Source organism: Lederbergia sp. NSJ-179 (assembly GCF_022867885.1).
Lineage (GTDB): Bacteria > Bacillota > Bacilli > Bacillales > Bacillaceae_C > Lederbergia.
The window spans coordinates 1-57,671 of sequence record NZ_JALIFP010000005.1 but is presented as its reverse complement, the minus strand read 5'-3'; the positions used below and the strand labels follow the sequence as shown (position 1 = coordinate 57,671).

63 protein-coding genes (1 of these 63 running past the window's edge) are annotated in these 57,671 nt (G+C 38.3%); 36 read left to right on the top strand and 27 right to left on the bottom strand.

Going from position 1 to position 57,671, the window contains the following annotated elements; all coding sequences use genetic code 11:
• The 4 genes from MUB24_RS05550 to addA form a co-directional block, all read left to right on the top strand.
• Nucleotides 1-1,623 carry the 3' portion of a S9 family peptidase gene (locus MUB24_RS05550; protein ID WP_244702176.1) on the top strand. The gene continues 363 nt to the left of window position 1, outside the view, so 1,623 of the gene's 1,986 nt are visible here — the last part of the coding sequence; its start codon lies off the left edge, out of view; its stop codon occupies nt 1,621-1,623.
• A 254-nt stretch (nt 1,624-1,877) separates the two neighbouring features.
• Nucleotides 1,878-2,486: a TVP38/TMEM64 family protein gene (locus MUB24_RS05545; protein WP_244702174.1), complete on the top strand. Its 609-nt coding sequence runs from the start codon at nt 1,878-1,880 to the stop codon at nt 2,484-2,486.
• Between the two features lie 183 nt (nt 2,487-2,669).
• On the top strand, nt 2,670-6,173 hold the full coding sequence (gene addB / locus MUB24_RS05540; protein WP_244702172.1) for a helicase-exonuclease AddAB subunit AddB: 3,504 nt from the start codon (nt 2,670-2,672) through the stop codon (nt 6,171-6,173).
• Nucleotides 6,151-9,897, top strand: coding sequence for a helicase-exonuclease AddAB subunit AddA (gene addA, locus MUB24_RS05535; RefSeq protein ID WP_244702170.1), 3,747 nt, complete (start codon nt 6,151-6,153; stop codon nt 9,895-9,897). Before addB ends, addA begins: the two co-directional genes overlap by 23 nt.
• A 466-nt stretch (nt 9,898-10,363) precedes the next feature.
• Here addA and MUB24_RS05530 read toward each other — a convergent pair whose 3' ends face one another.
• From MUB24_RS05530 to MUB24_RS05505, 6 genes are read right to left on the bottom strand one after another with little or no spacing between them, the layout of a single operon-like run.
• A complete protein-coding gene (locus MUB24_RS05530) occupies nt 10,364-10,582 on the bottom strand; it encodes a spore germination protein (RefSeq protein WP_244702168.1) in 219 nt (72 codons plus the stop codon).
• 3 nt (nt 10,583-10,585) lie between these two features.
• Complete coding sequence (locus tag MUB24_RS05525) at nt 10,586-10,978, bottom strand: spore germination protein GerPE (RefSeq protein WP_244702166.1); 393 nt, start codon at nt 10,976-10,978, stop codon at nt 10,586-10,588.
• The gene (locus tag MUB24_RS05520; protein WP_244702164.1) at nt 10,965-11,159 is read right to left on the bottom strand and encodes a spore gernimation protein GerPD; all 195 of its coding nucleotides are present in this window, start codon (nt 11,157-11,159) and stop codon (nt 10,965-10,967) included. Before MUB24_RS05520 ends, MUB24_RS05525 begins: the two co-directional genes overlap by 14 nt.
• A 14-nt stretch (nt 11,160-11,173) precedes the next feature.
• The gene (gerPC, locus tag MUB24_RS05515; protein WP_244702163.1) at nt 11,174-11,767 is read right to left on the bottom strand and encodes a spore germination protein GerPC; all 594 of its coding nucleotides are present in this window, start codon (nt 11,765-11,767) and stop codon (nt 11,174-11,176) included.
• A 28-nt stretch (nt 11,768-11,795) separates the two neighbouring features.
• Nucleotides 11,796-12,014 (bottom strand): spore germination protein GerPB, encoded by a 219-nt coding sequence (locus MUB24_RS05510; RefSeq protein ID WP_244702161.1) that lies wholly within the window; start codon nt 12,012-12,014, stop codon nt 11,796-11,798.
• Nucleotides 12,015-12,041: 27 nt separating this feature from the next.
• The gene (locus MUB24_RS05505) at nt 12,042-12,263 is read right to left on the bottom strand and encodes a spore germination protein (RefSeq protein WP_244702420.1); all 222 of its coding nucleotides are present in this window, start codon (nt 12,261-12,263) and stop codon (nt 12,042-12,044) included.
• Between the two features lie 149 nt (nt 12,264-12,412).
• Between MUB24_RS05505 and MUB24_RS05500 the strand changes: the two genes are divergently transcribed.
• From MUB24_RS05500 to MUB24_RS05490, 3 genes are all read left to right on the top strand, one after another.
• A complete protein-coding gene (locus MUB24_RS05500) occupies nt 12,413-13,603 on the top strand; it encodes a DUF418 domain-containing protein (protein WP_244702159.1) in 1,191 nt (396 codons plus the stop codon).
• A gap of 138 nt (nt 13,604-13,741) precedes the next feature.
• Nucleotides 13,742-14,116: a YisL family protein gene (locus MUB24_RS05495; protein WP_244702157.1), complete on the top strand. Its 375-nt coding sequence runs from the start codon at nt 13,742-13,744 to the stop codon at nt 14,114-14,116.
• A 41-nt stretch (nt 14,117-14,157) separates the two neighbouring features.
• On the top strand, nt 14,158-15,558 hold the full coding sequence (locus MUB24_RS05490) for an alpha-amylase family glycosyl hydrolase (RefSeq protein ID WP_244702156.1): 1,401 nt from the start codon (nt 14,158-14,160) through the stop codon (nt 15,556-15,558).
• Between the two features lie 148 nt (nt 15,559-15,706).
• On the opposite strand, the gene MUB24_RS05485 is transcribed toward MUB24_RS05490, so the two are convergent.
• The 3 genes from MUB24_RS05485 to MUB24_RS05475 form a co-directional block, all read right to left on the bottom strand.
• On the bottom strand, nt 15,707-16,198 hold the full coding sequence (locus MUB24_RS05485; protein ID WP_244702155.1) for a YajQ family cyclic di-GMP-binding protein: 492 nt from the start codon (nt 16,196-16,198) through the stop codon (nt 15,707-15,709).
• 119 nt (nt 16,199-16,317) lie between these two features.
• On the bottom strand, nt 16,318-16,452 hold the full coding sequence (locus MUB24_RS05480) for a DUF3941 domain-containing protein (RefSeq protein WP_244702154.1): 135 nt from the start codon (nt 16,450-16,452) through the stop codon (nt 16,318-16,320).
• 57 nt (nt 16,453-16,509) lie between these two features.
• Nucleotides 16,510-17,370, bottom strand: a complete 861-nt coding sequence (locus MUB24_RS05475; protein ID WP_244702153.1) for a DegV family protein — start codon at nt 17,368-17,370, stop codon at nt 16,510-16,512.
• A 198-nt stretch (nt 17,371-17,568) separates the two neighbouring features.
• Between MUB24_RS05475 and MUB24_RS05470 the strand changes: the two genes are divergently transcribed.
• The 3 genes from MUB24_RS05470 (at nt 17,569) to clpB (ending at nt 20,947) form a co-directional block, all read left to right on the top strand.
• A complete protein-coding gene (locus MUB24_RS05470; protein WP_244702152.1) occupies nt 17,569-17,760 on the top strand; it encodes a hypothetical protein in 192 nt (63 codons plus the stop codon).
• Between the two features lie 110 nt (nt 17,761-17,870).
• Nucleotides 17,871-18,179, top strand: a complete 309-nt coding sequence (locus tag MUB24_RS05465) for a metal-sulfur cluster assembly factor (protein WP_244702151.1) — start codon at nt 17,871-17,873, stop codon at nt 18,177-18,179.
• A 155-nt stretch (nt 18,180-18,334) separates the two neighbouring features.
• Nucleotides 18,335-20,947, top strand: coding sequence for an ATP-dependent chaperone ClpB (gene clpB / locus MUB24_RS05460; protein WP_244702150.1), 2,613 nt, complete (start codon nt 18,335-18,337; stop codon nt 20,945-20,947).
• 247 nt (nt 20,948-21,194) lie between these two features.
• Here clpB and MUB24_RS05455 read toward each other — a convergent pair whose 3' ends face one another.
• Nucleotides 21,195-21,374 (bottom strand): YjzD family protein, encoded by a 180-nt coding sequence (locus tag MUB24_RS05455; protein WP_244702149.1) that lies wholly within the window; start codon nt 21,372-21,374, stop codon nt 21,195-21,197.
• A 159-nt stretch (nt 21,375-21,533) separates the two neighbouring features.
• Between MUB24_RS05455 and MUB24_RS05450 the strand changes: the two genes are divergently transcribed.
• The 6 genes from MUB24_RS05450 to MUB24_RS05425 all read left to right on the top strand — a co-directional run bounded on the left by MUB24_RS05450 (nt 21,534) and on the right by MUB24_RS05425 (nt 26,579).
• The gene (locus MUB24_RS05450; protein ID WP_244702148.1) at nt 21,534-22,103 is read left to right on the top strand and encodes a hypothetical protein; all 570 of its coding nucleotides are present in this window, start codon (nt 21,534-21,536) and stop codon (nt 22,101-22,103) included.
• Nucleotides 22,104-22,363: 260 nt separating this feature from the next.
• Nucleotides 22,364-23,296 (top strand): beta-ketoacyl-ACP synthase III, encoded by a 933-nt coding sequence (locus MUB24_RS05445; protein ID WP_244702146.1) that lies wholly within the window; start codon nt 22,364-22,366, stop codon nt 23,294-23,296.
• A gap of 48 nt (nt 23,297-23,344) precedes the next feature.
• Nucleotides 23,345-24,589, top strand: coding sequence for a beta-ketoacyl-ACP synthase II (fabF, locus tag MUB24_RS05440; protein WP_244702418.1), 1,245 nt, complete (start codon nt 23,345-23,347; stop codon nt 24,587-24,589).
• A 76-nt stretch (nt 24,590-24,665) separates the two neighbouring features.
• Nucleotides 24,666-25,457 (top strand): DUF2268 domain-containing putative Zn-dependent protease, encoded by a 792-nt coding sequence (locus tag MUB24_RS05435; protein WP_244702145.1) that lies wholly within the window; start codon nt 24,666-24,668, stop codon nt 25,455-25,457.
• A gap of 85 nt (nt 25,458-25,542) precedes the next feature.
• Entirely contained in the window at nt 25,543-25,764 is a 222-nt protein-coding gene (locus MUB24_RS05430; RefSeq protein WP_244702144.1) for a YuzI family membrane protein, read from the top strand.
• Nucleotides 25,765-25,829: 65 nt separating this feature from the next.
• Nucleotides 25,830-26,579, top strand: a complete 750-nt coding sequence (locus MUB24_RS05425; protein WP_244702143.1) for a YjbA family protein — start codon at nt 25,830-25,832, stop codon at nt 26,577-26,579.
• Between the two features lie 158 nt (nt 26,580-26,737).
• On the opposite strand, the gene trpS is transcribed toward MUB24_RS05425, so the two are convergent.
• Nucleotides 26,738-27,727: a tryptophan--tRNA ligase gene (gene trpS / locus MUB24_RS05420; RefSeq protein ID WP_244702142.1), complete on the bottom strand. Its 990-nt coding sequence runs from the start codon at nt 27,725-27,727 to the stop codon at nt 26,738-26,740.
• Between the two features lie 290 nt (nt 27,728-28,017).
• Between trpS and MUB24_RS05415 the strand changes: the two genes are divergently transcribed.
• From MUB24_RS05415 to pepF, 5 genes are all read left to right on the top strand, one after another.
• Nucleotides 28,018-29,226, top strand: a complete 1,209-nt coding sequence (locus MUB24_RS05415) for a putative glycoside hydrolase (RefSeq protein ID WP_280516884.1) — start codon at nt 28,018-28,020, stop codon at nt 29,224-29,226.
• Nucleotides 29,227-29,594: 368 nt separating this feature from the next.
• Nucleotides 29,595-29,990 carry a transcriptional regulator SpxA gene (spxA, locus tag MUB24_RS05410; RefSeq protein WP_244702141.1) on the top strand — a complete coding sequence of 132 codons (396 nt, stop codon included), beginning with the start codon at nt 29,595-29,597 and terminating at the stop codon, nt 29,988-29,990.
• 380 nt (nt 29,991-30,370) lie between these two features.
• Nucleotides 30,371-31,030 (top strand): adaptor protein MecA, encoded by a 660-nt coding sequence (gene mecA / locus MUB24_RS05405; RefSeq protein WP_244702140.1) that lies wholly within the window; start codon nt 30,371-30,373, stop codon nt 31,028-31,030.
• Nucleotides 31,031-31,137: 107 nt separating this feature from the next.
• Complete coding sequence (locus MUB24_RS05400) at nt 31,138-32,340, top strand: competence protein CoiA (protein WP_244702139.1); 1,203 nt, start codon at nt 31,138-31,140, stop codon at nt 32,338-32,340.
• Between the two features lie 109 nt (nt 32,341-32,449).
• Nucleotides 32,450-34,270 (top strand): oligoendopeptidase F, encoded by a 1,821-nt coding sequence (pepF, locus tag MUB24_RS05395; RefSeq protein ID WP_244702138.1) that lies wholly within the window; start codon nt 32,450-32,452, stop codon nt 34,268-34,270.
• A 22-nt stretch (nt 34,271-34,292) separates the two neighbouring features.
• Here pepF and MUB24_RS05390 read toward each other — a convergent pair whose 3' ends face one another.
• The 5 genes from MUB24_RS05390 to MUB24_RS05370 form a co-directional block, all read right to left on the bottom strand.
• Complete coding sequence (locus MUB24_RS05390; protein ID WP_244702137.1) at nt 34,293-34,469, bottom strand: hypothetical protein; 177 nt, start codon at nt 34,467-34,469, stop codon at nt 34,293-34,295.
• Between the two features lie 156 nt (nt 34,470-34,625).
• On the bottom strand, nt 34,626-35,468 hold the full coding sequence (locus MUB24_RS05385; protein ID WP_244702136.1) for a ClpXP adapter SpxH family protein: 843 nt from the start codon (nt 35,466-35,468) through the stop codon (nt 34,626-34,628).
• On the bottom strand, nt 35,465-35,872 hold the full coding sequence (locus tag MUB24_RS05380; RefSeq protein WP_280516883.1) for a globin domain-containing protein: 408 nt from the start codon (nt 35,870-35,872) through the stop codon (nt 35,465-35,467). Before MUB24_RS05380 ends, MUB24_RS05385 begins: the two co-directional genes overlap by 4 nt.
• A gap of 153 nt (nt 35,873-36,025) precedes the next feature.
• Nucleotides 36,026-36,679 carry a lytic transglycosylase domain-containing protein gene (locus MUB24_RS05375; protein ID WP_244702134.1) on the bottom strand — a complete coding sequence of 218 codons (654 nt, stop codon included), beginning with the start codon at nt 36,677-36,679 and terminating at the stop codon, nt 36,026-36,028.
• A 13-nt stretch (nt 36,680-36,692) separates the two neighbouring features.
• Entirely contained in the window at nt 36,693-37,277 is a 585-nt protein-coding gene (locus MUB24_RS05370) for a CYTH domain-containing protein (RefSeq protein ID WP_244702132.1), read from the bottom strand.
• A 196-nt stretch (nt 37,278-37,473) separates the two neighbouring features.
• Between MUB24_RS05370 and yjbM the strand changes: the two genes are divergently transcribed.
• The 3 genes from yjbM to MUB24_RS05355 are packed head-to-tail and all read left to right on the top strand — an operon-like array spanning nt 37,474 to nt 39,835.
• The gene (gene yjbM / locus MUB24_RS05365) at nt 37,474-38,115 is read left to right on the top strand and encodes a GTP diphosphokinase (protein ID WP_244702413.1); all 642 of its coding nucleotides are present in this window, start codon (nt 37,474-37,476) and stop codon (nt 38,113-38,115) included.
• Between the two features lie 24 nt (nt 38,116-38,139).
• Nucleotides 38,140-38,940, top strand: coding sequence for an NAD kinase (locus tag MUB24_RS05360; RefSeq protein ID WP_244702131.1), 801 nt, complete (start codon nt 38,140-38,142; stop codon nt 38,938-38,940).
• Nucleotides 38,941-38,944: 4 nt separating this feature from the next.
• A complete protein-coding gene (locus MUB24_RS05355; protein WP_244702130.1) occupies nt 38,945-39,835 on the top strand; it encodes an RluA family pseudouridine synthase in 891 nt (296 codons plus the stop codon).
• 23 nt (nt 39,836-39,858) lie between these two features.
• Here the strand turns inward: MUB24_RS05355 and prpE are convergent, their stop codons facing one another.
• Nucleotides 39,859-40,593 carry a bis(5'-nucleosyl)-tetraphosphatase PrpE gene (gene prpE, locus MUB24_RS05350; RefSeq protein ID WP_244702129.1) on the bottom strand — a complete coding sequence of 245 codons (735 nt, stop codon included), beginning with the start codon at nt 40,591-40,593 and terminating at the stop codon, nt 39,859-39,861.
• Between the two features lie 272 nt (nt 40,594-40,865).
• On the opposite strand from prpE, the gene mgtE reads away from it, so the two are divergent.
• The 4 genes from mgtE (at nt 40,866) to MUB24_RS05330 (ending at nt 46,150) form a co-directional block, all read left to right on the top strand.
• The gene (mgtE, locus tag MUB24_RS05345) at nt 40,866-42,239 is read left to right on the top strand and encodes a magnesium transporter (protein ID WP_244702128.1); all 1,374 of its coding nucleotides are present in this window, start codon (nt 40,866-40,868) and stop codon (nt 42,237-42,239) included.
• 178 nt (nt 42,240-42,417) lie between these two features.
• Nucleotides 42,418-44,259: a monovalent cation:proton antiporter family protein gene (locus MUB24_RS05340; RefSeq protein ID WP_244702127.1), complete on the top strand. Its 1,842-nt coding sequence runs from the start codon at nt 42,418-42,420 to the stop codon at nt 44,257-44,259.
• A 404-nt stretch (nt 44,260-44,663) separates the two neighbouring features.
• On the top strand, nt 44,664-45,446 hold the full coding sequence (fabI, locus tag MUB24_RS05335; protein WP_244702126.1) for an enoyl-ACP reductase FabI: 783 nt from the start codon (nt 44,664-44,666) through the stop codon (nt 45,444-45,446).
• Nucleotides 45,447-45,619: 173 nt separating this feature from the next.
• Nucleotides 45,620-46,150: a CotO family spore coat protein gene (locus MUB24_RS05330; RefSeq protein WP_244702125.1), complete on the top strand. Its 531-nt coding sequence runs from the start codon at nt 45,620-45,622 to the stop codon at nt 46,148-46,150.
• Nucleotides 46,151-46,187: 37 nt separating this feature from the next.
• Here the strand turns inward: MUB24_RS05330 and MUB24_RS05325 are convergent, their stop codons facing one another.
• On the bottom strand, nt 46,188-46,691 hold the full coding sequence (locus MUB24_RS05325; RefSeq protein WP_244702412.1) for a CotY/CotZ family spore coat protein: 504 nt from the start codon (nt 46,689-46,691) through the stop codon (nt 46,188-46,190).
• A gap of 130 nt (nt 46,692-46,821) precedes the next feature.
• Here MUB24_RS05325 and MUB24_RS05320 point away from each other — a divergent pair, with 130 nt between their 5' ends.
• The 8 genes from MUB24_RS05320 (at nt 46,822) to MUB24_RS05285 (ending at nt 51,086) form a co-directional block, all read left to right on the top strand.
• Nucleotides 46,822-47,181, top strand: a complete 360-nt coding sequence (locus tag MUB24_RS05320; protein ID WP_244702123.1) for a DUF1360 domain-containing protein — start codon at nt 46,822-46,824, stop codon at nt 47,179-47,181.
• 483 nt (nt 47,182-47,664) lie between these two features.
• A complete protein-coding gene (locus tag MUB24_RS05315) occupies nt 47,665-48,141 on the top strand; it encodes a YhcN/YlaJ family sporulation lipoprotein (protein WP_280516882.1) in 477 nt (158 codons plus the stop codon).
• Between the two features lies 1 nt (nt 48,142).
• Nucleotides 48,143-48,619: a stage V sporulation protein AC gene (gene spoVAC / locus MUB24_RS05310; protein ID WP_244702121.1), complete on the top strand. Its 477-nt coding sequence runs from the start codon at nt 48,143-48,145 to the stop codon at nt 48,617-48,619.
• Nucleotides 48,619-49,635, top strand: a complete 1,017-nt coding sequence (gene spoVAD / locus MUB24_RS05305) for a stage V sporulation protein AD (RefSeq protein ID WP_244702119.1) — start codon at nt 48,619-48,621, stop codon at nt 49,633-49,635. Before spoVAC ends, spoVAD begins: the two co-directional genes overlap by 1 nt.
• Nucleotides 49,636-49,649: 14 nt before the next feature.
• On the top strand, nt 49,650-50,006 hold the full coding sequence (gene spoVAE / locus MUB24_RS05300; protein WP_244702116.1) for a stage V sporulation protein AE: 357 nt from the start codon (nt 49,650-49,652) through the stop codon (nt 50,004-50,006).
• Between the two features lie 104 nt (nt 50,007-50,110).
• The gene (locus tag MUB24_RS05295) at nt 50,111-50,245 is read left to right on the top strand and encodes a YjcZ family sporulation protein (RefSeq protein ID WP_244702114.1); all 135 of its coding nucleotides are present in this window, start codon (nt 50,111-50,113) and stop codon (nt 50,243-50,245) included.
• Between the two features lie 192 nt (nt 50,246-50,437).
• Nucleotides 50,438-50,695, top strand: coding sequence for a sporulation-specific transcription regulator SpoVIF (spoVIF, locus tag MUB24_RS05290; protein ID WP_244702113.1), 258 nt, complete (start codon nt 50,438-50,440; stop codon nt 50,693-50,695).
• A 115-nt stretch (nt 50,696-50,810) separates the two neighbouring features.
• On the top strand, nt 50,811-51,086 hold the full coding sequence (locus tag MUB24_RS05285) for a hypothetical protein (protein ID WP_244702112.1): 276 nt from the start codon (nt 50,811-50,813) through the stop codon (nt 51,084-51,086).
• 103 nt (nt 51,087-51,189) lie between these two features.
• On the opposite strand, the gene MUB24_RS05280 is transcribed toward MUB24_RS05285, so the two are convergent.
• From MUB24_RS05280 to MUB24_RS05240, 9 genes are all read right to left on the bottom strand, one after another.
• Complete coding sequence (locus MUB24_RS05280) at nt 51,190-51,615, bottom strand: GNAT family N-acetyltransferase (protein WP_244702111.1); 426 nt, start codon at nt 51,613-51,615, stop codon at nt 51,190-51,192.
• Between the two features lie 6 nt (nt 51,616-51,621).
• Nucleotides 51,622-52,134, bottom strand: coding sequence for a YjcG family protein (locus MUB24_RS05275; RefSeq protein WP_244702110.1), 513 nt, complete (start codon nt 52,132-52,134; stop codon nt 51,622-51,624).
• Between the two features lie 81 nt (nt 52,135-52,215).
• Nucleotides 52,216-52,935, bottom strand: a complete 720-nt coding sequence (locus MUB24_RS05270; protein ID WP_244702109.1) for an alpha/beta hydrolase — start codon at nt 52,933-52,935, stop codon at nt 52,216-52,218.
• 156 nt (nt 52,936-53,091) lie between these two features.
• The gene (locus MUB24_RS05265) at nt 53,092-53,742 is read right to left on the bottom strand and encodes an amino acid ABC transporter permease (RefSeq protein ID WP_244702108.1); all 651 of its coding nucleotides are present in this window, start codon (nt 53,740-53,742) and stop codon (nt 53,092-53,094) included.
• A gap of 12 nt (nt 53,743-53,754) precedes the next feature.
• Nucleotides 53,755-54,408 carry an amino acid ABC transporter permease gene (locus MUB24_RS05260; protein ID WP_244702107.1) on the bottom strand — a complete coding sequence of 218 codons (654 nt, stop codon included), beginning with the start codon at nt 54,406-54,408 and terminating at the stop codon, nt 53,755-53,757.
• A gap of 76 nt (nt 54,409-54,484) precedes the next feature.
• Entirely contained in the window at nt 54,485-55,321 is an 837-nt protein-coding gene (locus MUB24_RS05255; RefSeq protein ID WP_244702106.1) for a transporter substrate-binding domain-containing protein, read from the bottom strand.
• A gap of 14 nt (nt 55,322-55,335) precedes the next feature.
• Nucleotides 55,336-56,064, bottom strand: a complete 729-nt coding sequence (locus MUB24_RS05250; protein WP_244702104.1) for an amino acid ABC transporter ATP-binding protein — start codon at nt 56,062-56,064, stop codon at nt 55,336-55,338.
• 364 nt (nt 56,065-56,428) lie between these two features.
• The gene (locus MUB24_RS05245) at nt 56,429-56,893 is read right to left on the bottom strand and encodes a hypothetical protein (RefSeq protein ID WP_244702102.1); all 465 of its coding nucleotides are present in this window, start codon (nt 56,891-56,893) and stop codon (nt 56,429-56,431) included.
• Nucleotides 56,865-57,350 (bottom strand): alpha-helical endospore appendage domain-containing protein, encoded by a 486-nt coding sequence (locus MUB24_RS05240; RefSeq protein ID WP_244702100.1) that lies wholly within the window; start codon nt 57,348-57,350, stop codon nt 56,865-56,867. Before MUB24_RS05240 ends, MUB24_RS05245 begins: the two co-directional genes overlap by 29 nt.
• Nucleotides 57,351-57,671 lie beyond the last annotated feature (321 nt).

Here is a 57,671-nt window from a genome sequence, read left to right as displayed (position 1 = left end):
AAAAAATTAGCTTTCTCAACGAAAATTGGGAAAGATGAAAGCATCCTTGATCGCCCTGAAGAAGAGGAAAAAGAGAAAGAATTAAGACCAATAGAAGTTGAAAAAATGAAATATAAATCAGATGCTGGCGGTTTTCTTGACCTTGATCAATTTTCACAGATTGCCCTGTTGAATCTGGAAACAAATGAGCTTCAACAATTGACAAACGGTTTCCACCATTTTAATTTGGGTACATGGTCTCCTGATGGAAAATATATTGCGTATACAGCTGATTTGTCTGCGGACACCGATTTTTCATTCACGAATGATATATACTTACTCGAATTCGCAACCAAGCAAACTAAAAAATTAACGGCCGGAACAGGGATGTTTTATCAAACATCCTGGTCGCCTAATAGTCGTTATCTGACCTTTCTAGGAAGTGAACGTGAATATGAAAATGCGACTCAAGCAAAATTATGGGTGTATGATTTAATGGAGGATACAAGAATTTGCCTGTCGGATGGTTTGGACGCACCAGTGGGAGATTTTATTGTTGGTGACTTTTTACAGGGGGTAGTTCCCCCAAGTGTCCAATGGCTAGAGGATAGCGAAAGTTTTTATTTCCAAGTGACCGATCATGGGAATACAATGATTTACTTTGGAAACATTTCTGGTGAGCTCTATCCAGTGGTTAATGATGATCAATATGTATATGGATTTTCTCTTGATTCGAAAAATGGCCAAGCCGTTGTCTGCATAAGCACCCCGACTGAACCGGGTGATCTGTATCATCTCCATTTACACTCTGGGAAAAAAGAGCGGCTTACAACGGTAAATGATAAGTTTTTAGCGACAAGAGAATTATCTCGGCCTGAGGCGATTGAGTTGGAAGGGAAAGATGGTTGGAAAGTCCATGGTTGGATTATGAAACCAGTCGGTTATCAAGAAGGAAAGAAATATCCAGCTATTTTAGAGATTCACGGTGGTCCCCATGCGATGTATGGGAATACGTATTTCAATGAATTTCAAACTCTTGCAGCGGAAGGGTTTGTGGTCATTTATGCAAATCCACGAGGAAGTCATGGATATGGGCAAAGATTTGTCAATGCGGTACGTGGAGATTATGGTGGCGGAGATTATGAGGATTTGATGGCTACTGTAGATTTTGCGCTTGATTCTTTTGATTATATCGATCAGGAACGCCTTGGTGTCACAGGCGGCAGCTATGGTGGGTTTATGACCAATTGGATTGTCGGGCATACTGATCGTTTTAAAGCGGCTATCACGCAAAGGTCGATATGTAATTGGATCAGCTTCTGTGGAGTGAGTGATATTGGTTATTATTTTACGAAGTGGCAAATTCTGGCTGATTTGAGTGATATAGAAAAATTATGGGCGCATTCCCCATTGAAATATGTAAACAATGTGAAGACACCTCTTTTAATTTTACATAGTGAAAAAGATTATCGCTGTCCAATTGAACAAGGAGAGCAATTATTTATTGCGTTGAAGCAGCGAGGAAAAGAAGTGAAGTTTATTCGTTTTCCAGAATCAAATCACGAATTATCACGGAGCGGTAAACCTGATTTTCGTATCCATCGTCTCGAATACATTCGAGACTGGTTTTTAAATTATTTGTAAGAAAAGCGCAGCAACACTGTCGACATGTCCGATGGACTCGCCGCGTGCGAGTCTCTCTGGGCAAGGAGCTAGAGCTAGATCCAGAAATTTCTTTCTTATTTTTTAAAAAAAGCAACCGAGAATCTTCGGCTGCTTTTTTTAGGAAAAGAGTCGAGTTTAGCCGATTTTGTGAAAGGTAGATAAAAATAGGAAAAAGAAGCTTATTTTATGATATAATTTTAAAAAATTTCGTCACAATGGATTGAGGAACAACTATGGACTTTCATTCGTTTAAAGACTGGTTTACATTGGAAAATATCATTGATTTAATCGATCAATATCGCTCATTCGGGCCGTTGCCAGGCATTTTATTGCCTTTACTGGAGGCGTTCCTGCCATTTCTACCCTTATTTCTTTTTGTTTTAGCAAATGCGAACGCTTTTGGATTAGGATGGGGTTTCCTCTTCTCATGGATAGGGGCATCTGCTGGGGCACTCCTTGTTTTTCTACTAGTAAGAAGATATGGAGATACGCGTTTATTTCGCTTTTTATTAAGAAGAAAAAAAGTCCAAAGCTTGACGTCATGGTTAGAACAAAGAGGATTTGGCCCATTGTTTCTATTATTGTGTTTCCCCTTTACTCCCTCTGCTGTTGTTAATATTGTTGCAGGGATATCGAAAATCAGTATTTATCAGTATATGTTAGCGATTATTGCTGGAAAAGCGGTTATGATTTTCACTTTAAGTTTTATTGGTCATGATATTGTTTCCTTAATTAAACAGCCTGTTCGGACAGGCATTGTGCTTGCGATTATTGTGATCTTTTGGTTTATTGGGAAGAAAATTGAGAATAAGATCAAAGAAAAAGTACAGGAACGAGGCTAAAAAATAGAGAATACGTTGATAGAATGACTAGCTTTTTTAGTAGGAATATATGTTCTTTATCTCTCCGACATGATATAATAAGGATCAAAGGTAGTTTGCGACAACAATCGCCACGCCTTTATGACCTGCGTCCTGCAGGTCTAAAGTTTTAAAAGCACTCCAGTAGGAAAGGAGTTGGGATTGATGTCTTTTCGCTTTGTGATTGGACGGTCTGGATCAGGGAAAACGACCTTATTTTTAAATGAAATGAAAGAGAAGCTGATGAACGAGCCGGTGGGCCATCCGATCTTATATATTGTTCCTGAACAGATGACCTTTTTATCAGAAAATCAGCTTATCCATACGCCGGGTCTTTCCGGAATGATTCGTACTCAAGTGTATAGTCTCACGAGACTGGCTTGGCGGGTTCTACAGGAAACGGGTGGAGCAGGGCGGAATCGTATCTCTAGCACAGGCATCAATATGCTCATTCGAAAAATTATTGAGGAGCATAAGGATGAGCTTAAACTGTTTAAAAAGGCATCAGACAAAGCAGGATTTATTCAACATCTTGAGACAATGATGACCGAATTTAAACATTATTGTATAGAACCCGAGAAATTGGCTGAGAAAAAAGCGGAATTCGCATTCGGTACCTCCACTCGAGTACTTGCGGATAAACTACATGATTTAGAACTTCTGTACAAAAAATTTGTACAAGGATTAGAAGGAAAGTACGTCGGTACGGATGATTATTTGAATTTACTGGCGGAATCTATTGAACATTCAAGTTATTTAAGAAATGCTGAAATTTACATAGATGGATTTCATAATTTCACTCCACAAGAATATCGGGTAATCGAAAAGCTAATGAGTCATTGCAAAAGAGTTTCGATCGCTCTTATGCTGGATCGTCCTTTTAAATATGGAACAATGCCAGATGACTTATATTTATTTCGAACGACAGGAGAAACCTATTCGCTTTTGTTCGAAATGGCACGTGAAAATGGTGTGCAAATGGAAGAAGACGTCTTTTTATACCATTCAAAAAGATTTGAAGAAGACAGTTTACAACATCTCCAACTCCAATTTGAGAAACGTCCACATCAACCATTTAACGAATGTCCAGCAATAGAATTAAAGATTGCCACCAACAGGCGGGCTGAAATGGAGGGGATCGCAAGAGAGATTCGTCGCCTTGTTATGGAAGAAGGATTTCGTTACAAGGATATTGCGATTCTTTTAAGAAATGAACATGACTACCAAGAAATGATTGAAACTGTTTTTTATGATTATGAGATTCCTTTTTTCCTTGATCAAAAAAGAACAATGTTAAACCATCCTTTGATTGAGTTGATTCGCAGTTCTTTAGAGGTAATCAGTAGCCATTGGCGTTATGAGCCTGTTTTCCGGGCTGTTAAAACGGATCTTTTATTTCCACAGGAACCTAATCTTCCGACATTGAGAGAACAAATGGATCGCCTTGAAAACTATTGCTTGGCCAATGGAATTAAAGGGGAGCAATGGACAAGTCCGCAAAAATGGACGTATAAACGCTATGCCGGGTTGGAACTAGAAAATGTACCGCAAACAGAGAGTGAAAAAGAAATAGAGGCAGAATTAAATCGTTCTCGTCTTCTCGTTGTCCAGCCATTACAAAGGCTATCCCGACGTTTAAAAACAGCTCAAAACGGACGAGAATTATGTGAAGCTGTTTATCTATTTTTGGAGGAACTTGACATTCCAAAAAAATTAGAAATACGGAGCATAGAGGCTGAAAAAAAGGGGGAATTGAATGCAGCGAAGGAACATGATCAAGCTTGGGATACGGTGATGGGTCTATTAGATGAATTTGTTGAAATCTTAGGGGAAGAATCCTTTTCCGTACCAAAGTTTATCTCTATATTGGAAGCCGGCTTAGAAGCGGCCAAGTTTTCTTTGATTCCTCCTGCTCTGGATCAGGTTTCAATTGCAAATATGGAACAATCGAGGCTTTCCAGTATTAAAGTTGCATTTGTTGCCGGTTTTAATGACGGTGTCCTACCAACTAATTTTGAAAATGAGGGTGTATTTTCCGATGAAGACCGGGTAAAGTTGGAAGAATCAGGACTAAAACTGGCACCAAATGGAAAACAGCTCGTCTTGGATGAGGATTTTGTCGCCTATCGAGCGCTTGTGATTGCTCGTAATCGACTTTATTTATCCTATCCGCTTGCCAATGAAGAAGGGAAAGCCTTACTTCCTTCTCCTTATCTGAAGAGAATTCAAGCTTTATTTCCCAAGATGACAACAAGTTATGAAGTGAATGAACCGACAGAGTTAGAGCTTGAGGAACAATTTTCTTATATCTCGCATCCGACAACAGCGATTGCCTATTTATCCAGGCAGTTACAAATGAAAAAAAGACAGTATCCTGTTGCCGATTATTGGTGGGATGTTTTTAATTTTTATATGGAACATCCGCAGCTCAAAATAAAAGCAAAGCGCATTTTATCCAGTCTATTTTCTAGGAATAAAGCGAAAAAACTATCGGATCAAACAAGCCGGGAATTATATGGAGAGGAAATATTAGCGAGTGTTTCAAGAATGGAATTATTCCATGCCTGTCCCTTTTCTCATTTTAGTACCCATGGTCTTCGCTTACATGAACGGGATATTTTCAGATTAGAGGCCCCCCATATAGGAGATTTATTCCATGCGGCCTTAAAATGGATTGCGACAGAAATAAAACATCAACACTTGGAGTGGGGCAGTCTAACCAATTCTGAATGTGCCAAACTTGCAAAGGAAGCGGTCAATCAATTAGCCCCTAAACTATTCAATCAAATCCTCTTGAGTACAAATCGTTATTTTTATATCAAGAGAAAATTGGAGCAAATTATTGCTAGAGCGACCTTTATTCTTGGCCAACATGCTAAGTCCAGCGGATTTAATCCAGTTGGGGTGGAATTGGGTTTTGGCCCCTTTAAAGACTTGCCTCCACTATCCTTTACGCTGAAAAATGGAACGAAGATGCAGCTCCAAGGACGAATCGACCGGGTGGACAAGGCAGAGGATGAAAATGGCGTTTACTTAAGGGTAATAGATTATAAATCTAGTTCAAGGGCACTGGATTTAAATGAAGTTCTTTACGGCTTATCCCTGCAAATGCTCACCTATTTAGATATTGTGATGACGCATGCACCTCTATTAATTGGGACAGATGCGACTCCAGCGGGAGTTCTTTATTTCCATGTTCATAATCCAATGGTGGAAAGCGAACAGAGCTTAACTTTGGATGAAATAGAAAAGGAAATTTTAAAGAAATTTAAAATGAAGGGGCTTCTCCTTGGTGATGCAAATGTCATCCAACTAATGGATACCACCTTGACTTCAGGGACATCAGAGGTTGTACCAGCAGGGATTAAAAAGGATGGAAACCTCACATCTAGATCGAGTGCAGCCAGCCGTGAAGACTTCAGTGCCTTGCAGCATTATGTAAGACAGCTTTATAAAAAATCGGGGGATCGGATTATGGATGGTCAAGTGGATATTTCCCCTTATCAGTTCAATGATAGGACACCTTGTCAGTTTTGTGCCTTTAAAGCTGTCTGTCAATTTGATCCATCACAAGGGGATAATGATTATCGGCATATCCCGAAACGATCAGTAGACGATGCCTTGGCGTTTATAAAGGAGGCGGCTTATGAAAACAAGCATTCCAATTAAGCCTAAATCTGTCACTTGGACAGATGATCAGTGGAAGGCGATTATGGCAAAAGGTCAGGATATTTTGGTTGCGGCAGCAGCGGGATCAGGGAAAACGGCTGTTCTTGTAGAACGGATTATTAGAAAAATAATAGCAGAGGAAGATCCTATCCATGTAGATCAGCTTCTCGTTGTGACCTTTACGAATGCTGCGGCGGCTGAAATGAGGCATCGGATCGGTGAAGCTTTGGAGAAAGCGATTGATCAAGATCCAACATCCACCCATTTGCGCAGACAATTGGGGTTATTGAATAGTGCTTCAATTTCAACCTTGCATTCATTTTGCCTTAATGTGGTCAGAAATCATTACTATTTAGTGGACATTGATCCCGGGTTTAGAATTGCGGACCAACCGGAAGCCGATCTTCTTCGCGATGAAGTGCTGGATGATCTGTTTGAGTATGAGTATGGGTTGGAAGGCAACGAACGTTTTTACCAGCTTGTCGATACATTTACAAATGACCGCAGTGATCATGCTTTGCAAGAGTTAGTCTTTAAATTATATGATTTTTCACGGTCTCATCCGAATCCTGATCAATGGCTAGATCAAATGGTTGAAATGTATGATTTACCAGATGATCGGTCTATAGATGAATTACCTTTTATTGGTGCCTTAAAGTTCGATATCCAGCTTCAGTTATCGGCTGCTAAAGAGATGCTCCACTCAGCATTGGAAATAGCCCATCTTCCTGGAGGCCCTTCCGCAAGAGTCGATAACTATCTTGCTGATCTGTTGATTGTCAAAGAGATGGAAGAAGCATACCTCCATGGTTGGGAAGACTTGTATCAAGTGATGAATCAATGGAAGTTTTCAAGAGCGAAACCATGTAAAGGAGATGAATATGACCCGCCATTAATCGAGGAAGCGGATCAGTATCGAAAAAAAGCCAAAAGCATGCTGGAAAAATTAAAAAAAGAACTTTTTTCCAGAAGACCGGACGCTTTTTTAAAAGATATGCGGGAAATGAAGGATGTTCTGAAAAGCTTAGTGGCATTAGTGAAAGCATTTGCTCACGCCTATTCCTTAAAAAAGACAGAAAAAGGACTTGTGGATTTTGCTGATTTAGAACATCTTTGTTTGGAAATTTTATTAGAGAAAAATGAGTTATCCATTACACCTTCCGAAATTGCTCTTTCTTATCGAAATCAATATAAAGAGGTCATGGTGGACGAATATCAAGATGTGAATTTGGTTCAGGAAACGATTCTTCGTCTCGTATCCAATGAGGGAGAGTATGGTGGAAATCTGTTTATGGTTGGGGATGTGAAGCAATCGATTTACCGTTTTCGCTTAGCAGAACCTAATCTTTTCCTTGATAAGTATTTACATTTCACTCCAACTGGAGAAGATTCTGGTTTACGTATTGATCTATCACGTAATTTCCGCAGCCGTAAAGAAGTTTTAGATGGGGTTAATTTTATTTTCAAACAAATTATGGGCTCAACGGTTGGAGAGATTGAATATAATCAAGCGGCAGAATTAGTCACAGGAGCAGCATACCCTGAGCTCGCTTCTAACCCTTATCCAGTGGAGATTGCCCTTGTAGATCGTTCAGATGAAGGAGAAGATCTCTCAGAAGAGGTGGAGGGATTTGATTCAAACGAGCTGGAACAATCCCGACTGGAAGCGCGCTTGCTGGCACAGAAAATACGCCAAATGGTGGATGAGCGAAAACCGGTTTATCACGTGAAATCGAAAACAGAAAAACCGATCCAGTATAAAGATATTGTGATTCTTGTTCGTTCCCTTGGCTGGGCGCCAGATCTTATGGAAGAATGTAAAAACGCTGGTATTCCTGTCTATGCGGATTTGTCAACAGGATATTTTGAAGCAACAGAGGTTTCGATTATGCTGTCATTGTTGAAAATGATTGATAATCCTGATCAGGACATTCCGCTTGCGGCTGTTCTCCGTTCTCCTATTATTGGATTAAATGAAGAAGAACTCGCCCATATACGCTTGCATTCGAGAAAAGGAAGCTATTATCATGCGGTGAAAGAATTTATCGCCTCATCGCCTAGTAAAGAGTTTACTGGGGCTCATGAACGAGTGACACAATTATTTGCTCAGTTGAATGAATGGAGAAATTCAGCGAGAGAAGGAGCTTTATCTTCGTTAATCTGGCAGTTATACCGTGATACAGGCTTTTATGAATTTGTTGGTGGACTTCCGGGGGGAAAACAGCGACAAGCAAACCTACGCGCTTTATATGACCGAGCTTGCCAATATGAGTTAACTTCTTTCCGGGGGTTATTTCGTTTTCTCATGTTTATCGAAAGGATGCAGGAGCGTGGAAATGATTTAGGAGCGGCTCGTACACTTGGAGAAGAAGAGGATGTCGTTCGTATAATGACGATCCATTCCAGTAAGGGATTGGAATTTCCGGTTGTTTTGGTAGGGGGAATCGGTAGGAAATTCAATAAAAGGGATATTCAAAGTAGCTTTCTATTTGATAAGGAATTTGGATTTGCAAGCAAATATGTGAACCCCGAAAAAAGAATTTCTTATCCTTCCTTACCTCAAATCGCTTTTAGAAAGAAGAAAAAAATGGAATTATTGGCTGAGGAAATGCGGGTTTTATATGTAGCGATGACGAGGGCAAAAGAAAAACTCTATCTTGTCGGCAGTGTGAAGAATTTTGAAAAAGAAGTAAAGAAATGGGCAAGAGTCAGCCAGACTCCAAACTGGCTGCTCCGGGATCATGACCGAGCTGCCGCCACCTCCTATTTGGACTGGATTGGAATGGCGCTTGCACGCCATGAGGAAGGCATGAATTTTCTAAGGGATATAGAGGGAATGCCGAATCCCACTCCTATCCAACATCCATCCCTTTGGAAAATAGAGGTTGTTTCTCAACAGGAGTTAGCGGAAGAATTAGTCGCTGAGGAGCCTATGGATGAGGATTGGTTAACGAGAGTACAGAGAGGGGAAACGATCCCTATTTCCTCACCGAAAAAGGAGGAGGTGTACAAAAGACTTCGTTGGAAATACCCGTATACTCTAGCCACAAGTAAAATGTCTAAGCAATCTGTGACAGAGTTAAAAAGGCTTTTTGAGATAAAGGATGAGGCAAGCGGGACTCAATGGATGAAACGAGCACAGAACATCCAGTATGATCGTCCCAAGTTTATGAAGAAAAAAGGTCAATTGTCATCAACGGAAGTTGGAACAGTCATGCATACAGTGATGCAACATATTCATCTGTCTCACCCACCCACCAACAAGTCCGTTCAACAGCTCTTAGATGAACTAGTAGGGAAAGAGATTCTTACGTTGGAACAAATAGAAGCTATTTCAAGTAATCAAATTGTTCATTTCTTTGAAAATGAATTAGGGAAGAAATTATTAACGGCAAGTAAGGTTTATCGAGAGGTTCCTTTTACAATGGGGATTCCAGCTCGAGAAATTTATACTGACTGGGATAGTCAAAATGAAAATATTCTTGTCCAAGGAATTATCGACTGTGTATGGGAAGATGAGAACGGCATTTCCCTTCTTGACTATAAAACAGACACCATTGAAGGCAAGTTCCCTGGTGGTTTTTCACAAGCGAAACATACACTTCTCCAACGTTATCAGGCTCAGTTAGTTTTATATGAACGTGCCCTCCGGAATATATGGGGGGTTCCTGTGAACGGCAAATATTTATATTTCTTTGATGGGGGCCATATCCTCTCTTTATAAAATAAGAAATCATAAAGTGAAACTTCATTCAGTGGGGGTTTTTTTCATCCCCCACTGAATGTTAGTTGAACGAATCGGGGATTTACTGGCAGTTGATCCCTCACTTGCAATACTTGTTTTCCCTCGAATTCTCAAAGTGGGGGTCTTACTGCCAGTTAATTCGGGATAACATTTGGCTGGTGTCGGATCTAGCTTAAGCGCCTAGCCTAGAGAGGCGTCCATCGGCGTGACGATTGTCGTCGCGCCGTTCTTCCTAGTTAAAGGCGCTTGCGCTTTTCTTATGAGGTAAGAAAGTATAAAAATTGGCTAATGTTTGGATCTAGCTCCAGCGCCCAGCGACTAGCAAACTTTCGGTGCCTGCTTGCGTAAGTCAACATCGATTCACCCTTCGGGTTCATCGTGTTTCCTTTATCTCGTCAGGCCCCTAAAAAGTTTGTACGTCGCTAAACGGGCGCTTGTGCTTTTCTTAATTATTCCCTACAGTGGGTTGATCAATTAAATTGGTATCGACCGTTCCGTTTGCACTTACTCCGTTTAAAACAGCTACTAATGCTCCTGAACTGTTGGAGCCGGATCCGGCTGTGGCTTTATTATTCGATTTAGGGGAGATGACGGCTGTATCCCCAAAATGCACCGTTCCACCTTCTACATTAAAAATTTGTACAGGACCGATTAAGGCAGGCATTTTTTACTCTCCTTCCTCCTTGTTCATGATTCCCTCGGGAATTTGTCTTATATGATGAACCTTTGAATCCATATAAACATTTTTGGTATTTCCAATTTGTGTGACGGCTGAAGCGGAAAGTCCTTTAATTCGAATATCTTTGACTCTAATATTAGGTAAAGCTTGATATTTTGTGATCGTGGGGATTTCAGGTAATGTTGGCATCCATGTAGGCTCGGAAAAAATCGAATACGTTGTAAAGCTTCCTTCCTTACCAAAAAAGAGTTCTTCTCTCCGTTGAACTGCAAGTGCTTGACTGAATCCGTTGATTTTAATTGTATCTCCAATCTCTAGAATCGAGCCGAAAAGAATATTGGTGACATGAATGCTTTGAACCATAGAATTACGTTTCCCCATTTTCATCCTCCGACGGAAGCGGAACAAAAGGACCAATAATCAATGACTCTGGTGGGGTATCAAAGGTGGAAGCCAATTGAATGGTGTCAGCATCCCCAACCAAAAATAAGGAAGAGGTGGTGACACCAGTAATTTGTATTTCCCCGACGCAAAGCTCTCGATTCACAACATTTAAATTCATGATAAATCTCCTTTTTAAGGTTTATTTTTTTTACCAGCTTGCTCTTGTGGTATTTGTGAAATGAATGCATGAATTCCCTGATGGATATCTTTAAGAATTTGCTGATAAATAGCTTCTAATTGTTGATCCTCTGTCTGGTCTCTGTTTGTATGTTGTAAAGATTGTTGGATGTAATGGTCCACTCTTGCAGGCAACTGGGTCTGGATGTCTTCTTTAATAAGATTTCTATATTGGACGTCAAGCTTTTTACCTAGCTGTCTTTCCGTGCCTTCAATAACGGTTTCAACCTCTTGATGGATATATTGACTCAGTCTTTCAAGAAGACCTTCTTTCAAATGAACAGGGGCATCAAGCGATTGCTTAGGTAGAGACAATTCTTCTATACCATCAAGATCAGAAGGATTTAAACCAATATTTAATGTTCCCTCTAATGTCTCAACTTTTAATTGGTCAAATTTATATTCTAATCGTTCCACAATTAGGGGCGGCTTTTCTTTTAATTGAGTGAGTTCCGTATTTAAACATTCCACAGACGATTTAAGACGGTTTATTTCTTTTTGCTGATGATGGATCTGTTCATAAAGTTGTTGGAAATAATAATTGTCCATATTGCACCACCTTCAAACAAAATGATCCTTAACCTAAGGGAACAAGACTTGGCTGTTCAAAAGTTTCTCCTGCCGTTTCTAAAGTTTTAGGGATATTTGGAGCAGCCTTTTTAAAACCTCCTGTATTATATAAATGTGAGGAAGGGGTAATGACCCCAGATGTTCCGATTTGAAGGACAGAAGAATTGGTAAGGGCTCCAATTTTTATAGATTGGATATGGATCGATTGTTGAACATGAATATGCATAATGTTCTCTCCCTGATGAAATGTCTTTTATAATGTAAACATAATTCCTTGATCTACTGTGTCATTATCATACGTATTTGTGGCGGAATAATGGTTCGTTACCGCAATATGATCACCTGTATTAAATGATCCTGCACCTGAAAATACTTTAGAGGAGGAAACAGGATGTAGTTGAAAAACATCACCAACATTAAAGATACCTGAGCCACCAATACTAATGATTTGAACGGCCCCGACAAAACCTGGCATCACCGTTCACATCCTTTGCTATTGTTTATCTGTTATATTGTACCAATTATATTTTATGAAAAGGAAAAGAAATTGTGCTTCAGTCCGAGGAAAGCTAAAATGAATAGGATGTTTTTTGTTTTAAGAAAAGGGTATGGAGGAGATCGTCAATGATGGAAAATAAATTAGGGCCTACTTTATCAAGAGATCGAATTCAATCGCTTGATAGTTTAAGAGGATTTTCTTTACTGGGAATTTTTATAGTCAATATGCTTAGTTTTCATTCACCATTTAGTTATTATAATCCGTATGAGTGGTGGAAATATGAGGACTTAACGGCCTATATGTGGATTGATATACTGGTCCAGGCGAGCTTCTATCCTATATTTGCCATGATGTTCGGTTATGGGATGGTGCTTATGCAGGAACGCTTTCGTTTAAAAAACTCCTCATTTTGGAAGATCAGTGTAAGAAGATTACTTGTTTTGTTGGGGTTTGGGGTGGTCCATGCTTTTCTGATTTGGCATGGAGATATTCTAATAACATATGCCTTAATGGGATTATTATTGCTGCCTTTGCTCAGATTATCTGGCACACTTCTACTGTCCATTGGTGCAGCCGTATATTTACTTCCACAGTTATTCATGAGCTTTATCATGATCATGGTCTCCATAATAGACACTTCTACTCTTGGGGAGTTTACGGACATTATGAATTTGCAGCAATCTGCTGAAATTTATGTAAATGGTACGTTCTGGGAGATAACCAAACAACGGTTCCTAGATTGGTATATGGCAAATGGTCCAGCGAATTTCATTTTGGTCATCTTTATGATCTTACCTTTGATGATGGTTGGGGCTGGTGCGGCTAAGTTAAAATGGTTGGAAAAAGCGAAACACCATAAGAAGGCATGGTTGATTGTATTCTTTGTATTTCTTTCACTGGGTTTAGCGGGAAAAATCCTGCCACTCGTATTGGGTCAATCGATCAGTAATCAATATGTACAAGATATGATCGGTGGTCCTTTGCTAAGTGTAGCCTATATTGCGCTTATTGTTTTTTTGATGTCTAATCCGTATATAGCGAAAATCGGTAGGCCCCTTGCAAATGCGGGAAGAATGTCGATCACGATTTATTTAAGTCAATCGGTGATTGGTACATTGATTTTTTACTCATACGGCCTGGGATTATATGGCCAAATGTCGGTAGCAGCAGGTACATGGTTGGCAATTGGCATTTTTGTTTTTCAAATCATTTTTGCGGAAATCTGGTTGTCAAAATTTAATCAGGGACCAGTAGAAAAGCTATGGCGATTCTTTACTTATGGGCGAAAAAAAGACCACAAGCGGGGATTAGATTGAAAACGAGGTCCAAGGAATAGGTAAATTGTACAATATTGTGAAATAGATGGTTAATTCTGTGGTTTTTAGCCTATATATGGTAATATGAAAGCAATCTGTCAGTATAAAAAGGTTGTTTGTCAAAGGAGGAGAGCGCGGATGTTTGAGCGCACAGATGCTCATATTTCAACATGGGTGATCGCTATTATTTTATTTATCGTGGCCGTTTTTTTGCACAAGAGTGGAAAAGAAAAAGCGATGAAGATTGTTCAAATGATTTTACGTGTCTTTTATTTACTAATCATCGCAACAGGGGTCCTTCTCTTTTCAAAATTTAGTAGTATTGATCCAGCTTTATATGGAGTGAAATTTCTCTTTGGTGTGATCGTAATTGCTATGATGGAGATGGTTTTGATTCGTACGAAGCTAGGTAAAAAAACTGGTGTGTTTTGGACGATTCTTGTTATTGCCTTTGTAGTCACCTTTTATATTGGGGCAAGACTACCGTTAGGGTGGAATTGGTTTGCAGCGTAAAACCGCATGATTTGCGGTTTTTTTCTTGGAGGTAATGAACAATGTTGAAAAAATTAATCATTACAACACTATTGAGTCAATTATTTCTTCTTGTTACCATAACAGCTTATGCGGAGGAGAAGAACGGACAGAATTGGGAGGATGAAATCATCTATTCCCTTATGGTTGATCGCTTCTCAGATGGTGATCTTGATAATGACTATAATGTGGATGTTCAAGATCCATTACGTTATCAAGGAGGAGATATTCAAGGGATTATCGATCAACTTGACTACATTCAGGATATGAACTTTACGGTAATCCAGCTTTCTTCGATCTTTGCTAACGAAGAAGGGGGTTTTCATGGGGAGTGGGTCAAGGATTATACAGAGCTTGAACCACACTTTGGAACTATGAAGGATTTTGAAGAACTAGTGGATGAAGTACATAAGCGTAAGATGAAACTTATACTCGAAATGCCTGTTATGTCTCCGGAAGAATATCCAAACTTAGAGGAAGTTCTCTTATCAGCGGCTAAATTTTGGGTTAGTACTGGAGTAGATGGATTACAAATGAACCATATTGGAGAGTTATCCTCATCCTTTTGGGAATTTTTTATTTCAGAAATGAAGAAAGAAAAAAAAGATCTTTTTATTACAGGGTTTGAAAAGGAGGCCGATCAAAATCGTTTGGATGCTTATGACGAAATAGGTTTTGATCGCATGTTAAATGTTCCCATCCATCATTTATTACGGAAAACCTTTGCGGAACCAAGTCAATCTCCCCAACTCATATTCGACAGTTGGACAAGTAATGAAGAAAAGATAGGTCGAAGAATTTCTTTTTTGGATCATCAGTATGGACCTAGATTTACAAGGGATATGCTTGAACAAGGGACCTATCCTATCACCGCATGGAAACAAGCCTTAGCTTTTTTATATACTCAACCGGAAGTGCCGATGATCTTTTATGCAACAGAAATCGCTGTCGATGGTGGTGAGTTACCTGATAACATTCCTTTAATGAATTTCCGTTCGGAAAAAGAGCTGGTTGACCATATCTCAAGATTAGGAGAAATCCGTAAGGAGCAACCGGCTTTAACAAAGGGAACGCTTGATGTGTTATACGAAAAAGATGGAATGGTTGTATATAAGCGACAATACAAGTCAGATACTGTTGTTGTAGCGATTAATAATTCATTGAAAGATCAAGCAGTCCGATTGACAAAGGATCAATTAGCGGATGAAAAAGAGTTAAGAGGTTTATTAAATAGCGATTTAGTAAGAAGTGATGGTGGAGAATATCAGCTTGTGATCGATCGCGATCAGGCAGAGATATATAAAATGATGGAAAAAAGCGGGTATAATATTTTCTTTATACTTTCAATCTTTTTTGTATTTGCTCTGTTTGGGATATTCATGTATATTACTTGGCGAAGAGGAAAAAAGAAACGGATGGAATAACTTCATTGAGTGGGGTTTTTTCATCGGAGCTAGATCCAGCATTAGCTTAATTCTTACTTACCTTATAAATAAAACAACGAGCAGAATATTTTTCTCTGTTCGTTGTTTTTATGCCTGATTTTCTTATGTATCATAAAAGGGAAGGAGATTATCGGTAATTGACAAATTGTACGTCAATTGGAAGATCTGCTTCTTTTATAAGACTGATCAATTGTTGAAGATCGTCACGGTTTTTTCCCGTTACTCTAATTTGTTCATCTTGGTTTTGACTTTTGACCTTTAATCCACTTTTTTTAATAAGAGTATTAATTTTTTTTGCATTTTCTTTATCAATACCTTGCACGATTTTGGCCCGTTGCCGAACCGTGCCCCCAAAGGCATTCTCCATTTTTCCGTATTCTAAGTTTTTAATCGCCACTCCTCTTTTAATCAGCTTCCCAAGCAATACATCTTTTAATTGCTTCATTTTAAACTCATCATCAGAAACGAGGACAAGCTCATCATCTTGTAAGGAAATTTCACTTTTACTACCTTTAAAATCGTATCTCGTTTGAATTTCTTTCATCGCAATATTGATCGCATTCGTCACTTCTGAAAGATCCACTTTTGAAACAATATCGAATGAATTTTCCTTTGCCATTTTCTCCCCTCCGAAACTGTATTTCCTCTATTATAGTTGATTATCGGTGGAGGAACAACTTCCATATGAAGATCTTCTTAATAACAAAAAAAATGAGGAGCTAAGTGGCTCCTCAAGGTTTATAAATGATCGGTTTTCTTTGAATATTGATGTTTTCCTGCTTTGCGATTTTTCTCGCGCAATTCATTTTTTTCTTCTTGTGCTGCTTGGTTATCTCTTGCTTTTTTATCATTATCTGAAGTGTTGTAACGCATTTGATCCATCTCCTTTCGTGGGAAATGACTTTTAGTATTCCCACATAAGGAGGGTCCCTATGCTTGTTTTTTGTTTAAGAAAAAGACGGCTAATGTGCCAGGACCAGCATGGGAAGCAATCACTGATCCAATAATATTGATATAGAATTTCTTTGTTCCGAAACGGTCTTCAATCATCTTTTTCATTTCCAGTGCCAGTTCTTCATCATCTCCATGACTAATTCCGATTGTCTGATTTTGAAGATCGACTCCTCTTTCTTCCATGACATCTAATATTCTTTTTAATAATTTCTTTTTCCCGCGAATTTTTTCAATTGGAACGAGCTTTCCGTCCTCCACATGAAGAAGGGGTTTAATATTGAGTAGTCCACCTAAAAAAGCAGAAGCTTTCGATAGTCGACCACCTCTAGCCAAAAAATCCAGTTCTTCAACCGTGAATAAATGTTCCATATGCTGAGTACGGAATTCAGCATCAGCAATAATTTGTTCTTTTGACAAGCCAGCCTTTAAATTGGCTACGGTCGCTTGCACACATAGTCCATAACCGATGGAGGCACATTTTGAGTCAATGATGGTTAAGTCTAGTTCTGGATATTCCTCTTTTACTTGATCGCGAATCATGGCAGCCGTCTGATAAGTTCCTGAGAGTTGAGAGGAAAAGGCAATATATAAACCAGAATGACCTTCTTTTGCCAAATTAGTGAATAGCTCTTCAAATAATTGCGGAGAGGCTTGAGAGGTTTTTGGCATTTTTCCTGCTCTAATTTCTTGATAAATTTTTTTAGGTTCTATGGTTTCCAAATCCAAAAAACTTTCGTTATTTAAGTGGACTTGAAGAGGGATTAATTGGATATCGTGTTCCTGAAAATATGATAAGGGTAAATCAGATGCACTATCAGCAAATAATTTTAACGTCATCCCAATCACTCCTATAGATAGTTTAATAAAGACGAAAACGGTTAAAAAGTTAATTGCTTTAAGTTTACCGGCTTTATGACAAAAGTACAATCTCATTCTGAAAAAAAAACAATAAACCCGCGCACTATTTGGCACTTATTTATTTGTAGTGATAAGATGGAGATAGTTTGAAAGTCAATTTTGTAAAGGGGAACGAGCATGATCCAGCCAACATATGAGTTTTATGAAAAACTAAAGAAGGAATATGCCCAGCAACCCTCACATTTGAAATTTATTGTGGATACCAAAGCGGGACATAAGGTGAGTAGGGAAGCGTTGCTTAGAACCGTGGCTTGGTTTGACGGTCATTTGCTTAAGCAACAAGATCCAATTCTTTTAAAAACAACTTAGTGCAAGCAGCTCGGGATAAAAATATGCTCTAACATTCTTTTCGGTTTGATTTTTCGGTGATTTTGGTATGATAGAAGTAAGAAATAATACATTCAAGGAGGAATATAAGCATGGATGAAGCTTTAAAGGAAAATATATATGGCGCATTGGAACAAGTGATTGACCCTGAATTGGGGATTGATATAGTGAACCTTGGACTGGTTTACGATGTAGAGATGGATGAAAATGGAACGACTAAGGTTACGATGACGTTAACATCTATGGGTTGCCCGCTTGCTCCTATAATTGTCGATCAAGTCAATGCGGCTCTTGCTGATATACCAGAGGTGAAAGAAGTGGATGTGGATATCGTTTGGAGTCCTCCATGGTCAAAGGATAAAATGTCCCGCTATGCGAAGATTGCTTTAGGAATATCCTAAAATTGCACAAAAGAAGGTGTAGGAAAAGGGAAGAATGGGATTCTTCCAATCAGTGACTTTCTCTTTTCTGTACAAAAGTGTTTTTGGAATGGCGGAACGCTCCTCATCGGAAGCCTTCCGCTCTTTTTTATCCTAAAAAGAAGGATGTGAATCGATTGGATTTAAGCAAGATGACGATGACGATGCAGGAAGCATTTATGGAGGCGCAGCAAAAAGCAAGTAAAGAGAATCATCCGGAAATTGATATTAGCCATCTTTGGCAGTCTTTACTGGAAAAAAACGATAGTCTTCTCGCTCATCTATATGAACATTTAGGGGTGGGGAGAAGTGAAATCGGTCAAGAGATTGATCGACTCATTGCATTAAAACCCCAAGTAACAGGGGAAGGTGTAAAAGGGGGACAGTATCTTAGCTCAGATCTTCAGAACTTACTACGCTCTGCCGAACAAGTAAAGGAAAAGATGAAGGATGACTTTTTATCCGTAGAGCATGTGGGACTCGCCTTAATGAAGCAACCGAATCAAGAGATTACTCGTTTTTTACGGCAAAAAGGTGTAACAGAGGAGAAGCTTAAGAGTGAAATAGAAAAGATTAGAGGAGGACAGCATGTGACATCACAAAATCCTGAAGCAACGTATGAAGCATTAAAAAAATATGGCCGAGATCTTGTTGCTGAAGTGAAAGCAGGAAAGCTTGATCCTGTCATTGGCCGCGATCAAGAAATACGAAATGTCGTGCGGATCTTATCGCGAAAAACAAAAAATAACCCTGTCTTAATTGGGGAACCGGGTGTTGGGAAAACGGCAATTATTGAAGGTCTGGCCCAACGGATTGTGAGAAAGGATGTTCCGGAGGGTTTAAAGGATAAAACGATTTATGCGCTTGATATGGGTTCCTTAATCGCGGGGGCCAAATTTCGCGGCGAATTTGAAGAGCGCTTAAAAGCTGTTTTGCAAGAAATTAAGAAAAGCGAAGGAAAAATCCTTTTATTCATCGATGAAATCCATACCATTGTCGGAGCCGGAAAAACAGAAGGAGCAATGGATGCTGGCAATATGTTGAAACCGATGCTTGCCCGGGGAGAATTGCATTGCATTGGGGCGACGACTTTAGATGAATATCGCCTTTATATTGAAAAGGATGCTGCGCTTGAAAGGCGTTTTCAAAAGGTGGTTGTATCTGAGCCGACAGTAGAAGACACGATTTCGATTTTACGAGGACTGAAAGAACGGTTTGAAATTCATCATGGGGTCAATATACATGATCGGGCTTTAGTGGCAGCAACCACTCTTTCTGATCGTTATATCACAGATCGTTTTTTACCTGATAAGGCGATTGATCTTGTCGATGAGGCGTGTGCTAATATTCGCGTAGAGATTGATTCCATGCCAACGGAGCTTGATGAGGTAACAAGAAGAGTCATGCAATTGGAGATTGAAGAGGCGGCCCTTCAGAAAGAAGAGGATGAAGCAAGCAGGGAACGATTAGAAATCCTGCAGAAAGAATTGGCTGATTCAAAGGAAAAAGCGAATGAAATGAAAGCAAAATGGCAATCAGAGAAGGATGAAATTTTGCAGCTTCAAGGAAAACGCGAGGAATTGGAAAAATTACGCAGGGAATTAGAAGATGCCGAAAACCAATATGATTTAAACCGGGCGGCTGAATTACGTCATGGGAAAATTCCAGCTATAGAGAAAGAGTTGCAAAGGATGGAGGAAAAAGTGGTTGCCCATCAAGAGGATGAAAATCGGCTTGTCAAAGAAGAGGTAACCGAAGACGAAATTGCCGAAATTGTATCACGTTGGACCGGCATTCCAGTCATGAAATTGGTCGAAGGGGAAAGAGAAAAGTTATTAAAATTGGAGACAATTTTGCATAAGCGTGTGATCGGCCAGGATGAGGCGGTTGAACTTGTTAGTAATGCTGTGCTGCGGGCAAGAGCGGGAATCAAGGACCCGAATCGGCCAATCGGTTCATTTATTTTTCTTGGACCTACAGGAGTAGGGAAAACAGAATTAGCGAAGGCACTTGCGGAAACCTTATTTGATAGTGAGGAGCATATGATCCGCATCGATATGTCGGAATACATGGAAAAGCATGCTGTATCTCGCTTGATTGGAGCACCGCCTGGTTATGTTGGCTATGAAGAAGGCGGACAATTAACAGAAGCCGTGCGCAGAAAGCCTTATTCAGTTATTTTATTAGATGAGATTGAAAAAGCCCATCCCGAAGTATTTAATATTTTATTACAAGTATTGGACGATGGGAGAATTACCGATTCACAAGGCAGAAGAATTGATTTTAAAAATACCGTTATTATTATGACCTCCAATATTGGTTCAAACCATTTGCTGGAACGTGAGGAGACCCAAGAGGAGATCGATGAAAAAACAAAAGAGCTCGTATTGGGGCAATTACGGGCTTCGTTTCGGCCCGAATTCCTAAATAGGATTGATGATATTATTCTTTTTAAACCACTTTCGTTACATGATATTGTTGGGATCGTGGAGAAACTAACAAATGAATTACAAGCTCGATTGAATGAACAAAATATACAATTAAAAATGACTGATGAAGCGAAACGATTTATTGCGCGGGCTGCTTATGATCCGATTTACGGAGCACGTCCTTTAAAAAGGTATTTACAAAGTCAGATTGAAACAAAGCTTGCGAAGGAAATTATTGCCGGACATGTTCATCCCTATTCCGCCCTAGTCGTTGATATTGAAAACAAGCAAATCCATATTACTACAAGCAATGAACAGTAAAAACCTCGCCCCTTAAGGCGAGTTTTTTACTGAGAGATAAGAAAGAAAATTGACCAGTGCTAGGTCTAGCTCCAGCGCCTAGCCCCTCGAGGTCAAATAACCCTGAACCTATGAGGGAAAGATCGCCCTTCCTAGGTTCAGGGTTATTTGCATGTCGGAGGCCTGCAGGATGCAGGTCAGAACGGCGTTGCGTCAGGACGGCGCGAACTTAGCCGTTCATCCATTAAACGGGCGTCTTGCGCTTTTCTTATTCATCAGCAGGCTGTGGAGAGGAAACAGTGCCGATCAAAGATACTAAAATAAAGATGACAACGCCAAAAAAGGAGGCGGTCGCAAAATCATACGGGATACTATTCATGGATCCAATCACATAGGTTACTACATGGCCAAGAATGAAGGCCCAAACAAAGGTCATAACAAATTTCATAGTAAAATCCTCCAAAAAAACATCCTATATACTTCTTTAAGAACACTGTAATCATACCATATAGAAAGAATTAAATAAAGATATCCAAGTTAAGTAAAAAATAATTTTAGTGAGATGGGGCATAAGCTTATAATAACAGAAAAAAAGGGGTTGAGTGCGGTGAAATCTGCCATTGTTATTGGTGCAAGACAAAGTACAGGTTTCAAAATTTGTTCCGAATTACTAGAAAAAGGGTATATGGTTTTTGCAAAGGATTATATGCAATGGGAGACCGAGGAACAAAAGGATCGTTGGCTTTATATTGGAAGAAATGCTCATTTGGATTATGTGCATTTAGACCATGAGACCATTTTCGAAGAGGAAGCATCATCCATCTTTGTACCGGTAAACGACTTTTATGTTGCGCAAGCTACAGAAATACAAGAAAAATTATTGCTCCTATTGGATAAACAAATTTTAAATAAGGAGGATTCTCAATTTATATTTATTCAACCTTTACAAGGTAATCGAATCCTGAAAACATTTAGTCGTAATATTGAAAAGATAAAAGAGAAAAGAAGAGATATGGGGGGAGGAATGAAAGAATACTTCATACAGAATGAAAGGAAATCTGAACAAGAATATTTCTATTTTAAATCACTGAATAAGACGGAATGGATTCAAGTGGAACAGCGACAAAAAGGAATGATTCGTCAACTTCTTGACCACTTAGAACAATGGGATTTGTAGTTTCATATTTTACAAAAAGAAGGAAAATGGAGATATATGTCGAAAGGATAGGGCTAGAGTCCAGTCAAAATCTCTCACTATCGATAGATCTGAAAAAGAGGTGGTTTTATATAAAAGCAATTTGTACATATCATTTCGGTGACTTCGCGAATCTAAAGCAATTTTCCCTAATTTACAATAAAAATGTATGGTGGTATACTTAGTACCAAGTACTAATATATGATAATAATTACGTCTATTTTTAGAAAGTGGGGTCACGCATGAGCGCCGGAATAATAGGAATTGGGAAATATAGCCCTGACAGGATAGTGACAAATAAAGACTTGGAAAAAATGATGGATACATCTGACGAGTGGATCCGCACGCGAACAGGGATTGAAGAGCGAAGGATCGCTGCAGATGATATAGATACCTCCGATATGGCCTGTGAAGCCGCAAAGGAAGCTTTACATGATGCAGGAGTTCTTCCTGAGGAGATTGATTTGGTAATGGTAGCAACTGTAACACCAGATCAGCCGTTTCCTACTGTTTCCTGCATTCTTCAGGACCGGTTAGGATGTAGAAATGCTGCAGCCATGGATCTTAGTGCGGCATGTGCTGGATTTATGTATGGTATGATAACGGCAAAACAGTTTATTGAAACAGGTTCTTATAAAAATATTTTAGTAGTAGGGACTGAGAAATTATCGAAAATAACGGACTGGAGTGACCGTAATACAGCCGTTTTATTTGGAGATGGTGCGGGAGCCGTTGTAATCGGTACTGTTTCGGAAGGAAGAGGGATCCTTTCCTTCGAACTAGGCGCTGACGGGTCAGGCGGCAAGTTTTTGTATCAAGATCAATATATAAGGATGAATGGTCGGGAGGTATTTAAATTCGCCGTACGAAAAATGGGAGACGCTTCTGAGAATGTGATTGAAAAAGCAGGTCTTACGAAAGAAGATGTAGATTTTTTAATCCCACACCAAGCGAATATAAGAATTATGGAAGCCTCTCGGGAGCGTTTAGAATTACCTGATGAAAAAATGTCTAAAACGATTCAGAAATATGGTAATACCTCTTCGGCATCCATTCCCTTATCCTTGTATGATGATTTAAAAGCCGGTAAGATTAAAGATGATGATGTCGTTGTAATGGTAGGCTTCGGCGGTGGCCTCACATGGGGTGCCATTGCCTTAAAATGGGGAAAATAATACAGAAGGAAAGAAAAGCAAGAAATTACTTCTTTTTATATGAAGGAGCTGGAAAAGTTGCAAAGAAGAGTGGTAGTAACGGGAATAGGTGTTGTCTCTCCCGTAGGAAATGATGCTATAACAGCATGGCAAAATATTATTGCTGGTAAATCGGGGATTGGTCCTTTAACAAGACTGGATCCAGAGCAATTTTCTGCAAAGGTTGCAGCAGAAGTAAAAGATTTTGATATAGAAAAATATATCGAAAGAAAAGAAGCACGCAAGATGGATCGTTTTACTCATTATGCACTAGCCGCTGCTTTTATGGCGGTAGAAGACGCTAAACTAAACATCGATGAAACCAATGCTGATAGGGTAGGCGTTTGGATTGGTTCCGGGATTGGTGGATTGGAAACATTGGAAAAGCAGTTCGAGATCTTCCAAAAAAGAGGTTACAGGCGTGTTAGTCCCTTTTTCGTCCCAATGATGATTCCAGATATGGCTACTGGACAAGTTTCCATTTATCTAGGAGCAAAAGGAGTCAATTCTTGTACCGTCACTGCTTGCGCAACTGGAACTAATTCTATTGGGGATGCTTTTAAAGCCATTCAACGAGGGGATGCTGATGCCATGATTGCTGGTGGTGCAGAAGCTCCTATTACCCAAATGTCTTATGCTGGCTTTTGTGCGAATACAGCCTTAACAACAAATCCTGATCCTCATACAGCAAGTAGACCCTTTGATTTAAACCGGGATGGTTTTGTGATTGGGGAGGGTGCGGGCATTATTGTCATGGAAGAATTGGAACAGGCCCTCAATCGTGGGGCTACTATTTATGCTGAAATTGTTGGGTATGGCTCAACAGGTGATGCCTATCATATTACTGCCCCTGCACCTGGTGGTGAAGGTGGTGCCAGAAGCATGAAAATTGCGATTGAAGATGGTGGCTTAAAGCCAGAAGATATACAATACATTAATGCCCATGGCACAAGTACAGGGTATAATGATAAATATGAAACCATGGCCGTAAAGACCATATTCGGTGAACATGCCCATCAATTAGCAATTAGTTCCACTAAATCAATGACAGGCCATCTTTTAGGAGCAGCTGGTGGGGTGGAAGCTATATTTACCATACTGGCGATGAAAGAGGGAATTCTCCCTCCAACGATCAATTATGAAACACCTGATCCGGAATGTGATTTAGATTACGTACCAAATGAAGCTCGTCCCGCTAATATCACAGCAGCTATTAGTAATTCCCTTGGCTTTGGGGGACATAATGCAACCCTGGCCTTTAAAAAATATGAATAAAAACACGGCCCGTCCACGGGTCGTGTTTTTTATTCACCTTCTTCCTCCTAGTTAATAAAATAACTGCAAGGGAGGAATGTATGATGGGGTAGTGAAGACCGACAATTGGATGGAAGAGCATTTTGAACAGCCATGGATCATGGGGAAAATGGCAAGGCCTGAAATAAAAGATGAACATGATTTTTATCAATATTTAGTTCAATTTGGAATGTATGAGCCATCTAAACAAAGTTTTAAAGTGTTTGAAACCTTAAAAAAAGAAAAAGTTTGGGAACGAGTGGCATCCATTTATCAATCCTACCGAAAAAAATGGCGTGGTCCTGCTGTAAAGATCTATCTCTTTCCTGTAAACCAAAATAATCGATTTTTCCGACAACAACTTCGTGGGCGAGCAGGTTTATCTTTTAGTGACAGTCTTTTCCTTTTTCTATCAGATGGTCTCGAAGAAAAAGAATTAGAAGCTCTTTTTGTGCATGAATATCATCATGCTACAAGAATGGGCAAATACAAAAAAGAGAAAGATGATTACACTTTATTAGATTCCATCTTATTTGAAGGACTTGCGGAAGTAGCTGTTCTGAACTGCTGTGGGAAGAAGTATACTGCCTTTTGGACAGATTTGCATAACAAGGACTTTCTAAAACGTCGGACGGAAACAGCCTATAAACCACATTTTCACATAAAAAGGAATCATCCTCTCCATGATCAATTATTATTCGGTGGAAGAAAGGGAATTCCCCATATGATGGGATATGCAGTAGGATATGAGATAGCAAAGGGATATATAAAAGAAAATAAGATCACTATATTGGAGACTTTTTCTCTCCCTTCAGAAAAAGTATTAGAGAAAAATCAATTTCTTCATTAAAAGGCATGTCCGCTCATTCTTAACATATATTATACAAAACGGTACAAGCGAAATCTCTATAAAAACGTACGGGAAGTGCCAATTAATGATGTTTCGAGGGGCTTTATTTTTGATTGGATTCGGTCTAGCTGTGCTGGGAGGTATCAGTTTAATCGGTTATTTAAATTTAATGACGATGGGAATGAGTTTGTTTGAATATATAGGCTTTGTCATAAAGCGTCCTGAAAGTTATTTCCTCCCTCTAGGCATTTTTTTAGTTACTTTTACATTATTCTGCCCGGACAGAAAAACGAATGATTCAGATTGAAAGGAATAAATTTACTCTAGGCTGCCTATACTGATTGACAAATAGTAATGAAGTGAGGGATTAAGATGCTATATCTTCATGATGTATGGGTAAATTGGTTTGAGGGGGAAGAGAACGGTTATAATGTTTGCCATTTTCATGAATGGAGGAGAGGGGAAGATGTGATTGAGCTTTTAGATCAAGTACCCCTGTTGTTGATTGAAGCCTCTCTTTTTCACTACATCGAAAATAATATGGCAGAACTTCCACAACAGTTAATGAATGATACGTACAAAAAAGCATATTTGAGAAAAAATCATGAGCGAGTGCAGTTAGAAAACTGTTTCGTCGTAACGGATGGCAGAGGGATCCTTGCTGTGGATACACTTGGCTATAATATCCCACTTAGAAAAAGTAGACTGATCCCACGCCAGGAACAACTTGTTTATGAAATGACGGAGCAAGCAAAAAGAGCGAATTACAAATGGAAAGAATATAATGAAACAAAAGAACATCATATATTAGCTCCGGACCCGAAGCTAATGTATGGGCTGACAAGAAAAGAGCGCCAATTAAAGCATCTGATGTTTATGGCTCTCGATCAGCTTTACGCCTCAAAAAACACCTCTGAAATTAGGTACTGGTACACCGAGTGGGCTCCACATCGTTATCACGAGATTCAAACAATGCATTTTGAAGAGGTATGGGAATGTCTTTATGAAGAAACAAAAAATGGATGGTCTGAAAAACACCGTATGTTATGTGAAAATATGATTAAAGGACAGCCATTTTTTGAAAAACTTTGGGAGATGGAATGTGATTCTAAAGTAAAATGAAAAGCGAAAGGTGGCTGCTTAGGGCGGCAAGTAAGCCACCTATAGCTAGCCAAAAAAAGAGGAAGGCGGACTGTCCTGACGAATCATAGCTATTAGAAGTCTTAGTAGCCTTCCAATAGCTACATTTTACCGGAACAGCGCCTTAACTATTTTTACAATTATCTTCTTTTTCTTCCTAACCCCATTGCCTTTTCCATTTTTTTCACCATTTTATTTGCCTTTAATGCAGCTTTTTCTGCACCTTTATCTAAAATATCATCAAGTTCCTGTGATTCCACTAATTGACGGAAGCGCTCTTGGATAGGAATGATATAGTTTAGAACGACTTCGGCTAAATCTGTTTTAAATTCTCCGTAACCTTTTCCAGCATAATATTCTTCCAGTTCTTGTACAGTCTTATTGCCTAATATAGAATAAATCGAAAGCAAATTAGAAATGCCGGGTTTGTTCTTTTGATCAAATTGAACAATCCCATCTGAATCGGTTACCGCACTTTTTATTTTCTTCTCAATTTGCTTAGGTTCATCCAGCATCGTAATGAACGCTTTTTGATTCGCATCAGATTTACTCATTTTCTTTAGCGGGTCTTGCAGTGACATAATTCTTGCCCCTACTTTAGGGATGCGTACCTCGGGAATGGTGAAAATTTCGTTATACCGATTATTAAACCGTTCAGCCAAATTCCGCGTTAACTCTAAATGTTGCTTTTGATCTTCCCCAACAGGAACCAAATCCGTCCCATATAATAAAATATCTGCAGCCATTAATGGAGGATATGTTAATAATCCGGCTGACACGGCCTCTTTTCCTGCTGATTTATCTTTAAATTGTGTCATTCTTTCTAATTCACCAATATAGGAAATACATTGTAACATCCAAGCTGCTTGAGAATGTGCAGGTACTTCCGATTGAATAAATAAAGTGGCCTTTTGAGGATCTAAGCCTGCCGCAATGTATAAGGCAGCCAATGTTCTAATGTTTTTTCTTAATTTCAACCGATCTTGAGGAACGGTAATGGCATGTTGATCCACAACGCAAAAGTAGCAATCATAATCATTTTGCAGCTCAATAAACTGTCTAATAGCACCAATATAATTACCAAGAGTAATGACGCCGCTTGGTTGAATGCCTGAAAAAATTGTCTTCATATGTAGAAATCCTCCTTAATAATAAGAAACAGGGCAGAATGGTTTGACAAAAAACTTCAAAAAATATGTTTCAATTCCAGTCAATAAAGGAATAGGTAAAATAATCATTACCTATTATACTTGCTGTTAAGAGTACAATCAAGCAAGGTCCAAAGCACCAAATTTGAAATGTAAACGCTGAATTTGCAAATACCATATCCATAAACGGGAAATCTTGTTAAAATAAAAAAAGACAGAGCGAGACAAGATTTTATAAAAATAGACAAAATTTTAAAAGGGAGAGATTCTTATTGGGCTGGAAAAAAAGATTTGCTACAGCGGGCATAACCGCTGCTTTATTTTGTTTTACCTCGGTAGGAGCCGCAGCAGAAACACAGCTTGATGCGAAACCGCTAAAGTTACGGCAGTTAACAGTGTCAGGCAAAGTTTTACCAGAGGTTATGCCGCGTTTTGTCTATGATTCCGGGAGAGTATTTGAATATCCTGACGCTGTAAGGGGCATTTATGTAACGGGTCTTTCGGCGGGAGGAGGCAATTTTGCTAAATTGGTTGATATGGTTGATTCGACTGACTTAAATGCGATGGTCATTGATATCAAAGAGGATCGGGGAGATATTACATATAAAATGCCAAAGGATTCTCCTTATGCCGACATTTCCAAGGAGTATATTAAAGATCCAGATAAAATGATGGATACATTAGAGGAGAAGCAAATTTACCCGATTGCTAGAATTGTTGTCTTTAAGGACTCCACACTTGCGAAGGCCAAACCGGAATTATCCTTTAAGGATGGGAAAAAGGTGTGGGAAAATGGAAGAGGGGAATCATTTGTTAATCCATTTTTAAAAGAAGTTTGGGATTACAATATCGACATTGCGATTGAAGCAGCTAAATTAGGTTTTCAAGAAATTCAATTTGATTATGTTCGCTTTCCCGAAGGTTTTGAGAATAGGGACGAATCATTAACATATGATATGGGGGATTATAGTGGGAAAGATGAGGATAATGTGCAAAAACGGGTTCATGCCGTGACCGATTTTGTTGCCTATGCAAAAGAAAGATTGCAACCATATAATGTAAAGGTATCTGTCGATATTTTTGGTTATACAGCTACGCTTCCAGAAGCACCAGGGATCGGCCAAAACTTTCAAAAGATATCTGAAAATGTAGATGTCATTTCATCTATGATTTATCCAAGTCATTGGACCTCTTATTTTGGAATAGCGAAGCCAGATTTAGAACCTTATAAGCTTGTTAAGGAATATGCGAAAGTGGAAAAAGCAAAACTAGGGGAATTGGATAATCCACCTATTTCCCGTCCTTGGTTGCAGGATTTTACCGCTTCCTATCTGGGGCCAGGAAATTATCAAGTCTATGGTAAAAAACAGGTAGAGGATCAAATAAAGGCGCTCTATGATGAGGGAATTAATGAATTCCTATTATGGAATGCAGGTAATACGTATACCGAAAATGTAGATTATATGAATGGAAAAGAATGAAGTGGTGTACGGGCTTATATGCGATCATACTGGATTAACAATTTATAATATTGTCGTATGAATGATTGGGTTTAGGGGATAGTAAAAAAAGGAAATTCTTGTTTATTTATCATCTAGAAGGGTAATGGATAAGTAAATGGAAATATTATAACAGCAGTGAATTTTTTGTGTAACAGATAAGAAAATCCTCAAAAGAACCTATTCAATCTGCTGCATTTAGTGTATAATACATATGTAAGCTTATTTTATAGGTAAATAGAACAAAGGGATTTTCTCTATTTACATATAACATGTTTCCATTATGTAGCAATATTCATTCAAATAAATAAAACAGGAATTTAATTCTAAAATAGGAGTGTGGTTCTTTTATGGTAACGTTGTACACTTCACCTAGCTGCACATCATGCAGAAAAGCAAGAAATTGGCTTGAACAACATAATATTTCTTATAAGGAGAGGAACATATTTTCAGATCCTCTTACCTTAGATGAAATAAAGGGAATTTTGCGGATGACCGAAGATGGGACAGACGAGATCATTTCAACAAGGTCTAAAATTTTTCAAAAATTGAATGTTGATTTAGAATCCTTACCTCTTCAACAATTATTTGAATTAATTCAAAAAAACCCTGGCCTTTTAAGACGGCCGATCATCTTAGATGAAAAGCGACTACAGGTTGGATATAATGAAGACGAAATTAGACGTTTTCTACCGCGAAAAGTTCGCACGTATCAACTTCGTGAAGCGCAAAAAATGGTAAATTAATCTTTATAATATAGGCTATATTGATTAGAGGCTATATCCAAAATGTCGTTAAACGGCTTTCGGTATAGCCTCTTTCTTATGAAAGTCGTTAAACGAGGGAAGGGTGTACAATCAAACTAGGATATTTGCCCAAGAGAATTTAGAAAATTAGCTTGATTTTATTTGATATGTTAGATAAAATAAGCAAAACATGGAGAAAAGATAGGCATTAGAGGATTTTGAACTTTAGGATAGCTTTTGTTTCCATTTATCCACTGTTTATCATAAAATAGGAGTACAAGGAGAATAATATAACTCATTCTTTCTAAGGATGCATGATAAGAATCTCCGGTACGGGATCGTGATCCCTTCACCAACAATCATAGAAGGGAGTGTTGATTTTGGAGATTGAACGCATTAATGAGAATACAGTCAAGCTATATATATCTTATATGGATATCGAAGAACGTGGCTTTGACCGTGAAGAAATTTGGTATAATCGGGAGCGAAGTGAAGAGTTATTCTGGGAAATGATGGAAGAAATTCACTACGAAGATGAATTTCTTAATGAAGGACCACTTTGGATTCAAATCCAGGCTCTTGATAAAGGACTTGAAGTCATTGTCACAAAGGCCCAACTTTCTAAAGATGGTCAGAAATTAGAACTACCCATTCCCGATGAAAAGCATAATGAGATCCCAGTTGATCACACGATCGAAGATTTACTCGATCAAAATTTTCAGGTGAACCATTATAGGCAGTCAAAAATTCAGTATGAATTTGTACTGGAATTCAAAGATTTTGAAGATCTCCTATCCCTTTCAAAAAATAAAAACTTAGATGAACAGATAGAAACGCGATTATTTTCTTGGGAAAATCTTTATTACTTGCATGTGCATTTCCCAGAAGAAATATTCGATGAAGATAAAATAGAAGATGTACTAAGTATTCTTTTTGAATATGGGCAGGAAAGTACCTATACGGTTCATCGCCTAGTTGAATATGGCAAAAGTATTATTGATCAAAATGTATTCTCCACTCTCAACCAATACTTTAAATAAATCAGCCGATTTCCAAAGGGAATCGGTTTTTTTCTGTTTAAAAGTGAAATAAAAGATAAAGGATTATATCGATTTATGGCGAATAGGTAATGAAAGGAGTGATGAAATTGTTAACGGCATTAAACCAAGAAGGAAAACTTGTTTCATTGGTCCATACCCCGAAAACCTTTACGAAGCAAGAGCGTTCCTCATTCTTTTATTGTCCAGCATGTAAAGAGCCACTTATTCTAAAGGCTGGTAAGATTCGAATTCCCCATTTTGCCCATAAGCGTGAGGCAAATTGTTCCTTTCTGTTTGCAGAGCCTGAAAGCCCACAGCATTTATTAGGGAAAAAACATCTATATACTCACTACAAAAGACAGGGATTGGACGTTCATTTAGAATACTACCTTTCAGAAATCCAGCAAAGACCAGATCTGTTTGTAAAAAAAGAAAATCAAGCTTATGCCATCGAGTATCAATGTTCCCCTTTATCTCGAAACCGGTTAAAAGAAAGAACAGATGGGTATCGAAAAATGGGTATTCTTCCAATATGGATTATAGGGGGTCCTCCTTATAAAAAAAGAAAAAACACATCGTATGAGTTATCTGATTTCCATTGGTCTTTAAGTAGACACAACGCCCATTCTGGTCTTACTCTTCTAAGTTACCTTCCTGAGAAAAAGAACTTTCAACAGCTTTCCCAAATAACTGCCATAACATCCACGAAGGTTGTCGCTTTATTTCATGAATTCCCACTTTTTCGTACTAACAATTCTAACCATTTCCCAATTGATCCAAAGCATGATACGCTAAATTGGCTGAATGAAAAGAGAAACTGGCTTCAAAATAAAGTGTATTATGGAAATCTTGTGTCAGACCTTTTTTTAAAAGAGGTTTACGCAACTGGGAATAATCCCTTTCTTTTGCCTGAAATCTGTGGGATTCCTTTACCACATGCTCATTTATTTTATGAACCTCCCATGGTTTGGCAATTTTATATTTATTATGATTGTTTAAGAGGTTTAGCGGTTGGACAAAAGATATCATTAAAGTGGGTGAAGCAAAAATTATCCACTCGATTAAATAAAGGAAGCATTACTATTCGAGAATTTCCATTAGACTTTGATCCGCAACACACTTGGGAGAGGGCCATGACGGAATACTTCTTCATGCTTACGATATTGGAATATTTCTCAAAAATAGGAGAAGACTTATTTGTGATGGAAAAAATCGTTAAGATACCAAAAAATATAGAGGACATGCATGCAAAGGAAAATGCGTTATTTCGCAAAATAACGGTACACAATCTCTTTAATCCGAGTCAATAGAATATTTTTCAATATGGTTGCAGGGATTTCCATGAAATAGGTAGAATAATTAATATTGCAGGATTTTTCACCTGTCGAAGAATTTTAGGATTGAAATAGGAGGATGGTTATGACGAAAGAAACAGCTATTAAATCGCTCCCGCCACGATCAGAAATACCAGAAGAAATGACTTGGCGATTAGAGGATATTTTTGCTTCAGATGAAGAATGGGAAAAGGAATATCAAGCCATTAAGGGGCTTGTCAAGGAAGCAGGGCAGTACAAGGGAACGATTGGAGAAAGTGCAGAGCAGCTTAACCGTGTTTTGCAATTCCAGTCAGAGGTATTTGAACGTTTAGGTAAATTGTTTACGTATGCTCATATGCGATATGACCAGGATACTGGGAATTCTCATTTTCAAGGGCTGAATTCACGTGCTGAAAGTTTATATTCGCTAGTGGCAAGTGAATTTTCTTATGTGGTCCCCGAAATTTTGGCGATCGATGAAAGTAAAATTGCCCAATTTGTTGAAGAAAATGTCGATCTCCAAGTGTATCGCCATGCATTGGAAGAAATTAATCTGCAACGTGGACATGTTTTATCAGCGGAACAAGAGGCAATGTTAGCACAAGCTTCAGAAGCATTAGGCTCTGCAAGCACGACATTTGGCATGCTTAATAATGCGGATTTAGAATTTCCAGTTATAAAGGATGAGAATGGAGACGATGTCCAAATTTCTCATGGGAATTATATCCGATTCCTAGAAAGTCAGAATCGCACCGTTCGGGAAACTGCGTTTAAGAAAGTATATGAAACCTATGGTCAGTTCAAAAATACGTTTGCCAGTACATTAAATGGAACAGTAAAGAAGGATAATTTTTTTGCGAAGATTCGTCAATACCAATCCGCCCGCCAGGCTGCATTAGCCGCCAACAATATTCCGGAAACGGTTTACGATAATCTTGTTGATACCATTAATAAGAATTTACATTTACTCCATCGTTATGTGAAGCTTCGGAAAAAAATCATGGGTGTGGATCAGCTCCATATGTATGATTTATATACACCTCTTGTGAAGGAAGTAAAAATGGAGGTGAAATACGAGGAAGCGAAAGAAATCGTGATGAAAGCCCTCGCTCCATTAGGCCAGGAATATACAGGTATATTGAAAGAAGGATTTGAAAATCGTTGGGTAGATGTAATTGAAAATAAGGGAAAACGGAGTGGGGCCTATTCATCAGGGGCTTATGGAACAAACCCATATATTCTCTTGAATTGGCAAGATAATGTGAATAATCTATTTACACTTGCTCATGAATTTGGTCATAGTGTTCACAGCTATTACACTCGAAAAAATCAACCTTATCCATATGGGAATTACTCCATTTTTGTGGCAGAAGTCGCTTCAACAACCAATGAATCGATTCTCAATGAGTACCTGATCAATCATACAAAGGATAAGCAGGAACAATTATATTTACTCAATCATTATCTTGAAGGTTTTCGTGGGACGGTGTTTCGCCAAACGATGTTTGCTGAGTTTGAGCATCTTATCCATCAAAAGGATCAAAATGGCGAAGCTTTAACGGCCGAGCTTTTAACAAAAGAATATTATGAGTTAAATAAGAAGTACTTTGGGGAAGAAGATATTCATATTGATGAAGAAATTGGCTTAGAATGGTCGAGAATTCCGCATTTTTATTACAACTATTATGTGTATCAATATGCAACAGGATTCAGTGCAGCCGCAGCCTTGTCCAAGCAAGTTTTAGAAGAGGGTGAACCGGCTGTCCAGCGTTATCTAGAATTTTTGAAAGCAGGAAGCTCTGATTATCCAATAGAAGTATTGAAAAAAGCAGGAGTTGACATGACCTCAGCACAGCCAATTGAAGCCGCCTGTCAAATTTTTGAAGAAAAATTAAATGAAATGGAAGCCTTGTTTTCTGAATAAAATCCCAGGATGGATGGGATCTTCAATGAAATCCACGGAATTTGTTACGCCCATTCATCCGTGAGACTAGTCCAATTAGTCCAATAAAGAGGAGTGGAGAAGTAATATAAATGGGAACTAATTGAAGCAATGCTAGAATATGCAGGAAAAAACAGACGATAATGAAACCAATAATAAGGAAGAGACTAATTGTACGCATTGGATTGCCTCCTTTTCTTTAAATTTTTCATTTCGTTTTCCAGTTAAAAAACCATTTTTAACCTCTTTATTTATATTATGTCCTAGATCTCGGTTTCATGAAATCATATGTAATGTAAAAAGCATCACCTTGTATAAGAGGGTGATGCTTTTTACACTATAGATTATTGCATTTATATTTCCAATAAGATCCATGTAGAGAGCCGATTTTTTGTACCTTTTGCTGGACCTGTAACTTTTTCATTTGTCTTTCCACTTTATGAGCTGGTAAATCAAAAATCAATGCTAAATCTTGTGTAGCATTTACCGGGTTAAGAGAAAGGAAAACTTCTAATGGAGGCTTATCCGCTGGTTTTGGGCATCCTTGCAGCATTTCCGTTAAAATTTGCACATAAATATCATAAGAATACAAACCAGTGATTTTAATGCCTTCATCTTCAATGTTTTCATTAAAAAATACCATGGAAGGCATTTCATCTACTTCCATTTCGGACGAAATTTTCAAATCACATTGAAAGGCTCTAGCTGCAGTCTCAGAATATACATCGTGAATAAACTCGTCTAGGTCAAGGCCAATTGATTTTGCACATTGCTGAATCACGTTAATATCGGAAATATCTTTGTCCTCAATAAATAATAATTCTTGGAGTTTTTGAATAAAACGAATTCCCGCCTTTTTTCCTTGTAATTCAGCAGCTTTGATACTAATAGCAGCTAGATGGGGTGTTTGTTCAAGGGAATAATTCTTCATTATTTTTTTGAATCTTCCTTGTTCCCGTTGCCATCTCTTCTGACAAGAAAAAGTCCGATCTTTTATTTGATTTAAAGAAGAAAGTTTTCCCGCTAAAACGTATTTAAGTGAAAAATAATCACCATATTCTATTTGTAATTTCTTTAAGATTGGAGAAAGAGACCAGCATTCCGAGCAAAAGGGATCAACAAAGAAATAAATTTCCATTGGTCTTTTATTTAAAAAATATTGAATATGTTGTGTTCTCAAAGCACTTCACCTTGCATAGCATCAGGTGAATCAGTATTCACCATATTTTTAGCTGTTAAGGCTAGACGGGAATAGAAATACTCCCGTAAACCGGGTTCAATGCCTACTTCATCCATTGCTTCACTCATACACGCTAACCAAGCTTTTGCACGATTAGGTGTGATTTCATGAGGTAGATGGCGTGCTCGTAACATGGGATGACCATGTTCTTCTGTATAAAGCTTGGGACCACCTAAAAATTGGGTTAAAAATTGCTTTTGTTTTCTGGCAACTTCTGTTAAGTCATCAGGAAAAATGGGGATTAGTTCGGGATGTTTGCTGACACGTAAATAAAATTGATCTACAAGCCTATACAGCTTTTTTTCCCCAATAGCATCATACGGTGTCATCTTCATCTCAACCATATGATTCGCTCCTTTATCTAAAATTGTATACTCATTTTAGCAATGACCTAATCAGAACTCAAATAAATCGTACTGTGTAACATCATTCACAAAAAAACAAACCTATTTTTGCCTGATTAATCAGCTAAAATAGATTTGGATGGGCTTTTTCTCTTAACTATTTAAGGATTCCGTTATTTTTCTGACATAATTTTGTGTTTCTTTGAATGGGGGAATTCCTCCATATTTGTCCACATTCCCAGGACCCGCATTATAGGCTGCAAGTGCTAAAGATAGATTTCCATCATATTTATCGAGCATTTGTCGTAAGTATTTACTTCCGCCCATTATATTATCTAATGGATCCAATACATTTTGGACTCCTAATCCCTTTGCTGTTGCAGGCATAAGCTGCATAAGACCGGTTGCCCCGGCAGAACTTACAGCAGAAGGATTAAAATTAGATTCATGCTTAATCACTGATTTGATTAATGTAACAGGTAGTTTAAATTTCTCTGAAGCTTGTTGAATGATACGATCGAAATTCGTGTTTTTATGGTGATCGATAACAGGACTGCTTGCAGGAATAGTCGATTCGGCTCTAGTATTGAATAGATTCTTCGTTTCCATTCGACTAAAGGCTCCTAGAGTATTCAATCCTTTTGTTTTTCCCAAGGAGCTTGATGCTGCGGTGTTTAAAAGGGTTTGCTCTAAAATCTTTGAAAAGTCTAACCCCGTTTTGGTACTATGAGAATCTGTTTTAGAGCGAGACATTCCCTGTAACATTTGTAGTTCAATGAATGCCTTCACTTCACCTAATGTATTCATTTTGTTTCATCCTTTATTGATTGTTTCTAAATCTTGCGCGATATAGTCTTCCTATTTTAGTATCGGTTGATTTAGGCTTAATTTGAAGCTGATGGAGCAAATTCATGAAAATCATTTTTCCGGTTTCCCATTTGGACACTTCATATTCAAGTTCAAAATCTTCTTTATCCATATAGAAACTGTGGTCGAATACTAAGAGCCCTCCACGGTATTCTTGCTCTGCACGATGGGTTGTTAAGCTGCCGAAATGGAACAGATCTCGAATTGGAATGCCGATTTGAGTAATCGCTTCTTTTACTTCTCCCTCGGGTAATATGGAATCTTTTATTAAAAGCTTCATATCTTTGTCTTCAATCTTTTGGTTGATTTCTAATACTCCATGTTCGATCTTTTTTTTCAAAGTGAGTTCATTTCGATGGGCAAGCTCTCTAATGCGTAAAGCAGCCGCTTCTTTTTTTAATGAAAAATGACTGGTATCAAAATAATGATTCTTTTGGATGGAAAAATCTTTTTCAGTTATATGAAAGCTTTTTAGAAGACGATAAAATTCTTCCTTTGTTAAGAGGTTTTTAAATTCCATTTCTATTTCCTTTGTCATTCCTAACTTCCTTTCACGTACTCGTTTAAGGTCTCTCTACTCTATTATTCTTTATTTAAGATGGGGATTCAATCCCTTTATTGTAAAAGTTATTATGTAAAACCTGTTTATGCTAAAATAAAGATGGCTTCTCAATTGTTTTTTGAGCAAATAAATAAATATTGCGTTTGTTTTCCAGTTATGAGGTGGTTATGTGATAAATCAGTGGGAACATTTTTTAGCTCCATATAAGCAAGCTGTTGATGAACTGAAAATTAAATTAAAAGGGATGAGATCCCAGTTTGAACAACAACATGATCATTCCCCGATTGAATTTGTAACGGGTAGGGTTAAACCAGTTGCAAGTATTCTCGATAAAGCGCAACAAAAGAATATTCCATTGGATCAATTGGCAACGGAAATGCAGGATATAGCAGGTTTAAGAATGATGTGTCAATTTGTTGATGATATAAAAAATGTCGTTGAGTTACTTAGAAAAAGGAATGATTTTCGAGTAATAGAAGAAAGAAACTATATATCCCATAAAAAGCCCAGTGGCTATCGTTCCTATCATGTTGTGATTGAGTATCCTGTGCAAACCATTCACGGAGAAAAGAAAATTTTGGCTGAAATTCAAATTCGTACGTTAGCCATGAATTTTTGGGCGACGATTGAACATTCTTTGAATTATAAATATAAAGGTGAATTTCCTGAGGAAATTAATATGAGATTACAGCGTGCGGCAGAGGCGGCTTTTCGGCTTGATGAAGAAATGTCGCAAATCAAAGAAGAAATCCAAGAAGCACAAGTGTATTTTACAAAAAATAAAGAAACGACGAAGAAAATCAAGAAAAAATAGTGAGGAAATTGGAGGATGAAAAGGTTGAAGTTTGCCATAACATCAAAAGGGAATCCGGCTTCTAATGCTTTAACACAAAAGGTGAGGACTTATCTGCAGGATTTTGAAATGGTCTATGACGAAGGAAATCCAGATATTGTCATTTCGATTGGTGGGGACGGTACGTTACTTTATGCATTCCACCGATATAGTTCAAGATTAGATAAAACGGCATTTGTAGGTGTACATACAGGACATTTAGGTTTTTATGCGGATTGGGTTCCTAGTGAAATTGAGAAATTAGTGATTGCGATCGCGAAAACGCCTTATCAAATTGTTGAATATCCTTTGTTAGAGGTTGTGATCCGCTATCGCAGTGGCGGAAAGGAAATGCGTTACCTAGCATTAAATGAATCCACTGTAAAAGGGCTAGTGGGTACCTTAGTCATGGATGTTGAAATACGTGGTGATCATTTTGAACGATTTCGGGGAGATGGTCTATGTGTCTCAACACCGTCAGGAAGCACAGCGTATAATAAAGCATTGGGAGGGGCGATCATTCACCCTTCCTTACATTCCATTCAACTTGCAGAGATGGCCTCCATTAATAATAGGGTATTTAGGACAGTGGGATCTCCACTTATTTTGCCTGAACATCATACATTAGAGTTAAAGCCTGTCAATTCTAATGATTTCCATGTCACAATGGATCATTTAACCATCATGCATCGGGATGTCAAATCTATTCAATTTAAAGTGGCGAAGGAGAAGGTCCGTTTTGCCAGATTTCGTCCTTTTCCTTTCTGGAAACGAGTCCACGATTCCTTTATCTCAGACGGAAGGTAAAAAGATGAAACCATATGAATTAAGTTGGGAAATAAAAGGGAAAGATTCGAATAAAGAAATGAAGGAATTTTTACAAGAGCAAGGGATATCAAGGAAAGCCTTATCTGCTATTAAATATAGTGGCGGATCTATACGGGTGAATGGAGTCGAACAGAATGTTCGTTATCGATTACAAGAACTGGATTTACTGGAAGTTTTGTTTCCGCCGGAACTAGAAAATAAGCAGTTAGTCAAAGAGCCTATTCCGCTATCGATTATTTATGAGGATCAGGATCTTTTAATTGTGAATAAGCCTCCCTATATGAATACCATTCCATCTCGGCATCATCCGACAGGCAGCCTTGCGAATGCGGTGGCCTTTCATTATGAGCAGATTGGTCTAGCATCAACTGTTCACATTGTAACCCGCTTGGATCGAAATACATCAGGCCTTGTTCTAATAGCGAAGCACCGGCATGCTCACCATTTATTAAGCCTGATGCAGAAAAAAGGAGACATCCATCGTTACTATGAGGCGTTTGTGGAAGGGAAAATGGAACAACCAACTGGCATTATAAATAGGCCAATTGGTCGCAAATTCGATAGCATTATTGAACGGGAAGTACGAAAAGATGGACAGCCTGCTGTTACACTATATGAAATGATTACACCATTTCCTTCTTTTGCGCATTTGCGACTAAAGCTTGAAACCGGTAGAACCCATCAAATTAGAGTTCACATGGCTTATATGGGACATCCTTTATTAGGAGATGATTTATATGGCGGCCAACGAGATATAATCGATCGCCAAGCATTGCATTGCAAACAAATTAGATTGACTCATCCTATTAATCGCGAAATCTTATCATTTCAAGCCAATCTTCCGGACGACATGCAGGCGATCTTAAAAAGCTGAAAATGGCCTTTTTGGATTTCCCCTTAAAAAGTTGTGAATTTCTCCTGAATAAATGGCAAAGAAGAAGGGACAGATACGAGTTCGATTTCAGGATAGCGAACAGCTGTTAAATGACCTCCAAAAACAGCACCCGTGTCAATATTAAGTGTTTTACCCATTTGCCGTGGTTGCCTTACAGGGGTATGTCCATAAATAATGTAGGCTTCTCCCTTATAATGTTTTGCCCAGTCTCTTCTTACTGGCCTGCCATCTGGTAAGGCCTCCCCAGTGATATCCCCATATAAGACAAATGTTTTTACACTTTTATTGTGTTTTCCAATATACTCTTCTTTTATTCCAGCATGGGCCATGATTAACCGGCCGTTATCAAGTATCTGATAAAGGGGGGAGCGCTCATATAGTTCCATAAACATACTTTTAAAATGATTAAATTTTTTTGCTGAAAGTTGATCAAGTTCAGCCACAGTGGTTTCTAATCCATGTTTAATCTGCACCTTTCTTCCAAGGAAATAACGATATAGTTTATTGCAATGGTTACCTGGAACATAATAGGCCCCGTGATGCTTCCAAAGCTTCCAAGTAAGTTCGATCATCCGTAAAGAATGAGGGCCACGGTCGGTAATATCTCCAATGAATCCTAATCTACGTTTTTCAGGATGTACAGGTAAACCAGTTTCCCAGGAATATCCCAGTTTTTGAGTAAGTTGCTGAAATTCTTGAAAACACCCGTGAATATCTCCAATAATATCCATTTTCATTTTATCCACTCTCCAATACCGTTCGATCAATGAATGCATGTAAAAATCCGATAAATAATAGTAAGAAAATGATTACTTGTAGATAATGATTAGTTTTTCTCCTTTACAGCATCTTACCACATGGAGTTGATTTTTTTACAGAAAACGTAAGCTCCTTACATGTCTCCATAAATTTTCCACATAAATAAATATAGAAAAATGGACAATTAATGACGACAAACCCATTAAGATTTGTTAGGATAATGGAGACCAATTTGGAAGGAGGGGTCGTCATGGAAATGAACGATACACAAGAGAAGAATATAGATGAAGAATTACTGATCCAGACTATGAATGAAGGTAATCTTGAATCCTTTCGAAAAGAATTTCTTAATCTTCACACGTATGATCAGGCTCAGTTCTTTTTCAAAATTGACAAAGAAACTAGAGTGAAAATGTATTACTATTTATCACCTAAGGAAGTTGCCGATTTCTTTGAGATGCTTGAAATTGATGATGATGATTATAAAGCCATTTTAGCAGAAATGGAACCCAAATATGCAGCTGAGATGCTTGCAAGTATGTATACGGATAATGCTGTTGACGTATTGAATCAATTAGAAAAAGACCAGTCGGCTAGTTACCTCACCATTATGGATAAAAAGGCTGCCCAAGAAATTAAAGGGTTGCTCCATTATGAAGAATATACGGCTGGAAGTATTATGACAACTGAATATGTGGCCATATCCCAGAATCAAACGGTCCGCTCAGCCATGTATATTCTAAAAAAGCAAGCACCTACAGCAGAAACGATCTATTATATTTATGTCATTGATGAGGAATTACGGCTTGCAGGGGTTTTGTCTTTACGTGACCTCATTATTACAGATGATGATACGATGATTTCAGAAATTATGTCAGATCGAGTCGTTTCCATTTCAGTAGGGGCTGACCAAGAAGAGGCCGCCAGACAAATGCGTGATTATGATTTATTAGCATTGCCTGTTGTTGATTTTCAAAACCATCTATTAGGAATTATTACGGTTGACGATATTATCGATGTTATCGATGAGGAAGCATCTGACGATTATTCTAAGCTTGCTGGTATTTCGGATCTTGACAAAATGGATAAAAGTCCATTTAAAGCAGCAAAAAAACGTCTGCCCTGGCTGATTATTCTACTTTTCTTAGGAATGTTTACAGCAAGTTTAATTGGACGTTTCGAGGACACTTTAAGTCAAGTACCGATTGTAGCTGTTTTTATTCCGCTTATTGCCGGTATGGCAGGAAATGCAGGTACCCAGTCTTTGGCAGTGGCCGTACGTGGGATTGCTACTGGGGAAATGGAGGAGTCAGGTAAGTTCAAAATAATGATGAAAGAGGCGGGAACAGGGATCCTGACAGGAGCAATCTGTGGTGTATTAGTTTCAATGGTGATCTTTGTTTGGAAGCATGATCTCTTTTTAGGATTTTTAGTGGGCTTTGCTATTTTTGCTTCTCTGTTGGTTGCAACGATAGGAGGATCGCTTGTGCCACTGATCATGCATAAATTAAAAATTGACCCTGCCGTTGCATCAGGGCCTTTTATTACAACTATGAATGATATTACCTCGATTTTGATTTATTTTGGATTAGCCACTCTGTTTATGAGTTATCTTATTCATTAGAAAAAGATGTTCAAAAAGTCCGGGAAAAATAGCTGTCGAATTTCTTCGTCAACTTGCTGCTCCGCTCCTCACGTATTAATTGTATACGCTGTGGTGCTCGCAGTCTGCGTTTCCTCGAACTTCTCGGCTCTTTTTGTCCTCCTTTTTGAACACTGAATTAAAGATGGGAGAACTATCTATGGATGAATCATTACTTTCACTTGTTATTGTACTCGTTTTTGCGTTTTTAACACCACTTGTGCTTGATCGTTTCCGGATTTCCTTTATGCCAATCGTGATTGCCGAAATTATTATGGGATTAATTATTGGGAAGAGTGGTTTTGACCTGATTCGAGGTGGTTCTTGGCTAGATATTCTTTCCACCCTCGGTTTTATCTTTCTTATGTTTTTGAGTGGATTGGAAATTGATTTTTCAGCCTTTAAAACGTCCAATAAGAAAATTAAATTGCCCAATGGTAAACAAGAGCCGAATCGTTTGGCGGTATCGATTGTGATATTCTTGGGGATTTTCGTTTTATCTATCGGTTTATCTTATTTATTTGTATGGATGGGACTAATTGACAATCTCTTTTTAATGACCTTGATTATTTCTACCATTTCCTTGGGAGTCGTTGTCCCTACCTTAAAAGAAGCTAATATTATGAAAACGGGAATTGGGCAAATTATTCTCTTAATTGCGGTCATTGCTGATCTCGTTACGATGATTCTATTAGCCGTCTTTGTTTCTATATCAGGAGATGGCCAAGGGAATATGTGGTTATTACTCATCCTCTTTGTTGCAGGAATTCTTTTATATTTTGTTGGCAGACGTTTTAAAAATCGCTCTTTTATCGAAAGACTTTCAACAGGTACGGTTCAAATTGGCACAAGGGCGATTTTTACTTTAATCATCGTCTTGGTTGCTTTATCTGAATCATTAGGAGCAGAAAATATCTTAGGTGCCTTTTTGGCTGGGACTCTTGTTTCATTGTTGAATCCTAAGCCTGAAATGGTTCGACAACTTGATTCATTTGGGTATGGTTTTTTAATTCCTATTTTCTTTGTGATGGTGGGAGTGGAGCTTGACCTTTGGTCTCTACTTAGCAATAAAGAACTCCTGTTATTAATCCCATTACTGTTAATTGGTTTATTAGTCTCTAAAATTGTCCCAGTGTTTATCTTAAGAAAATGGTATGATACAAAAACAGTGTTGGCCTCTTCTTTTTTGCTTACTTCTACTTTATCCTTAGTTATTGCCGCAGCAAAAATTGCTGAAAGAATGAATGTAATTACAGCAGAAAAGAGCGGAACCTTTATTTTAGTGGCAGTGATCACTTGTATTGTGACACCTATCTTCTTCAAGAAGTGGTTTCCAAAAGAAAATGGATATGAACCGAAGCAAAAAGTTACATTTATTGGGGCTAATCAAATGACTCTTCCCGTTTCGAAAGATTTGGATAAGGATTTATTTGAGGCGACAGTATTCCATAAGAAGAACGACAAACCAGACTCACATATTTCAGATACGGTCTTCAATGTTACTGAACTTCCAAATTATGAGGAGGAAGAATTGGAAAATGCCGGTGTTTTCGACACCGATATTCTTTTCATTTCCACGGGCGATGAGGAATTAAATGCAACGCTCGCAATTCATGCCAAAGAACTTGGAATTGAAAGAGTTATTTCACGAATAGAAAGCCCTGACTTAGCCTCACTATTAAAAGAGCATGATGTTGAAGTATTTTCAACATTGCTTTCAACCAAGGCCTTTATTACAGCCGTTATTGAGTCACCTAATATTGCGGATATCTTTACCAATCAAGAGACCGCCTTATATGAAATTGAAATGCGTAATTCAAACTATCATAATATGAAATTACGGGAATTTCCGTTTGTAGGAGATATTATTGTAGTAAGAATATTCCGGGATAACGAGTCGTTGGTGCCGCATGGTGATACAAGATTAAAAACAGAAGATCGGCTCATTGTCACTGGTACCAAGGAATTTGTAGATGATCTAATGCGTGAATTACAATTCTAACCTAAATAAACAATCATGAAAAAGCACAAAGGAATTTGATTTTTCTTTTGAAAAGTAAGAAAGCATAAAAATTGGCTAGTGTTAGGATCTAGCTCCAGCGCCTAGCCCCTCGAGGTCAAATAACCCTGAATCTATGAAGGGAAAGATCGCCCTTCATAGGTTCAGGAACATTTGCTTGTCGGCGGCCCGCAGGATGCGGGTCAGGACGGCGTTGCGACAGGACGTCGCGTCTTTAGCCGTTCTTCCCTATTTCAAGGCGCTTGCGTTTTTCTTATGCTTTTGCTTTACAATTCCAAAAGCTGTCGTGTATGATAGGGTTAGGACTAGGTACTAATAACATATAATATCTTTAGTGGGATTTTTAATTTTATAGAGAAAACGGAGAATAAAATGGAGGGTTGAACATGAATCTGTCTGTTCAAGGAAAAACATTTGTTATCATGGGGGTAGCCAATAAACGAAGCATCGCTTGGGGAATTGCTCGTTCCCTTCATAATGCGGGAGCAAAACTTGTCTTTACATATGCAGGAGAAAGATTGGAAAAAAATGTGCGTCAACTTGCGGACTCTTTGGAAGGACAGGATTCGCTTGTCCTTCCTTGTGACATTACAAAAGATGAAGAAATTCAACAATGCTTTCGTAAAATCAAAGAAGTTGTTGGACCGATTCATGGGATTGCCCATGCCATTGCCTTTGCCAATAAAGAAGAATTGGATGGAGATTATTTAAATGTGACAAGAGATGGCTTTTTACTTGCTCATAATATTAGTTCTTATTCTCTTACTGCGGTGGCGAAAGCTGTTCAAGAATTGAATATGATGCCAGAAGGCGGCAGTATGGTCACAATGACATATTTAGGCGGGGAGCGTGTTGTGCCTAATTACAATGTAATGGGGGTAGCGAAAGCTTCTCTTGATGCGAGTGTAAGGTATTTAGCAAACGATCTCGGTCCACATGGCATTCGAGTCAATTCTATCTCTGCTGGGCCAATCCGAACACTTTCAGCCAAGGGCATTAGTGATTTCAACAGTGTTTTGAAAGATATTGAGGAAAAAGCACCACTTAAAAGAACGACTACACCTGAAGAGGTAGGGGATACTGCATTATTCTTATTTAGTGATCTTTCCCGCGGCATTACGGGGGAAAATATCCATGTTGATTCAGGCTTCCATATTGTAGCACTATAAAGTGAGACTTCATTTAGTTGGGGTTTTACTGCCGGTTCATCGGAATAAAGTTATCGAAAAGCTGTCACTTGCTGTGGCAGTTTTTTTGTCAGGTTATTTTTTCTGTTCAGGTAACTTTGCGATTTTCATTGCATACATATAAAACGAAGTATGAAATATGGAGGTGTACCTTAATGAAAGATAAACAGAAAAAGAAAGGGAACAACCCTTTGTTATATATCCATCAGCCTAATTTTGTCCAACCAAAACTTACCATGCAACAGACTTTTTCTTCTAAAGAAAATGCGACAAATACAATTGCAAATACATCCCCTGCTCAAGAAAAGCAAAGGAAAAGCAAACCTTTACAGATGCAAACAGTGTATGAAGATCTGGAAGACGAATCAGAAAATAATGATCATCAAGCGGAAAAGCCTAAGTTAGCAGCGGATTACTTTCGAAATCAAGCGAACTCCACAAAAAAAACTTGGAAGCTTACGCCCGTTAAAGCTTTTAAACAAATGTCCATACATGAAAAGATACAATACTTATTACAAATTCCCCGCACCCAACCTCCATTTCCATGTGAATTTGTTTTGGAAAACGAAAGAATTCGCGGCATATTGGAAAGTAAAGAAGGGGATATCATTCGTGTAAAAAATTTTAAAGGAGAGGTAAGCGATATTGTTATTAGAGATCTACAATCGATTCGTATTATTTTCTAATGAAGAGGAGGGGGTGAACCCTCCTGTTTTCCAAAAATTAATCACATAATTGTAAATCAACATCTGCAATACATTGAACGGCACAGAAGCAGTGTAAGTCAACGGTGATACAGCTGCTGCTTTTACCCCATCTGCGTACTGCACAAAGGGCTTCATAATTAATTTCACCATGATGCATAATCTTAACGGGTTCTCCTTCTTTATTTAAGGGAACTAGTACGCGCAATGTGGCACAGCAGTTATCAAAGATCTCTTCTACTCTGAAATAAACGGATACACAATTACCCCCGCGCCCTTTAAACAAACCTTTTAATAGTTCTCCTTTTTTATTTGTAAGGGTAAATACTCTTGTATCTACATTGTTACGAGAAGGAGAGCCTCCTAGTGGCTCAATAAAGCAATTCGTTGGGCAAGTTGGGCATTCTTCTTCTTCAACAGCCATTTCTTGTATTTCTTTTATGGCTCGAACCACTTGACAAACGCATCCTGAACTACATCCACCACCGTGACCTGTATCAATCGGTAATTCTACTGATTCCATTTCTTCATAACTCATGGATTAAATTCCTCCTTGTCATCTATTGATCCATATTCATTAATAACATATTAGACATTTGCCAAATGGGTAACGGACAAACGCCTTGATGGCAGAAAATAGGCAGGTGAAATACATGTCAATCAATTGGTTTACATTCCTATTAGTCAGTTTAGCTGTTTTTCGATTAACAAGGTTATTGGTTTATGATCAAATAACGGAATTTATAAGACGACCTTTTATGCAAGAATACGAAGAACGGGATGAAAATGGCAAAACGGAGATATATCTTATTCCAAGGGAAAACGGTCTTAGAGGCTGGATTGGTCAACTCATTAGTTGCTACTGGTGTACGGGGATTTGGGTTACATTGTTCCTTCTTCTGATACGCTGGTTGTACCCTGAAGTAGCAGATCCGCTGATTTACATTTTATCGGTTGCCGGTGCTGCTTCTATTATAGAAACGGTCATACAGTCCAAGATTTATGAAGAATAAGGGCTATTTGGCAAACACATTTTTACGGGGTACATAAAATTATAGTGAGAAAAAAACTCAGGATGTGATAATAATGAATAATAGACCGCGGAAAATCAATTCCATGGGAAATGCACGAAAAAAAAGAACAGGTTGTGGATGCGGAAGACCATTAAAAACAGTGAAGAAAAACCGTTGAAAGGCATATAAAGCCTAGTCTCTTACCTTTTCAGAAAAGAGACTAGGCTTTATTTTTGCAAAGGCGGTTTTAATTGTTATCAATTGTAAGAAAATAAAAATTGGCTGATGTTAGATCTAATTACAGCGCCTAGCACCAAAAGGCAGTCCATCGGTGTGGCGATTGTCGACGCGCCCTTAGCCATTCATCCTTACTTAGGCGCTTGCGCTTTTTCTACATAATTTCAGAAATCTGGAGAAAAATATCTTTTAGAATAAATTTTGTCCAGTCCTTTTTATGGGTCTGAGGAAATGCGGGAGGCGTCGATGATTAAAAAAATAATATGGCTTTTCGCAATGACCGTTTTTTTCTTGTTACCCAGCGGTTGTTCTAGTGATGGAGATGGAAAAGAAGCACGGCAATCATTAATAAAAACAACCCAACCTGCCCCAATCGAACTGAACGATCAAGAAAAAGACAAGTCTGTTGCGTATCAGGTAAGAGAAGATGTAAAAAAAATAAACGAAATTTATGATGTTGCCGTTATTGAAGGCAAAAAGAAAATCCTTGTTGTCTATAAAGTAAGACATCTCCAGCGATTCAAAATGAAGAAAATTGAAAAGAATTTGCAGGAGAAACTAAAAGAAAAGTATCCAGATAAAAAGTTTATTGTATCCAGCGATTATAAAATTTTCTTAGAGACCATTCGTCTTAAGGAAGAGATGGAGAAAGAAAATATTACGGTAGATGAAGCGAAAAAACGTTTTAAGAAAATTATTAAATTAAAAAAGGAAATGACTTAACATGGCTAGCAAAAATAAAACAAAAACACCCGAACAGATCCAATATGATCAGTTACAGAAAAAACATGAGCTGAAGCGTCCGATCCTAAAAAATTGTTTTCGAGCCTTTTGGGTGGGGGGCCTCTTCTGTATAGCGGGACAAGCGATTACTTATTTTTATATTTATTTCTTTAATTTTACGGAAAAAACGGCGGGCAACCCTACTGTGGCGACAATGGTATTTATTGCCATGCTATTTACAGGTTTTGGAGTGTATGACAGAATTGGCCAATTTAGTGGGGCTGGTAGTGGAGTTCCGGTGACAGGCTTCGGAAATGCCGTGATCTCAGCTGCGATTGAGCATCGCTCTGAAGGTTTTGTGGTAGGTGTAGGTGGCAATATGTTTAAGTTAGCTGGGTCTGTCATTTTGTTTGGCGTATTTTCTGCTTTTGTCATCACTCTTATTAAAACAATCTTGATACAGTGGGGGGGATTTTAATGCTTCAAGGAGCCCAAACTTGGGTTTTTTCACAAAAACCGGCTATATTATCAACGGGAGTAGTGGGGGGACCTTTTGAAAAAGATTGTCGCTTAGCAAAAGATTTTGATAAATTTCACGATGATTTACGGATGGGCAAAGATACCTATGAGAAGGCACAGAATGTTTTATTGGAAGATGCGGTTGAAATCGCTCTTCGCAAAAAGGGATTAACAGAAGATGCGGTCCAATTTTTTCTCTCAGGTGACTTAATTAATCAAATCACCCCTACTACCTTTGCTGCTAGAACTAATCAGATACCCTATATAGGCCTTTTCAGTGCGTGCGCCTTATCAACCCAAGGTTTAGCTTTAGCCGCTTTGGTTATTAATAGTGGGGGAGCAAAGCGAATTTTGACAGGAACTGCTAGTCATAATGCCTCCGCAGAAAAACAATTTCGCTATCCGACAGAATATGGCGGACAAAAGCCTCCCACAGCCCAGTGGACGGCTACTGCATCAGGTGTGGGGCTTATTGGAACAGACGAAAAACTTGAAGGACCTGTCCCCCGTATCACGTCCGCAACAATTGGAAAAGTCATTGATATGGGGTTATCAGATCCTTATAACATGGGGGGAGCTATGGCCCCAGCAGCAGTGGATACAATCCAAAGGCATTTTTTTGATTTAAAAAAGGATCCTTCTTACTATGATTTAATTATCACTGGTGATCTTGCCGAAGTTGGTAGAAATACCGCATTGGAATTATTTCAGCAAAAGGGTTTGCCTATTAATGAAAATAGCTTTCAAGATTGTGGGCTTATTATGTATACGGATGAACAAGAAGTGTATGCGGGCGCAAGTGGACCAGGTTGTTCCGCGGCCGTGATGTATGGTCATTTAGTGAATGAGATGAAACGGGGAGGGTACAAGAGGATTTTGGTTGTTGCCACAGGGGCCCTCCTTTCACCCTTATCGACTTTACAAAAGGAAACTATTCCGTGTATTGCTCATGCTGTTGCACTGGAGTATGAATAGGAGGGGTAAAAGAAATGCTTTCAATGTTTTTTTGGTCTTTTGTAATTGGTGGACTAATCTGTATGTTTGGCCAGCTCATCATGGATACATTGAAATTAACACCTGGGCATACTCTTAGTTTTTTAGTCGTTTTAGGGGCAGTATTGGCTGGTTTAGGTCTATACGAACCATTAATTGATTTTGCTGGAGCCGGTGCTACGATCCCTATTACAAGCTTTGGGAATTCATTAGTTCAAGGAGCAATGGCGGAAGCTGATAAACACGGAATCGTTGGAGTGATGACAGGAATGTTTGAAGTCACTTCTTCCGGTATATCAGCTGCCATTGTGTTCGGATTTATCGGTGCCCTTATCTTTAAGCCAAAAGGATAATATGTTTTTTGTACTTTCACTCCTTTATTTTAAGGTTCGCCCATACAAAACAGACATATGCCACATAAGCTGTAAGTGAACCAACTAAAGAGAGGTGAAAGTAGATGTACGGATATGGTTATGGAGCAGGTGGTTGTGGATATGGTGGTTATGCAGGTGGCTGCTTCTTTGGCGGCGGCTTTGCCTTAATTGTCGTTTTGTTTATTTTGCTCATTATAGTTGGTGCAGCCTTCTGTTAAAATGAATAGAACACAAAAAGATGGGTTGCGGTTAAGGCAACCTATCTTTTTCTTGCTCATTTTTAATTTTAACCACACTTATTTGGCTTTTCTTCATATTATATAAGGATCAAAGGCAAACTTCGCGACAACAATCGCCACGCCTAACCTACTTCCTGTAGGCCCAAAGATAAAAGGAAGGGAGCGGAGGAAATGGAGAATCAATTTTTCAAAAATGTTGAAAAGAAAACAGGTGTCAACATGAACGAAGTGTTAGAATTAGCAAATTCACTTCAAAATGCCAATTTTAAAGATGAAAAAACGGTCCGAGCGATTATAAAAAAAGTGTCTCGGATAGCGAATAAACCTGTTTCCAGAGAAATGGAAAACAAAATGGTGAAATCCATTATTCAAGATGGAAATCAATTAGATATGGAAGCTATTTCAAAAATGTTAAATAACAAAAGATGAAGATAAGTTTTTCGCCGTCCTAAATAGGGACGGCTTAAAAAATCTTAGAACAATATGTTTCGATTATATAATTTTGTGGTATAGAAAAGTATATAGGTTTCTTGGAGGTGAGAGGGTGGGGTATATTGGACCGATCCATCCCGATCAATATCAAGAATATCATAAAAGAATATCGTCAAAACTGAAGCATCATGATCCCATACCGATTCCTGATATTGAAAAAGTTCAATGGCAGTCATCGTTCCAAAGAATTCTAAGCGAAAAACGATCAGATGCCAATCCGCTAATGAAAAGGAAAAAGACAAAGAAAAAGAGAAGATTTGGAAAAGCAGATCCATTTGTTTTTATGGGAATGGAGGAAAAAGGAAGACATTTCAATGAATACATATAATCAGTGAAATGTCTTAGGTCCCCAGGTTGTGGGGAAAAAAGGCGTGGCCACATCTTATGGCGACGCCTTTATTCTTATTCATAGGCGGCTTGCACTTTTAGTGTTAACCTATTTGTTTTATCATCGTTTTATGGGGAATACCCGCATCCATAAATTCCTCTGAACAAACAGTAAACCCAAGTTTCTCATAAAATGGGATCGCAGAGATCTGGGCATTGAGCTTAAGTTCTCGGATTTGTTTTTCCTTGGCAAATCGCTCGATCGTTTGCATAATCAGATTCCCTGCACCTTTCCCCCGATGAGAGGGCAAAATGCAGATTCTTTCTACCTTGCCAATATGATCCATCGTTCTACATCTTCCTGCACCGATCGGTTTTTCCTGGTCGTACAAAACAAAATGGACAGAAGCCTTTTCAAATTCATCTATTTCTATTTCTACTGGTACCATCTGTTCTTCAACAAATACCTTTTTTCTAATATGGAATGCATCTTTAAGTTGTTGTTCTGTGGTCGTCTGTACTACACGCATGGATAACTAATTTTCCTTTCCTAAACGGATTGTTTCATAGGTAGCCCATGAACCATTTTCCAATTGATAAACCAAATGAATGCGGTCAACCGTTTCTTCGTGTTCAACTCCGACCATCCCTAATGATCCAAAAACATCCGAATGTTCGTCATTTGATAATTCTTGCCCGATCGTTACATGGGGGACAAATGGATGCTCTGGTTCCCTACCAGGCATTTGTTCATATAGATCATCATGGAGGCGTTGTAATTCATCTGTTTTCTCAACTTTTAAGTAAATTGTATTGGTGATAGGTTGAAACGAACTAACTTTAAGGAATTTTAGATGAACGGGCTGATGTTGTCGGGCAATTTTTTTAAGTATATCTGTTAAATCCTCGGGTTTATCCTCTGTCTCAAAACCTTCCTTCAGCGTCAAATGTGGAGGGATTAAGGCATAATGAGGATCATAACGCTTACGATAAGAATTGGCCAAGTCTTGTAATTTTTTCGATGGAAAGATGACAATTCCGTATTTCATTTTTTTGCCTCCTTTTTTCGTTTCATTTTTCTTACCTAAAATAATTATATTATTACTATAACAGATTCTTATTGGAGTTGCTCAGGAAAACATCATTTGTAAAGCCCTTTTAACATCAGGTTGCCAATATTTCCAGGAATGACCACCAATAAATTCGTTATAAAAAACTTCATATCCTTTTTCGATAAATAGTTGATAAAGCTCTCTGTTGGGTGTTAAAAAGTCTCGATTATTCGATATTTTTACAACCGTTTCTTCTTTTCCAACCACTTGGTAAATCTTAAAATTGAATGAGGGAGGAGCAGCTTGAACTTCTTTGAGTATGTCCTCGTTTACATAAGGTGAATGTAGAATAATGTTTTTAAATAGCTCAGGATAATGAATGGCTGTACGCAATGAAACTGTCCCAGCAAGACTATCTCCCATCAAGGTCCGTTTCTCCCTTTGTGTATAGGTAGGATATTGTTGGTCGATCCAAGGAATTAATTCTTCCGCAAGAAAGGGCATAAAAGAAAGATTTTCTTCCCCCATTGGATGATATTTTTTGTAACGATCTTCAATACTTTTATAATGAGTTGCGACTATAATGGTTTTTTCCAAATGACCTTCATCGATTAATTCATCCGCATAACGTGTAAGTTTTCCCAATTGGAAATAATCTTTCCCGTCCTGAACGATGATGAGAGAGTGCTTTTCACTCGGTGAAAACGCAGCCGGTAAATAAACAAGGAATGGAATATTTTCTTGAAGTTGTCTGCTTTTTATATTGGCATCATAAATCTTTCCCCTAGGAAATGACATAGTAAACACCTTGCTTTCGTTTTTCTTCTCCTTATTTTATCACAAAAAGAAGATAGGGGAGAGGAGGAAACGAAACATAGAATGAACCCAGTGCAAAAAGACACCTGAAAAAGGAAGGGGGGCTATCCTTCAGGTGCCAAATGGAGGACTGGTCAATCATGCTTGCTTTAGCTCAAGTCTTTTTGCGACCAAAGATAATGCATAGTTCACGACGAAGTATATGATCGCAACGAGTATGAAGATTGGGATAACATACTGTGAGCTTTGTGCTTGAATAATTTTTGCATTATGAAGCAGTTCTGGTAGTGAGATGATCACCGCAAGGGATGTATCCTTTAAAAGAGAGATAAATTGACTAACAAGATTCGGTACCATCCGCTTCAATGCTTGGGGGAGAATGACCTTCCGCAAAGCTTGCAAGTAGGTGAGCCCTGAGGAACGTGCCGCCTCCATTTGCCCCTTTTCAATTGAATTCAATCCACCTCTGACAATTTCCGCAATCATGGATGATTCGAAAACAACTAAGGCTACAATGGCTGAAACGGTAATACTAAAGTTAATGCCGATTTCAGGCAATGCAAAATATGTAAACAATATAATTAATAGAAGTGGCAAGTTCCGGATTGTTTCAACAATCACGACAACTATTTGTGAAATGACTGGTACTTTGGTAAAACGAATCGTTCCAAGTATACCGCCGATAATAAAACTAAATATAATGGAAATAACTGCTACTTCTAATGTCACATAAAATCCTTTCATTAAGAAAGCTAAATTTTCTGGCGAAAATGCACCGGATAAATCCATATTGCCCCCTCCTTAATAAGTATTTGCGAGTCGTTTTTCTATATATCTTACGCCTAAACTTAATGGAATGGTGATAATTAAATAAAATAAGGCGACTAATATGTATACATCAAAAACAATAAAGGTTTTGGATGAAATAAGATCCGCTTGGTACATCAAGTCAGCACCGGAAATTAGTGCCAAAATGGATGAGTTTTTCACTAAATTAATAAATTGATTGCCAATTGGAGGTATGACAATTTTAATGGCTTGGGGTAAGATAATCATTCGCATTGTTTGCATATAATTTAATCCCGATGATCGTGCAGCTTCCGTTTGCCCTTTTGGAATGGACAGAATACCTGATCGAATGGCTTCCGCAATAAACGATGAAGTATAAATAGAAAGGGCAATTGTCCCTGCCGTAATACCACTAAACCTTATTCCAATCGCCGGTGTCCCAATAAAAAAGAAAAAGGCGATGACGACCAAGGGGATATTTCTAAAAAATTCAACATATGCTGTTCCAACCCATCTTAAAGGTGCTATGGGTGTAATTCGCATAACAGCTATGATCGTTCCAAGAATAAAACTTGCGACTAATGCTGTTAAGCTTGCAATAATTGTGACTTTAAAGCCATCCCAAAACATATCAGAATAATCTATCAGAATAGAGAAATCCACCATATCTCCCTCCCATCAAATGAATTAGGACGAGCACAAAGTGCCCATCCTGTTAAAAAACCAATCTAAACAATCCATTTTATTCAATCCATTCGTGGTAAATCTCGTCATATTTTCCGTTATCTTGAATTGCTTTCAGGGCATCATTGATTGCTTCTACCAGCTCTTTTTCCCCTTTTTTCACAGCGACCCCATAAGGCTCATCAGTGAATGTGCCCCCTACCAACTCGAAAGAATCATCTTCTGAAGCCATTCCTAAAAGAATGGAGTTATCCGTTGTTAACGTATCCCCTTGGCCTTGTTTCAGTGCGGTAAATGCCTCTTGATAATTTTCGAATTCCAATACCGGAGCATCCGGAGCTACTTTACGAATATTATCCGTTGAGGTGGATCCTTTTACAGCAAGGACAGTGGTGTCTTTTGTAAGGTCATCGATACTTTTGATCGGGCTGCCTTTTTTAACTAATAGTGATTGCCCTGCTTCAAAATAGACATCAGAGAAATCCACTTCTTTTTTACGTTCTTCTGAAATTGTCATCGTTGCGATGATCGCATCAATATCCCCTTTGTTTAATAGCGGGATTCTTGTCTTTGATGTCACTTCAACAAATTCTACTTTGTTTTCATCACCAAGTATTTCTTTGGCTATTTGCTTCGCAATATCAATATCGAATCCTTCCACCTCTCCTGAAGCAGGATCCTTTAAACCAAAAAGTTTTGTGTCATATTTCACACCAAAGATGATTTTGTCACGTTCCTTTATGGCTTCAAGGACGTTTTCGTTTTTTTTATCATTATTTCCGCTACTTCCGCTATCTCCTTTGCTCTTGCTACTACCGGTACCACAAGCAGCTAAAAGAGTAATAGAAAGCAAAGCCGCCAACGTTAAAATGGATAATTTTTTTAGTTTCCGCATATTCTCTCTCCTTATTAATGATTTAGTATACGACTCAGAAATAATTTGGCCCGCTCGTCCTGTGGATTGTTAAAAAACTCCACAGGATCGGCCTCTTCAAGAATTTGACCTTCATCAATAAAGATAATCCGGTCTCCTACTTCTTTGGCAAATCCCATTTCATGTGTCACCACGACCATTGTCATGCCTTCTTTAGCGAGCGTCTTCATAACATCTAAAACTTCACCAACCATTTCTGGGTCAAGTGCCGATGTAGGCTCATCAAAGAGTAAAATTTCCGGTTCCATGGCAAGTGCCCTTGCAATCGCGACACGCTGCTGTTGTCCGCCTGAAAGCTGAGAAGGGTAGGAGGAGGCTTTATCGGGAATCCCCACTTTTCCCAAGTAAAACTCAGCCGTCTTTTTGGCTTCTTCTTTTGATTTCCGTAAAACATTGATAGGAGCAAGGGTAATATTTTCAAGGACTGTTTTGTGCGGGTATAGATTAAAATGCTGAAATACCATACCTATATGCTGCCTAATTTTGTTTATGTCTGTTTTTTTATCATGGATTTCTTTATCTCCAACCGTCAGAGAACCGTCAGAAATTGTTTCCAGTCTATTGATGCATCGCAATAAAGTACTTTTTCCAGATCCCGAAGGACCAATAATGACAACCACTTCTCCTTTGTTAATTGTTAGGTTAATGTTTTTTAGAACATGGAAATCCCCATAGTATTTATTCACATTTTTAAAGGAGATCATATTTTTCCCCCTTTCCATTGGACACAAACACATTAACTTTTTAAAAGGATACGAAACCGTTTTCCTTTTTGGCGCATTCTAAAAGTTTCCGAAAACTATCATTCTCTAAATTAATGTTCCTCCCCTTGTAATTAGAAAAAAATAATTTTCCCGATAATTATGTATATTACTTTTATCCTTATATAATATTACTAAAATAAAAAACAGAATACAAGGGGAAAAACGATTCAAATTGAGCACGGATTTTTTATCAAAACGTTTAGAGCAGGTGGAGAGAAACAACATTTTTTCTCCGCCTGCTCTGTTTTTCGTTGATTCACATAGCCCTTGATTAAGTCATGAATGCTGAAATGAATGAGTCATTTTATTTGGGGGAAATCGGATTAAATACATGGTCAGTTAGCCACTTTTTCTCAGGGTTATTTTCCATTTTTTTCTGGACACTAATATATTCTAGCCACAGTAAATCCTCTAAAATACTTGTGTGTAAACAGGAAATTTTCCTTATATTATATAAAGAAGCCATACATCCATGGGAAAAATGGTAGGTGTCTTTTATCATTTCTTCTGTTTCTCTAATCAAGTCTTCACTCTTCAGCGGAATCCGGGCGAGTTCCGTTAACTCATATCGGTTGATTAAAACTTTCATAAATAATTGTATATTTTCGTATGAATGGACAATGGACTGGATGATTATTTTCTCATCGATCCCGTTCGACTGCATCGTTTTCCAGAGAGTAAGTAAACACTTATAGTGAGTGATGATGGAAATCCATAAACCAAATAATGAATCATTCGCATCAATTGTCCGACAGTTCTTGGGGTTCATCTTGACCACCTAATTTTTCAGGAGCCGATTCATCAGAAAATTCCTCATCTTCCTGAAATGCACTGTCTTCTTCACCAGATTGAGACTCCTGAAGTTCATTGCTGTCCTCGTTTAATTCTTCATCCAGTTCATCATCCAATGGACTGAGAGGTTGGGAGGGCATTTGTCTTGCATCAAATGCAAATATTTCTTCAAGCTTGTTTAATAAAAACCAATCCTTCACCACAGCCGTTCTTAATAAATGAAGTGCTGATTTATTCATCATAATAATTTCTTGGTTAGAGGGTTGAGTTGGAAAATTGAATTCACTTCCTATAAAGGCATGGATTTTGGAAGCACCGGCATTCAGAAGATTGGCTAATGCCATTTCTTCGTGGATGATCGACTCTAATAAATGATCAATGACTTCTTGGCGTGACGTATGATGGGAATGATTAAACTCATCAGGCATATTCATTCATAACCCTCCTTTGCATGCATGATTTCTACAATATTTTATTGGAGGTTTATGAATACGTGAGCGAATGCCAAGCCCATTATGTGGGGAAGTTTTTGAAAAAAGAAAAAGGAAGAGATTTTGTAGAATAAAAACTGATAGAATAATACCTTCTTCTTTCTGAGGAGGATAGTAAAATTTCAGACCCTACTATGTGTCCTAAAATCGAGTAGGAGGCTAATCATTAATTGATTAGCCGACCTCTCCCACCACCGAACGTACGGTCCCGTATTCGGCGGTTCAGTAACTTGAGTATCGTTGCTCATATAAATGATTGAGATC

Coding starts and splice junctions, on each gene's coding strand:
- MUB24_RS05545 (WP_244702174.1), top strand. CDS start 1,878: ATGGACTTTCATTCGTTTAAAGACTGGTTTACATTGGAAAATATCATT.
- addB (WP_244702172.1), top strand. CDS start 2,670: ATGTCTTTTCGCTTTGTGATTGGACGGTCTGGATCAGGGAAAACGACC.
- addA (WP_244702170.1), top strand. CDS start 6,151: ATGAAAACAAGCATTCCAATTAAGCCTAAATCTGTCACTTGGACAGAT.
- MUB24_RS05530 (WP_244702168.1), bottom strand. CDS start 10,582: ATGCCTGCCTTAATCGGTCCTGTACAAATTTTTAATGTAGAAGGTGGA.
- MUB24_RS05525 (WP_244702166.1), bottom strand. CDS start 10,978: ATGGGGAAACGTAATTCTATGGTTCAAAGCATTCATGTCACCAATATT.
- MUB24_RS05520 (WP_244702164.1), bottom strand. CDS start 11,159: ATGAATTTAAATGTTGTGAATCGAGAGCTTTGCGTCGGGGAAATACAA.
- gerPC (WP_244702163.1), bottom strand. CDS start 11,767: ATGGACAATTATTATTTCCAACAACTTTATGAACAGATCCATCATCAG.
- MUB24_RS05510 (WP_244702161.1), bottom strand. CDS start 12,014: ATGCATATTCATGTTCAACAATCGATCCATATCCAATCTATAAAAATT.
- MUB24_RS05505 (WP_244702420.1), bottom strand. CDS start 12,263: ATGCCAGGTTTTGTCGGGGCCGTTCAAATCATTAGTATTGGTGGCTCA.
- MUB24_RS05500 (WP_244702159.1), top strand. CDS start 12,413: ATGATGGAAAATAAATTAGGGCCTACTTTATCAAGAGATCGAATTCAA.
- MUB24_RS05495 (WP_244702157.1), top strand. CDS start 13,742: ATGTTTGAGCGCACAGATGCTCATATTTCAACATGGGTGATCGCTATT.
- MUB24_RS05490 (WP_244702156.1), top strand. CDS start 14,158: ATGTTGAAAAAATTAATCATTACAACACTATTGAGTCAATTATTTCTT.
- MUB24_RS05485 (WP_244702155.1), bottom strand. CDS start 16,198: ATGGCAAAGGAAAATTCATTCGATATTGTTTCAAAAGTGGATCTTTCA.
- MUB24_RS05480 (WP_244702154.1), bottom strand. CDS start 16,452: ATGCGTTACAACACTTCAGATAATGATAAAAAAGCAAGAGATAACCAA.
- MUB24_RS05475 (WP_244702153.1), bottom strand. CDS start 17,370: ATGACGTTAAAATTATTTGCTGATAGTGCATCTGATTTACCCTTATCA.
- MUB24_RS05470 (WP_244702152.1), top strand. CDS start 17,569: ATGATCCAGCCAACATATGAGTTTTATGAAAAACTAAAGAAGGAATAT.
- MUB24_RS05465 (WP_244702151.1), top strand. CDS start 17,871: ATGGATGAAGCTTTAAAGGAAAATATATATGGCGCATTGGAACAAGTG.
- MUB24_RS05455 (WP_244702149.1), bottom strand. CDS start 21,374: ATGAAATTTGTTATGACCTTTGTTTGGGCCTTCATTCTTGGCCATGTA.
- MUB24_RS05445 (WP_244702146.1), top strand. CDS start 22,364: ATGAGCGCCGGAATAATAGGAATTGGGAAATATAGCCCTGACAGGATA.
- MUB24_RS05435 (WP_244702145.1), top strand. CDS start 24,666: ATGTATGATGGGGTAGTGAAGACCGACAATTGGATGGAAGAGCATTTT.
- MUB24_RS05430 (WP_244702144.1), top strand. CDS start 25,543: ATGATGTTTCGAGGGGCTTTATTTTTGATTGGATTCGGTCTAGCTGTG.
- MUB24_RS05425 (WP_244702143.1), top strand. CDS start 25,830: ATGCTATATCTTCATGATGTATGGGTAAATTGGTTTGAGGGGGAAGAG.
- trpS (WP_244702142.1), bottom strand. CDS start 27,727: ATGAAGACAATTTTTTCAGGCATTCAACCAAGCGGCGTCATTACTCTT.
- spxA (WP_244702141.1), top strand. CDS start 29,595: ATGGTAACGTTGTACACTTCACCTAGCTGCACATCATGCAGAAAAGCA.
- pepF (WP_244702138.1), top strand. CDS start 32,450: ATGACGAAAGAAACAGCTATTAAATCGCTCCCGCCACGATCAGAAATA.
- MUB24_RS05390 (WP_244702137.1), bottom strand. CDS start 34,469: ATGCGTACAATTAGTCTCTTCCTTATTATTGGTTTCATTATCGTCTGT.
- MUB24_RS05380 (WP_280516883.1), bottom strand. CDS start 35,872: ATGGTTGAGATGAAGATGACACCGTATGATGCTATTGGGGAAAAAAAG.
- MUB24_RS05375 (WP_244702134.1), bottom strand. CDS start 36,679: ATGAATACATTAGGTGAAGTGAAGGCATTCATTGAACTACAAATGTTA.
- MUB24_RS05370 (WP_244702132.1), bottom strand. CDS start 37,277: ATGACAAAGGAAATAGAAATGGAATTTAAAAACCTCTTAACAAAGGAA.
- MUB24_RS05355 (WP_244702130.1), top strand. CDS start 38,945: ATGAAACCATATGAATTAAGTTGGGAAATAAAAGGGAAAGATTCGAAT.
- prpE (WP_244702129.1), bottom strand. CDS start 40,593: ATGAAAATGGATATTATTGGAGATATTCACGGGTGTTTTCAAGAATTT.
- mgtE (WP_244702128.1), top strand. CDS start 40,866: ATGGAAATGAACGATACACAAGAGAAGAATATAGATGAAGAATTACTG.
- MUB24_RS05340 (WP_244702127.1), top strand. CDS start 42,418: ATGGATGAATCATTACTTTCACTTGTTATTGTACTCGTTTTTGCGTTT.
- fabI (WP_244702126.1), top strand. CDS start 44,664: ATGAATCTGTCTGTTCAAGGAAAAACATTTGTTATCATGGGGGTAGCC.
- MUB24_RS05330 (WP_244702125.1), top strand. CDS start 45,620: ATGAAAGATAAACAGAAAAAGAAAGGGAACAACCCTTTGTTATATATC.
- MUB24_RS05325 (WP_244702412.1), bottom strand. CDS start 46,691: ATGGAATCAGTAGAATTACCGATTGATACAGGTCACGGTGGTGGATGT.
- MUB24_RS05320 (WP_244702123.1), top strand. CDS start 46,822: ATGTCAATCAATTGGTTTACATTCCTATTAGTCAGTTTAGCTGTTTTT.
- MUB24_RS05315 (WP_280516882.1), top strand. CDS start 47,665: ATGATTAAAAAAATAATATGGCTTTTCGCAATGACCGTTTTTTTCTTG.
- spoVAC (WP_244702121.1), top strand. CDS start 48,143: ATGGCTAGCAAAAATAAAACAAAAACACCCGAACAGATCCAATATGAT.
- spoVAD (WP_244702119.1), top strand. CDS start 48,619: ATGCTTCAAGGAGCCCAAACTTGGGTTTTTTCACAAAAACCGGCTATA.
- spoVAE (WP_244702116.1), top strand. CDS start 49,650: ATGCTTTCAATGTTTTTTTGGTCTTTTGTAATTGGTGGACTAATCTGT.
- MUB24_RS05295 (WP_244702114.1), top strand. CDS start 50,111: ATGTACGGATATGGTTATGGAGCAGGTGGTTGTGGATATGGTGGTTAT.
- spoVIF (WP_244702113.1), top strand. CDS start 50,438: ATGGAGAATCAATTTTTCAAAAATGTTGAAAAGAAAACAGGTGTCAAC.
- MUB24_RS05280 (WP_244702111.1), bottom strand. CDS start 51,615: ATGCGTGTAGTACAGACGACCACAGAACAACAACTTAAAGATGCATTC.
- MUB24_RS05275 (WP_244702110.1), bottom strand. CDS start 52,134: ATGAAATACGGAATTGTCATCTTTCCATCGAAAAAATTACAAGACTTG.
- MUB24_RS05270 (WP_244702109.1), bottom strand. CDS start 52,935: ATGTCATTTCCTAGGGGAAAGATTTATGATGCCAATATAAAAAGCAGA.
- MUB24_RS05265 (WP_244702108.1), bottom strand. CDS start 53,742: ATGGATTTATCCGGTGCATTTTCGCCAGAAAATTTAGCTTTCTTAATG.
- MUB24_RS05260 (WP_244702107.1), bottom strand. CDS start 54,408: ATGGTGGATTTCTCTATTCTGATAGATTATTCTGATATGTTTTGGGAT.
- MUB24_RS05255 (WP_244702106.1), bottom strand. CDS start 55,321: ATGCGGAAACTAAAAAAATTATCCATTTTAACGTTGGCGGCTTTGCTT.
- MUB24_RS05250 (WP_244702104.1), bottom strand. CDS start 56,064: ATGATCTCCTTTAAAAATGTGAATAAATACTATGGGGATTTCCATGTT.
- MUB24_RS05245 (WP_244702102.1), bottom strand. CDS start 56,893: ATGAACCCCAAGAACTGTCGGACAATTGATGCGAATGATTCATTATTT.
- MUB24_RS05240 (WP_244702100.1), bottom strand. CDS start 57,350: ATGAATATGCCTGATGAGTTTAATCATTCCCATCATACGTCACGCCAA.